Genomic DNA, 54635 nt, shown 5'->3' on the forward strand with positions numbered 1-54635 from the left:
CGGTGACATCATAGGGCGCGGTCTCTCGCCCGGGGCGGCCCACGAAATCCGAGGGCAGCAGCAGGCCGACCATCTGGCGGCGCCCGTCTTCCATCGTCTGGGTCAGCGTGGCGATCCCGGTGACAACCGAGGCCACGAAATCCATCCGGTCGGCAGACCAGGCAATCACTTGCCCCGCCTGATAACTGCGGTAAAACTTGATCTCTTCCAGCTGCACGAGTTCTTCATCGTCGCAGCGGGCGCAGACAGCGCGGTGACGGATGGGACAGTCGCCGCAACTTTGTGGTCCGGTCTTTGGGATGGAGACTGTGCGGTTCATGTCGATTGATCTGTGTCAAGGAAACTTCGGATTTAGCGTTACACATTAGGCAAATGAAAAGCGATACACAACTCGCCCGTCTGGGCTTATTCGACGCGCGTGTGCCACGGTACACCAGCTACCCGACCGCCCCGCAGTTCAAGCCGGGCCTGGGGTCGGACAAATTTGCCGACTGGGTGCGCGCAATCGCCCCCGGCAGCCAGATATCGCTCTATCTGCATGTGCCTTTTTGCCGCAGATTGTGCTGGTTCTGCGCGTGCCGGACACAGGGCACACGCTCGCTGGCGCCGGTGCTGGCCTATGTGGAGACGCTGAAGGCCGAACTGGATCTGCTGCGCGCGATTCTCCCCGAGGGCGTGACCCTTTCGCGGCTGCACTGGGGCGGGGGCACACCGACGCTACTGCCGCCCGAGCAGATGCGCGATCTGGCCGCCCATGTGCTGACCACCGTTCCGTTGGGCGAAAACGCCGAATTTTCGGTCGAGATCGATCCGAACGAAATCGACGACGCGCGGCTTGATGCCCTCGCCGAGGCGGGGATGAACCGCGCCTCGATCGGGGTGCAGGATTTCGACCCCGAAATTCAGGCGATCATTGGCCGCGATCAGAGCTTCGAGATCACCCACGCCGCCGCCGAGGCCATCCGTGCCCGCGGGATTCGCAGCCTGAACGCGGATATCCTCTATGGCTTGCCCGACCAGACCACGGTGCGGATGACTGACTCGGTGCAGAAACTTCTGTCATTGAACCCCGACCGCGTGGCGCTTTACGGATATGCCCATGTGCCCTGGATGGCACGGCGCCAGCAGTTGATCCCTTCGGACAGCCTGCCCCGGCCGGAAGAGCGGCTGGGACTCTATGAAACCGCGCGGCGCCTGTTCCTTTGGGACGGCTATGACGAAATCGGCATCGACCACTTCGCCCGGCCCCATGACGGGCTGGCACAGGCCGCGCAGGCGGGAAGGCTGAAGCGCAATTTCCAGGGCTACACCGACGATACCGCGCCGGTGCTGATCGGGCTGGGCGCGTCTTCGATCTCGCGCTTTCCGCAGGGCTATGCCCAGAACGCGCCCGGCACGTCGGACTGGACGAAATCCGTGCGCAAGGGGCAGTTCGCCACCAGCCGGGGCCATGTGTTCCAGGGGGACGATATCCTGCGCGCCAGGATCATCGAAATGCTGATGTGCGATTTTGCAACCGATGATGCCGAACTGATCACGCGATATGGGGCCACGCAGGCGCAGCTTGAGGCCATGTATCGCCCCGCGGTGGCGCATTTCGATCCATTCCTGAAGCGGGGCGCCGGTGGTCTGGAGATCCCCCTTGCCGGGCGTCCGCTGACGCGCATGATCGCAGCGGCTTTTGACGCCTATGCCATGTCCAGGGAGGGGCACAGCTCGGCGGTCTGAGATGACATGTCATGGCGGCGCAGGACAGGCCTGGCGGCGGCGCGCGGATCAGTCGATCTCGCGCGCTTCGTCCACCAGCATGATGGGGATCCCGTTGCGGATGGGAAAGGCCAGGTGAGCGGCCTTCGAGATCAGCTCCTGCCGCTCGGCATCGTAGCTCAGCCTCCCCTGGGTGACCGGACAGACCAGCGCCTCAAGCATCTGACGGTTTATGGGCGGACGCGAAGGTTCAACCGGCGCAGTGCTCATTGCAGCCGGTCCTCCTCTCCCCCGCGCAGGGCGAATTCCATCAATGTGACCAGTGTTTCGCGGCGGGTGGCCAGGGATGGTGCCTCCAGCAGGGCCTGCTTGTCCTCGGGCGCGAAGGGGCAGAGCATCGAAAGCGAATTGATCAGCAATTCATCCCCCGCCTCGCGCAGGCTGCTCCAGTCGGTGGAAAGCTCCTGCGCGGCAAAATACCGGCCCAGCAGGTCCAGAAACCTGTCGCGGTCAAAACCGCCATCGCGTTCGGCACCGTCGCGGTCCCGCTCGAACCCGGCCCAATCCACCTGAGCGCGCCGATACGGGGTGAAGCCTTCCACCTCGCGCAGCAGGCGGAAGCGCGATGCACCGCTCAGCGTGATCATGTAGCGGCCATCCTCGGTTTCCGAAAACGCGGTCAGCCGCCCGGCACAGCCGATGCTGTGCAGCCGGTCACGCGCCCCCTCGGGGCCTTCGCATGGCTGGATCATGCCGATCAGCCGCGCCTGCGTCTTCATGCAATCCTCGATCATCGCCAGATAGCGCGGCTCGAAGATATGCAGGGGCAGTCGCGCGCGCGGCAGCAACAGTGCCCCGGGCAGCGGAAAGATCGGAATTGTGTCGGGCAGTTCCCTGGGGCTTTTCATGACTGACAACCTAGCCCGCTCTGCGGATCAGGCAAAGATCATCGAGCTGAGTTTTCGCCGTCCCCGTGCCGCTATGGGATCACCGGGTTTCAGGGCGTCGAAGATGGTGAAGAGTTGCGTCTTGGCGGCGCCGTCATTCCACTCGCGGTCGCGGCGGAACAGTTCCAGCAATTCCTCAACGGCCTCTGCGGTTTCGCCATTGGCGTGAAGCGCCTGCGCCAGGTCAAAGCGGGCCTGATGGTCATTGGCGTCAGCCTCGACCCGGGCACGCAGGTCTGCGACCGGACCAGCGTTCTGGGCCTGCAGGGCCAGGGCGATCTGGGCGCGGGCGGCATCGAGTTCCGGCGCCCCGGCAATGGACGCGGGGGCATTGTTCACCAGCGCCTCGGCCTGGTCCAGTTCGCCCATCTTCACATGGGCCCGGGCCAGACCGCCCAGCGCGGCCGCATTCTCGGCCTCTTGCCCCAGAACGGCGGCAAAGACCTGGGCGGCATCCACGGCGGCGCCCTGTTCCAGCATTTCCTCGGCAGCCGCCAGGGCGTCCCCAAGGCCACCGTCGCCGGCCAGATCGGCCATCCGCTTGACGAAAGCCTTCAATTCGCTGGGCTGCTGGGCACCCTGAAAACCATCGGCGGGCTGCCCCTGCCAGAAGGCATATACGGTGGGGATGGACTGGATGCGCAGTTGCGCGGCAATGGCCTGGTTTTCATCGACATTGATCTTGACCATGCGGACCTTGCCGCCTGCGGCCTTGACCTCGGCCTCCAGCGCGGGGCCAAGGGTCTTGCACGGACCGCACCAGGGCGCCCAAAAATCGACGATCACCGGCACCTCGCGGCTGGCCTCGACCACCTGCGCCATGAAATCGCGCTCGGTCCCCTCGATGATCAGATCGTCCGCAGGTTTCGCCCCGCCCCCAAGTTCCAGCATGTCGCACCCTTTGATAGCCGTGTTCCGTGATTGCCGTGTTTTGCCCTATATGAGGAACAAAACCCCAAAGGCCAAGGGGTCCATACCTAGCCGCGCACGATAAGGCGGGTCCCGTAGTCGATCCGGTTGACGATCCACAGCAGGTGGTCGCGGCGAAAGGCCACGCAGCCGGCTGTGGGCACGCGCGGGCCGCACCACAGGTGAATGAAGATGGCGGACCCGGCGCCACGCTCGGCGCGGGGCCAGTTGTAGTCGGTGATCAGCACCAGATCATAAAGCGGGTCGGCGCGGCGCAGGGCTTCGTGGCTGTGGCGATAGGGGGCGCGGACCATGAGGTTGTAATCCTCATGCGCCGGATCGTCGGACCACAGGTCGCGCGGGCCGACAGGCAGCGCCCAATCCGGCAAGGCGTGACGCGCGATCCGCTCGGGGCGGTAGAGCAGCCCCACCAGCCCGTGGGCACCCGAAGGTGTCACACCATCGCCTTCGCGCTTGCGCGCGCGGATACCACCGCGACCGATGGCGCAGGGGAAGTGACGGCCGAGGAACCGGCACCCCCAGCGGGTGACGACCAGATCATTCGGGGTCATGGCATATGCGTTCGTATGGCGCGGGTAGCAGGGTCTGAGGGGGCTGTCGCCCCCCCGCGCCCGTTCCGGGCACTCCCCCCCGGAGTATTTCTGGCAAGATGAAGACCGGGGCGCGGTTCCAGGTCACAGCAGATGTCCCGATTTGGCGGCCTTGGTGGCCAGATAGGCGCGGTTTTCATCGGTTTCGCCAACGCGCAGGGGAACGCGTTCGACCACCTCGATCCCGTTGGCGCAGAGCATCTCGACCTTGCCGGGATTGTTGGTCAGCAGCCGCGCCCGTGTGAACCCCATGCGGCGCAGGAGCGCGGCGCCGATGCGGAAATCGCGCTCATCATCGTCAAAGCCCAGGCGGTGGTTGGCCTCGACCGTGTCAAAGCCCTGATCCTGCAGGGAATAGGCGCGCATCTTGTTGGCGAGGCCGATGCCGCGCCCCTCCTGGTTCAGGTAGAGCAGGACGCCGGCGCCCTCGGCGCCCATGCGGGCCAGCGCGCCGTGCAGTTGGGCGCCGCAGTCGCATTTGAGGCTGCCCAGCACATCGCCGGTGAAGCAGGCCGAATGCAGCCGCGCCAGCACCGGGGCGGAGCGGTCGGGCTGGCCGATCTCGATTGCGTAATGTTCGACGCCACCATCATCGGGGCGAAAGACATGCAGGCGCCCGGCCTGGGCGGCGGCCATGGGCAGGCGCGCATGGATCACCGGGTGCAGGGGTGCGCCATCGATGCGGGCGGCCTCGATGGCGCTGAGCGCGATCTGGCTGAGACCATGGCGCCGGGCGAGGCCGCAGGCGTCTTCATGCTGCAGCACCAGCGCGGCGGGCAGCAGTTGCGCCGATTTCGCCAGCGCAATGGCACCGCGGTGCAGGTCGGCAGGGCCGTCCCGGGCCGTCATCAGCGGCCCCTTCATGGGCATGCGCAGGTCATCGGCAGGGTCGGCCACGGCGCGAATCCATTGCGGGCTGACCCCATGGGGCAGGTGCACACGCGCCAGATCGCCGTCATAGGCGCGGGCGCGCAGCGTCGCGGCCCGGTGCGCGGTGATTGCCAGATGGGCGCTGCCCCCCAACACATGCAGATCGGCCAGGCGCGCAGGGGTCAGAACCTCGGCCGCGATGACAAGGGCTGCGCGCGGGCCATGGTGCACCACAACGGGCAGCCCCATGCGCAGATCGGCGCGGGCGCGGTTGAGGAATTCGCTCGGGGTTGGGTCAAGACTCATGCGGGGCCTGTTGCTATGGCTTCTCATGTAACGCGCCCGGCAGGGAATTGAAACATTCCAGCGCCCGGGGACACGTCCGGGTGAACATGCTGTCACAATTCTTGCACGGCTTCGTGCGGTCCCCATGTGCCTTGCAATGTATCAGGAGGTCTTATCATGCCGAAAGTGAACCGTATTCTTCTGGTGGACGACGACGACGACCTGCGCGAGGCGCTGTCCGAGCAACTGGTCATGACCGAGGATTTCGACGTTTTCGAGGCCGCCAATGGCGCCGAAGCGATGGAACAGGTCAAGGCCGGGCAGTTCGATCTGACCATTCTGGATGTGGGCCTGCCCGATACCGACGGGCGCGAATTGTGCAAGCGCATGCGCAAGTCCGGGCTGAAATGCCCCATCGTCATGCTCACGGGCCATGATTCGGACGCCGACACCATTCTGGGGCTGGATTCAGGCGCGAATGACTATGTGACAAAGCCGTTCAAGTTTCCGGTCCTGCTGGCCCGGCTGCGCGCCCAGTTGCGCCAGCATGAACAGTCTGAAAACGCGGTGTTCCAGTTGGGGCCCTATCAGTTCCGCCCGGCGCAAAAGCTGCTGCTGGACGAAGGCGAGCGCAAGATCCGCCTGACCGAGAAGGAAACCAATATCCTGAAATTCCTGTATCGCGCCCCCGAAGGCGTGGTCCCGCGCGATGTGCTGCTGCACGAGGTCTGGGGCTACAACGCCGGGGTGACCACGCATACGCTGGAGACGCATATCTATCGACTGCGCCAGAAGATCGAACCGGATCCGTCGAATGCCCGGATACTGGTCACGGAATCGGGCGGCTACAAGCTGGTGTCCTGATCGCCATATTGTTGCCGGATTCGGCTGCAATACACAGTGTCAGAACGGATTGATCCGTAACGGTTGACAGCAATCCCCTGGTGCGTGGGGCAAGACGCACCCCCTCCTCCCTGTTGGACTGCCCGGGCATTGTGCCCGGGCGTTTTTTTCAGGTTGCGACTGGCGTAACCGACGTGCCGCGCGGCCCACAGGCCGTGGCGACCTGGAGGAACAAGCGCGGCGACCATCGGCAAACTCCTGAACATGAAACCCTCCGGGCAAGCATGCCCAAATGCAGTATGGCCGGGCGTCGGAAGCGAAAGGGCCAGCTTGCGCCGGATTTCAGCCCAAACAGGGTTTTCGCGCCGGTGAACAGCGGCTAGGAACGGCGCATCACCCAACAGGAGCGCCCGATGCCCCTCACCATTGCCACATGGAACATCAATTCGGTTCGCCTGCGGGCGGGGCTGGTGACCCGGCTGCTGCACGAGGAAGCGCCCGATATCCTGTGCCTGCAGGAATGCAAGAGCCCGGTCGACAAGATTCCGTTCGAGCTGTTTGCCCAGGCAGGCTATGGCCATTGGGTTGCGCGCGGTCAGAAAGGATACAACGGCGTGGCCATCCTGTCGCGGCTGCCGCTGGAAGATGCGGGCCATATCGACTGGTGCGGGCGGGGCGATGCGCGCCATGTCGCGGCCCGGCTGGAAAACGGCGTGCTGATTCACAACATGTATATCCCCGCGGGCGGCGATGTGCCGGACCGCGAGGTGAACGAGAAGTTCGGCCACAAGCTGGATTTCCTGACGCAGATGCAACAGGAATTCTCGGACACCCGCCCGGAGCGCGCGATCCTGGTGGGCGATCTGAACATCGCCCCGCGCGAGGATGACGTCTGGAACCACAAGCAACTCTTGAAGATCGTCAGCCATACGCCGATCGAAACCGAGCATCTGGGCGCCGCCCAGGAGAGCGGCGGCTGGGTCGATGTCACGCGCCAGGATATCCCCGAAGGCCAGCTGTACAGCTGGTGGTCCTATCGCGCGCGCGACTGGGATGCCGCGGACAAGGGGCGACGGCTGGACCATATCTGGGCCAGCGCGGATATTGCGCCGGCCGCCCATGGCTCGCGCATTCTGCGCGCGGCGCGCGGCTGGCAGCAACCTTCCGATCACGCGCCCGTTTTTGCCAGCTTCGATCTCTGACCCGCCGCAGCGCGACATCCGCATCCGCAGCGACCGCCAAAGCGCCCGCTCCGCACGCCTGGGGCGGGTGCTTTCCGGCGCGAATGCCCACCGGAGGCATTTGCGCATGAGCCCGCCCCGGAGCGTTCACCCCACAAAGGCACATGTCAGGGGCGCTTGAGGCTGGCGCAGCGCTTCGATCACGGTGAAATGGTTTTGGCCGGGCTCGATCTCCAGGCGCACCCGGCCATCGAAACCTTCCCACATCAAGGCCATCAACCGGGCCTGGCGAATGAACTCGGGCCGTTCCGCCGCACCAACCCAGACTGACAGATCCGGTTGCCCGAAGGGCGCGCATAGCGCCGGACTTTCGGCCCGGGCCATGGCCGGATCCAGCTGCAATGTGGCATTCATCTGCGTTTTCAGGAGCGGACGCAGATCATGCAACCCGCTGATCGACAGCACATGCTCGATCCGGTCGCGCACGGGCGTCGCCAGCGGCGTGTCCGCACAGATCATCCGTGTCACCAGATGCCCGCCCGCCGAATGCCCCGCCAACCGCACGGGGCCGGAAATCCGCGCGGCCGCCGCTTCGATCGCCGCCCCCATGGCGCGCGTCATCTCTGCAAGCGTTGCGTCGGGTGCCAACGGATAGCTGGGAAGCGCCACCGCCCACCCCCGCGCCCGGGCGCCCTCGGCCAGATGCGTCCAGAAGGACCTGTCAAACTTCATCCAGTACCCGCCATGGACAAACACTGCCAGACCCCGCGCAGCGCCTTCGGGATGCACCAGATCGAAGGTCGCCCTCGGCCCGTCGCCATATTCCAGCGCCTCTTCGAACGCAGCGCCCAGCCCCACCCGATACCCTGCCGCCGCCGCCGCCCAGGCATCGGGCAACGCCTCGGACCCCGGCACATGCGCCATATTGGCATAGGCCTCATCCCAGTCCCTTTGCATCCCTGCCATCCTTCATCTTGCCAAAAATACTCCGGGGGGGGGCGGCCGGAACGGCAGACGGGGGGCTGCCCCCCGTCCCCGCCCGGCCTCATATGCCGTCGCGCAGGCGAAAACGCTGGATCTTGCCCGTGGCGGTCTTGGGCAGCGCCCCGCAGAACAGCACGCGGCGCGGATACTTGTAGGGCGCGATCACCGCCTTCACATGGGCCTGCAACCGCTCCACCGTTGCCGCATCAGGCGCCACATCCTCGGCCAGCACCACATGGGCACAGACGATCTGACCGCGCGCGGCATCCGGCGCGCTGACCACGGCACATTCCACCACATCGGGATGCCCCAGCAATGCCGCCTCGACCTCGGGTGCCGCGATATTGTAGCCCGAGGACACGATCATGTCGTCATTGCGCGCGGCGAAATGAAAGTAACCCTCTGCGTCCTGCACGAAACTGTCGCCGGTGATGTTCCAGCCATCCTCCACGTAGTCATGCTGGCGCGGGTCATCCAGATAACGGCATCCGGTCGGCCCGCGCACCGCCAACCGCCCCACCTGCCCGCGCGGCACTTCGTTGCCCTCCGCATCCACCACCCTGGCCTCATACCCGGTCACCGGCCGTCCGGTGCAGCCGGGGCGATGGTCGTCAAACCGGTTGGAGATGAAGATATGCAGCATCTCCGTCGCGCCGATCCCGTCCAGCATCGGCTTGCCCGTGCGCGCGATCCAGTCCTCGTATATCGGCGCGGGCAGGGTCTCGCCTGCGCTCACAGCCGCCCGAAGCGAGGAAAGGTCCGCGCCATCATCCATGGCCTTGAGCATCACCCGATATGCCGTGGGGGCGGTGAAGCAGACCGTAGCGCGGTATTGCTGGATGATATCAATCAGATTGGGCGGCGAGGCATTCTCCAGCAAGCACGCCGCCGCCCCGAACCGCAGGGGAAACACAGCCAACCCACCAAGACCAAAGGTGAACGCCAGCGGCGGCGAGCCGACGAAGACATCCCGGGGCGTCACCCCCAGAACTTCCCTGGCGTAGCCGTCGGCGATGATCAGCAGATCACGGTGGAAATGCATGGTTGCCTTCGGGTTGCCCGTGGTCCCGCTGGTGAAACCCAGCAGCGCCACATCGTCGCGCCCCGTCTTCGCCGCCTCGAACCGCACGGGCTTGGACAGCGCCGCGCGGTCCAGTTCCGCATCATGGTTGGCGGTGCCGTCAAAGCCCACCACCTTGGTCAGCACGTTCGAGGATTTGGCGCACTGCACCATTTCATCCATCAGCCGCGTGTCGCACAGCGCCAGGCTGGCTTCCGCCTTGTCCATGATCCGGCCCAACTCGCCCGCGCGCAGCATGGGCATGGTGTTGACCACCACCGCGCCCGCCTTGGTCGCTGCCAGCCAGGCGGCCACCATCGCCGGGTTGTTCGCCGAACGGATCAGCACCCGGTTGCCGGGCCTCACACCATAGTCACTGACCAGCGCATGGGCGATACGGTTGGTCCAGTCGGTCAGTTCCTTGTAGGTGCGCATCCGCCCGTTGCCGATCAGCGCGGTATGATCGCCGAAGCCGCGCTCCACCATGCGGTCGGTCAATTCCACGCCCGCATTCAGCCACTCGGGATAGTCGAACCCCTCAAGCCGCAGGTCAGGCCAGTCACCGGGCGCGGGCAGGCGGTCGCGGGTGAAGCTGTCCACATGCCCGCTGGGGCCAAGCACGGTCATGACCTGCCCTCCTCCTCAGGGATCACCGCCGTCGCCTCGATCTCGACCAATGCCCGGTCCTCGACCAGCGCCACAACCTGCACCAGCGCCATCGCCGGGTAATGCCGCCCGATGATCCCGCGATAGGCGCGCCCTATATCGCGCAGGCCGTCCAGATAGGCGCGCTTGTCGGTAACATACCAGGTCAACCGCACCAGATGCTCGGGCCGCGCGCCCGCCTCGGCCAGGACCGCCACGATATTGCGCAGGGTCTGCGCCACCTGTCCGGCAAAATCGTCGGTCTCGAACTCCTGCTGCGCGTTCCACCCGATCAGGCCGCCGCAGAACACCATCCGCCCGCGCGCAGCGATCCCGTTGGCGTAGCCGACCGCCGGCTTCCAATGCGCGGGGTGCAGGATTTCATGGGCTCTATCAGACATCGCGCGCCTCCGTGCTCATACGCTCCAGTTTCTCGCGGACATCTTCAGGCCAGCGTTCGGGCCGCCCGTCGCGATTCACGAACACCAGCACCGACCACGCTGTCAGCTTGGGCCCATCGCCGCCCCGGGCCACAAGGGTGAGATGCAGGCTGCTGCGCCCGACCCGTGTCACTTCCAGTTCAAACTGCAACCGCTCCCCCAACCATGACGGCGCATGGAATTCGGTCTCGATCCGCGCGGTGGGCACGGCATAGCCTTCCTCGACATGCATCCGCGAAAAGGGGTAATGCAGTTCTTCATCAAAGAAATTCTCGACCACCGAATTGATCATTTCGAAATATCGCGGATAGAAGACGATCCCCGCCGGGTCACAATGGTTGAATTCCACCGCAATGACGCGCGCATAGCTCATGGGCTGCCCTCCAGCACCGACCGCGCAATGACGATCTTCTGCACGTCGCTGGCCCCTTCATAGATGCGCAAGGCGCGGATATCGCGATAGAGGCTTTCGACCGCCATGCCCTTGCGCACCCCGTCCCCGCCAAAGAGCTGCACTGCCGCGTCAATGACCTTTTGCGCGGTCTCGGTGGCGTGCAGCTTGGCCATCGCCGCCTCGCGCGTGATCCGCGCCGCGCCCATGTCCTTGGCCCAGGCCGCGCGATAGACCAGCAGCGCGCTGGCATCGATCCCCAGCGCCATGTCCGCCAGATGCCCCTGCACCATCTGCAACTCGGCCATGGGCGCGCCAAAGAGCTGCCGCGCCCGCACCCGGCCCAGGCTTTCGTCCAGCGCACGCCGCGCCATCCCCAGCGCCGCCGCCCCCACCGTGGGGCGGAAATGGTCCAGCACCGCCATGGCCTGCTTGAACCCCGCCCCAGGCGCGCCGATCAGCGCGCCCCCGGGCAGGCGCAGGTCGGTCATCCGAAGATGCGCCAGCGGATGCGGGGCCATGACCTCGATCCGCTCCACCACCTCCAGCCCGGGAGTATCGGCGGGCATCAGGAAAGCCGAAAGCCCCCGCGCCCCCGGCGCCTCGCCCGTGCGGGCGATCACCACATAGACATCGGCGATCCCACCGTTCGAGATATAGGTCTTCTCGCCGTTCAACACCCAGCCACCGCCCGCGCGCACCGCGGTTGCCGAAGACGCCGCCACATCCGACCCCGACCCCGGCTCCGTCAGCGCAAACCCCGCAATCGCCGCCCCCGCCCGCGTCTGCTCCAACCACACCCGCTGCGGCCCATCCCCGAACAGCGTCACCGCCCCCATCCCCAGCCCCTGCATGGCAAAGGCGAAATCAGCCAGCGCATCGTGCTGCGCCAGCGTCTCGCGGATCAGGCACAGCGTGCGCACATCCAGCCGCACGCCCGCCTCCGCCCCGGTATACTGCAACCAGCCCGCGTCCCCCAACGCCGCCACCAGTCCACGGCAGGCCGCGTCCACATCGCCATGATCCACCGGCAGATGCGCCGCGCACCACGCCTCCAGCCCCGCGGCCAGATCGCGGTGCCGGTCCTCGAAGAACGGCCAGTCGATATAGCTCCGATCCGCCAAATTTCCTGCTCCAAATACTCCGGGGGAGTCGCCGCAACGCGGCGACGGGGGCAGCGCCCCCAAACCCCGCTCAGTCCCCCTCGAACACCGGCTTTTCCTTGGCGACGAACGCCCGATACGCTCGCTCGAAATCGCGGGTCTGCATGCAGAGCGCCTGGGCCTGCGCCTCGGCCTCGATCGCCTGCTCCAGCCCCATGTTCCATTCCTGATTGAGCTGCGTCTTGGTGATCCCATGGGCAAAGACCGGCCCCGCGGCCAGCCGATGCGCCAGCGCCAGCGCCGCATCCTCCAGTTCCGCCGCCGGATGCAGCGCGTTCCAGAACCCCCAGGCATGCCCCTCCTCGGCCCGCATGGACCGACCGGTGTACAGCAGTTCCGCCGCCCGCCCCTGCCCGATGATCCGGGGCAGCATGGCGCAGGCCCCCATGTCACACCCCGCGAGCCCGACACGCGTGAACAGGAAGGCGCAGACGGCCTCGGGCGTGGCCAGCCGCAGGTCGGACGCCATCGCCATGATCGCCCCGGCCCCCACGGCCACCCCGTCCACCGCCGAAATCACCGGGCGCCCACAGCCGATCATCGCCTTGACCAGATCGCCGGTCATGCGGGTGAAGGCCAGCAGGTCCTTCATCTCCATGCCGACCAGGGGGCCGATGATGTCATGCACATCCCCGCCCGAACAGAAATTCCCCCCGTTCGAGGCGATCACCACCACATCCACGTCCCGCGCATGGGCCAGCGCACGGAAAGTGTCGCGCAATTCGGCATAACTGTCGAAGGTCAGCGGGTTCTTGCGCTCGGGCCGATTCAGGCGGATCACGGCGATCCGGTCGCGCCAGTCCCACAGGAAATGCACAGGCTTGTGCCCGGCCATGCTGGTGGTGCCAAAACCGCTCATCCCTGCCCCCCGCGCATCCGATGCATCACGCCGCGCAAGGCGTCCAGGTCCTGGGCCGTCAGCCCGGCCAGCAGCTTGTTCACCTCGCGCGCGTGATCGGCAGCCAATTCCTCGAACCGGCGGTGCCCCACTTCGGTCAGCGCCACATGCACGGTGCGTCGGTCATCGGGCGAGGGCGTGCGCCGCGCCAGCCCGTCGCGCTCCAGCCGGTCCACTACCGCCGTGGCATTGCCATTGGACACCAGCAACCGGCGGCTGAGTTCCGTCATCGTCATCGGCCCGCCATTGGCGTGCAGCGCGGCCATCACGTCGAACCGCGGCAGGGTGGTGGCGTGTTCCACCCGCAGGAATTCGCGCAGATGGTTCTCCACCTTGCGCGCCACCCCCAGCAGGCGCAACCATGCGCGCAGACGGCGCCTGGACAGCAGGTCATCGACCGGTTCGCTCATACCTCTCCCCCCGACACCGACAGCGCGTGTCCGTTCACCATAGACGCTTCGGGCGATGCAAGAAACCGCGCAGCCGCCACAACTTCGGACGGAGCCACCAGACGCCCCACGGGGTTGCCTTCGACCACGCGGGCCTCGGCCGCAGCGCGCTCCAGCCCGTAGCGCTCCTGCACCGCCTGCGCAGCGGCTTCGGCCAGTGGTGTGTCCACGAAGCCGGGGCAGATGGCGTTGCAGGTGATGCCCCTTTTCGCCACCTCCAGCGCGACCGAACGCACCAGCCCCAGCACCCCGTGCTTGGAGGCCGCATAGGCCGCGATCGTCGGCCCGCCCTTCAGGCTGGCGGTCGAGGCCATGGCGATCAGCCGCCCGCCTGCGCCCATCCCTTCGAGCGCCGCACGAAAGGTCAGGAAGGTGCCGGTCAGATTCACCGCCAGCGTCCGGTTCCAGTCCTCCAGCGTGATGTTGCGCAGCCTGCCCGCTGTGCCCCCGCCCGCATTGGCGATCACCACATCGAAGGAGGCATCGAACAGCGCCGCGACCGATGCCTCATCGGTCACATCCGCCTTGCGGCATTCCATCCCGCGCCCGCCATCGGTTTCGCGCAAGGCGTCCATCCGGCGCCCGCTGATCGTCACCTTGTCATCCGCTTCGGCAAAGGCGCGGGCCAGCGCGCGGCCAATGCCCGAGCCGCCGCCAGTGATCAGCACGCGGCGGGTCATGCGCGGAACTCCTCGGCCTGCTGCGCGGCGCGTTCGGCCAGCCGCCGCGCCTGCTCGGCGCCGGGCAGATAGGGCGCGGGCCATTGCGTTGCGGTATCGCCCAGCACGGTGGCGGCATGCAGAGTCCAATACGGGTTTGCCAGATGCGGACGCGCCAGACAGACCAGATCAGCCCGCCCGGCCATCAGGATCGAATTCACATGGTCGGGTTCATAGATGTTGCCCACGGCCATCGTCGCAATCCCCGCCTCGTTCCGGATGCGGTCGGAGAACGGCGTCTGGAACATGCGGCCATAGACGGGGCGGGCCTCGGGGCTGGTCTGCCCGGCGGAGACGTCGATGATATCCGCCCCCGCCGCCCTGAACGCCTGCGCGATCGCCACCGCATCCTCGGGCGTGATGCCGTCGTCGCCGCGCCAATCATGGGCCGAAATCCGCACCGACATCGGCTTTTCCGCAGGCCAGGCCGCGCGCATGGCGGCGAAGACCTCCAGCGGGTAGCGCAGGCGGTTTTCCAGGCTGCCACCATAGGCATCCGTGCGGATGTTCGACACAGGGCTGATGAAGCTGGAAATCAGGTATCCATGCGCGGCGTGCAATTCGATCATGTCGAACCCCGCCCGCGCGGCCATTTCCGTGGCGGCCACGAACTGATCGCGCACCAGATCCATGTCTTCGCGCGTCATGTCACGCGGCACGGCATTGCGCGCGGACCATGGGATGGCGCTGGCACTCATGATCGGCCAGTTGCCCGCAGGCAGCGGCGCGTCCATCTCTTCCCACCCCAGTTGGGTGGACCCCTTGCGCCCCGAATGCCCGATCTGGCAGCAGAGTCTGGCGTCTGTCTCGGCATGGACAAAATCCACCAGACGGCGCCACGCGACCTCGTGTTCCGGAGCATAAAGCCCCGGGCAACCCGGCGTGATCCGCCCCTCGGGCGAGACGCAGGTCATTTCGGTAAAGACCAGCCCCGCGCCCCCCTTGGCGCGTTCGGCGTAATGGACGAAATGCCAGTCGGTGGGGCAGCCGTCGACCGCCTTGTACTGCGCCATGGGCGAGACCACGATGCGGTTCTTCACCTCCATCTTGCGCAGCCGGAAGGGCTGGAACATGGGCGCACGGCCCGTCTGCCCGCCGGCCTGCGTGGCAAACCAGTCCTCGGCCCCGCGCAGCCAGTCCGGATCACGCAGGCGCAGGTTCTCATGGCTGATCCGCTGGCTGCGCGTCAGCAGGGAATAGGCGAATTGCAGGGGCGGCATGTCCAGATAGCGCTCCACCTCCTCGAACCACTCCAGCGAGTTGCGCGCCGCCGATTGCAGGCGCAGCACCTCCAGCCGGCGTTCATCCTGATAGCGGGCAAAGGCGGACTGCATGTCCGGTTCGGAATGCAGGTATTCGGCCAGGGCGATGGCGCTGTCGAAGGCCAGCCGCGTGCCGGACCCGATGGAAAAATGCCCCGTCGCCGCCGCATCCCCCATCAGCACCACGTTTTCATGATACCAGCGCTCGCAGATCACCCGCGGGAACTGCATCCACACGGCCGAGCCGCGCAGATGCGCGGCATTGGACATCAGCGCATGCCCGTCCAGATGATCGGCAAAGATCCGGCGGCAGGTTTCGACCGTTTCCTCCTTCGACATATGCGCGAACCCCCAGCGGTCCCATGTCTCGGGCAGGCATTCCACGATGAAGGTCGCGGTGCTGTCATCGAACTGGTAGACATGCGCCCAGACCCAGCCATGCGGAGTCTTTTCGAAGATGAAGGTAAAGGCATCGTCGAATTTCGCATGCGTTCCCAGCCAGACGAACTTGCATTTGCGGGTGTCGATGTCAGGGCAGAAGACCTCGGCATATTCCGTGCGCACGCGCGAGTTGATGCCGTCGCAGGCGACCACCAGATCGTAATCCGGGCGGTAGGTCTCGGCGCGCTCGAACTCACTCTCGAACCGCAAGTCCACGCCCAGCGCGCGCGCACGCTCCTGCAGCAGGACCAGCATCGCCTTGCGCCCGATGCCCGCGAACCCATGCCCGCCCGAGACCGTCCGATGCCCGCCATGGACCACGGCAATGTCATCCCAATAGGCAAACTGGCTGCGGATCGCCCGGGTCGAGATCGGGTCGTTGCGCTCCATCCGTGACAGCGCATCATCCGACAGCACCACGCCCCAGCCGAAAGTGTCATTGGCGCGGTTGCGCTCCAGCACTGTCACATGATGCGAAGGATCGCGCAGCTTCATGGAAATGGCGAAATACAACCCCGCGGGGCCGCCGCCCAGACACAGAATCCGCATGCAAGCCTCCGCGATTGACCATCCAGACCCTGCCATGCATCGCAGTATATTTCAAGCTTGAAGAAATTAGCTGGCCAAGATGAGGCCACCCCACCCTTGATCATCGAAACTGCCCTGCATGCAGGGCAGCGCCCACGAGGCGCGCGGGTGGGTGGGTGGGGCGCGGCTCGTGGGCGCTTCAGCGGTCTGGGATCGCGCGCCCCCCGACAGCAGGCAGGGCGCGCAGGGATCACTCGGCCTCGTTCGCCGGTTGGGCCTGCAGCAATCCGTAACGCTCACCGCCCAGTTGCTCATACAGGGACAGTTGCGTCTCCAGAAAGTCGATATGGCCTTCCTCGTCGGCGATCAGCTCCTCGAACAGGTTCTTGGACACGTAATCCCCCACGCTGTCACAATGATCGCGCGCTTCGATATAGAGGGTGCGCGCGTCATGCTCGCCAGCCAGATCGCATTCCAGCGTTTCGCGCAGGTCCTGGCCGGTGCGGATCGGATCCAGCTTCTGCAGGTTCGGATGCCCCTCCAGAAAAAGAATACGTTCGATCAGCTTGTCGGCGTGATGCATTTCCTCGATGCTCTCGGCGCGGGACTTGGCGGCCAGACGGCCATAGCCCCAGTCTTCCTGCAGGCGGAAATGCAGCCAATACTGGCTGACAGCCGTCAACTCACTGCGCAAAGCCTTGTTCAGATACTCGATGACCTTTGCGTCGCCCTTCATGTCGTACTCCTTTGGCTGGCGTAAAGCGTGCTGCGCCACGCAGGTCCGGAACGCCGAACGTGTCGCATTGTTCCATCTGAGCCAGAAAAACCGGCAGACAGCCACCACAATCGGCGCGCTTGCCCAGGGCGCGATAGATCTTGCCCGGCGTGATGATGGTCTCGGGGTCGGCGGCGCGCATCCAGTCCACCGCGGCGCGGATCTCGTGGCTGCTGATGGTGGCGCAGTGACAGACGATCATCGGGCGGCCCTTTCGCACATCACTTGGTCAGAATCAGCTTGCCGGCGCGCGTGATGCGCAACTGATACACCTTGCCATCCAGTACGATCCGGGCCTGCTGGCCGCCCTGGGTCAACACCTGGGCATCATGCACGGGCACGCTTTCGACGGGATTTGGCCGGATGGGGCGCAGGGCAATGGTCATGACAAGATCCTCTGTCTTTCGCGGCGCAGGCCTTGCAAGGCCGCGCCCGGATTGCGGGTTCTGGCGGGCCAAGAGGCACTGGCTGACAGAATTTCTGACTCATGCAGTCGGATTTGTCAATTCCCGATTCTTTTACTCTGTCTTTTCGCCTTCGGGCCAGAGCCCCCCGATGGCGCGGGTCACCTCCGCGGCCGCGCGCTGAACCAATCCACCAATCTGCGGAGCATCTGCACGCGCCAGCCGAAAGCTGGGGGCCGAGACGGACAGCCCGGCCACAGGTTCGGCATGGGCGTTGAACACCGGGGCGGCGATGCAGCGCATGCCTTCGGCGCGCTCTTCGTCGTCCAGGGCGTATCCGCGCGCACGCGTCGCGCTCAGATCATCGGCCAGCGCCTCAGGCGTGACCAGCGAACTGGAGGTGAACCGCTCCAGCCCCTTGCGTGCCACGATCGCCTCAAGCTGCGTGGCGGGCATCCAGGCCAGCAATGCCTTGCCGATCCCGGACACATGCATGGGGCTGCGCGTTCCGGGCGGGAAAAAGGCCCGGATCGCGCTGTGGGTTTCCACCTGGCTCAGAAACAGCACCTCATCTGCCTGTTCGATGCCCAGGTTGGCGGTTTCGCCCGTGTCGCGCATCAGCCGAGCCATGGGGCCGCGGGCGCGCTCAACCACACTGGTGCGGCGCAAGAAGGCTGTTCCGGCGCGAAAGGTGCCCGCCCCGACATGCCAAAGCTGGGTGGCCGGGTCCAGTTCGACCATTCCATGCGCCTGCAGCGTGATGAGCACCCTGTAGACGGTCGCGGGGGATTCCCCCGCCTCCTGCGCCAGATCGGTCAGCGACAACCCGTCGGTCTGGCTGAGGCGGTGCAGAAGCGCCATGGCCCGGTCCAGCGCCCGTATGGTGTTCTGTTCGCTACGATCTTGAAACGCACGGGGCCGCCCCCGCCGGGCGGCGCGCGGTGTGGATTCGGTCATCGGCACCCCCTGTTTGCGCGATCTTTCAAGGAAATGAAAAACGGTTTCCGACTATGAAAAATGCTACCGCATTGATTCATATGGCGCAATTCCTATTTTTCACCTTATGAAAGTTATTTTCAAAAAAATTGCACCGCCGGACACCCGGCAGTACAGTCGCCCCATCTTGAGGGAGGCTCAGCCCATGTCATTCCAGAACCCGGTCTTCATCCCCGGTCCGACCAATATGCCCGAGGTCATCCGCAAGGCCTGCGACATGCCCACGATCGACCACCGCTCGCCCAGCTTTGCACAGATGTTCCGCCCCGCCGCTGCCGGTGTGCGCGAGGTTCTGGGCATGAGCCCCACCGCGGGCGAGGTCCTGATCCTGCCCGCCACCGGCACCGGTGGATGGGAAGCGGCAATCACCAACACGCTGTCCCCCGGTGACCGCGTATTGGCCGCGCGCCACGGCATGTTCAGCCAGCGCTGGATTGACCTGTGCCGCCGTCACGGACTGGACGTGCAGGTGATCGAAGCCCCATGGGGCGAAGGCTGCCCCGTTCAGGCCATGGGCGAGGCGCTGGCCGCCGACCGCGAACATCGGATCCGTGCCGTTCTGGCCACGCATAATGAAACCGCGACCGGTGTGCTTTCGGACATTGCCGGGCTGCGCCGCGCCATGGATGGTGCAGCGCACCCTGCGCTGCTGATGGTGGATGGCGTCAGCTCCATCGGGTCGGTGCCCTTCGAAATGGTGTCCTGGGGCGTCGATATCGCCGTGGCCGGGTCGCAAAAGGGGTTCATGCTGCCCGCCGGACTGGCGATCCTTGGTCTGTCGCCCCGCGCGGTCAAGGCGATGGAGGGCGCAAACCTGCGCCGCGCCTATTTCGATCTGCGCGACATGCTCAACAGCTACAGCGGCGGCGGCTATCCCTTCACCCCGCCCGTGGGGCTGATCAACGGCCTGGCCGTCAGCATCGAGATGCTCAAGGCCGAAGGGCTGGAGAATGTCTATGCCCGCCACCACCGCATTGCCGAAGGTGTGCGCCGCGCGATTGCGGCCTGGGGTCTGCGCCCCTGTGCGGCGCGTCCGGCGCTCTATTCCAACACGGTCACCGCCGTGGTCGCGCCCGAAGGGTTCAACGGCACCGATGTGGTGACCCTGGCGGCCTCGAAATACGGCGTCGCCTTTGGCGTGGGGCTGGGCGAGGTTGCGGGCAAGGTGTTCCGCATCGGACACCTGGGCAGCCTGACGGATGTGATGATGCTCTCGGGGCTGGCCACGGCGGAAATGTGCATGGCCGATCTGGGCTGGCCGGTAGCGCCCGGCTCTGGCGTCGCCGCCGCGCAGGAGTATTATCGTTCCACTGCGCTGGAAGAACAGCGCGTCGCGGCCTAGATAGTGAAGACGCCGGTGCGGACGGGTGCACAACCCGCCGCACGCCCGCGCAACGCAGGGGAGGGAAACGATGAAAGACGTCTCCGGGCTGATGGTGCCCGAATTCCAGGATGTGGTGGACGCGCATGAGCGTATCAAACCCCATATCCACCGCACGCCGGTGCTGACATCCGAATACATGAACCAGCTTTCCGGCGCCGAGCTGTTCTTCAAATGCGAGAACTTCCAGAAGGCCGGCGCCTTCAAGGTGCGCGGCGCCTGCAACGCCGTTTTCGGCCTGTCGGATGAAGACGCCAGGCGTGGCGTGGCCACCCATTCCAGCGGCAACCATGCGCTGTCACTCAGCTATGCCGCCGGGCGCCGGGGCATCCCCTGCCATGTGGTCATGCCCCGCACCGCACCCCAGGCAAAGAAGGACGCGGTGCGCGGCTATGGCGGGATCATCACCGAATGCGAACCCTCCACCACCTCGCGCGAGGAGGTGTTCGCCAGGGTCGAGGCCGAGACCGGCGCCGAATTCGTCCACCCCTATAACGATCCGCGCGTGATCGCCGGGCAAGGGACATGCTCGCGCGAGTTCATGGAGCAGGTTCAGGGGCTGGACGCGGTGATCGCGCCCATCGGCGGCGGCGGCATGATCTCGGGCACCTGCCTGACGCTGTCGAACATCGCCCCCCATGTGGAAATCTATGCCGCCGAGCCCGAACAGGCCGATGACGCCTATCGCAGCTTCAAGGCGGGCCATATCATCGCCGATGACGCACCGAACACGGTGGCAGACGGTCTGAAAGTGCCGCTGAAGGACCTGACCTGGCATTTCGTGTCCAACCATGTGACCGACATCCTGACCGCCAGCGAACAGGAAATCATCGATGCGATGAAACTGACCTGGGCGCGGATGAAGATCGTGATGGAGCCGTCCTGCGCCGTGCCGCTGGCGGTGATTCTGAAAAACCCCGAAGTGTTCCGCGGCAAGCGGGTCGGTGTTATTGTGACGGGCGGCAATGTCGATCTGGACAAGCTTCCCTGGATGAAAGGATAAGACGATGAACAAGCCTGTTGTACTCGACGAACTCGAAGTCGGCATGGACGTCCCTGCCCTGCCCGGGATGGACGAGGCCGATATCCAGACCCCCTGCCTGGTGCTGGACCTGGACGCGCTGGAGCGCAACATCAAGAAGATGGGCGACTACGCGCGCGAACACGGGATGCGCCACCGCGTGCATGGCAAGATGCACAAATCGGTGGATGTGTATTTCCTGCAGGAAAAGCTTGGTGGCGCCTGTGGCGTCTGTTGCCAGAAGGTGTCGGAGGCCGAGGTCTTTGCCCGCGCGGGCGTCAAGGATGTGCTGGTGTCGAACCAGGTGCGGGACCCGGCCAAGATCGACCGGCTGGCCCGCATGCCGAAGCTGGGCGCCCGCACCATCTGCTGCGTGGATGATGTGGAGAACGTGGCCGATCTGTCGGCGGCGGCGCAAAAGCACGGCACGGAAATCGAATGCCTGGTGGAAATCGACTGCGGCGCCGGGCGCTGCGGCGTCACCACCACCCCTGAGGTGGTTGAAATCGCCAAGGCCATCGACGCCGCGCCGGGGTTGAAATTCGCCGGGCTGCAGGCCTATCAGGGCGCCATGCAGCACATGGACAGCTATGAGGACCGCAAAGCCAAGATCGACGTGGCCGTGGCCATGGTCAAGGACGCGGTGGACACGCTGAAGGCCGAGGGGCTGGAGTGCGACATCGTCGGCGGCGGCGGCACCGGCAGCTATTACTTCGAATCCACCAGCGGCGTGTATAACGAGCTTCAGTGCGGCTCCTACGCCTTCATGGATGCCGATTACGGCCGGATCCTGGACAAGGACGGCAACCGCATCGACCAGGGCGAATGGGAGAACGCGCTGTTCCTGCTGACCAGCGTCATGAGCCGCGCCAAACCGGGCAAGGCAATCGTCGATGCCGGTCTGAAGGCGCAGTCCGTGGACAGCGGCCTGCCCTTCGTCTTTGGCCGCGATGATGTGAAATACGTCAAATGCTCGGACGAACACGGCGTCATCGAAGACACCGGCAACGTGCTCAAGGTCAATGAGAAATTGCGCCTGGTGCCGGGCCATTGCGACCCCACCTGCAACGTGCATGACTGGTATGTGGGCGTGCGCAACGGCAAGGTCGAAACCGTCTGGCCCGTCAGCGCCCGCGGCAAGGCCTACTGAGCGCACCCGCTTTCAGAGGATGCCATCGCGGCCCCGGGTTCGGCCCGGGGCCGTTTTCACGAAGACCTGCACTAGAAAGGACTGCGCATGTGGATTGTGCCCGAAGCCGCGATCAACGGCCTGCTTGACCATGATGACGCCTTTACCGCCATCGAGGCCGTCTTTGGCGCCATGGCCCGCGATGACGCCTATAACTTCCCCGTGGTGCGCGAGGCGCTTGGCGGCGGGCGGCAATACGGGTTCAAGTCGGGCCTTGACCGCGCGGGCGGGCAACTGGGGGTGAAGGCGGGCGGCTATTTCCCCGGCAATGCCGACAAGGGCATGATCAACCACCAGTCCACGGTGTTCCTGTTCGACCCGGACACCGGCGTCTTGCAGGCGGCGGTGGGCGGCAACCTGCTGACAGCGCTGCGCACCGCCGCGGCCTCGGCCGTGTCCATCGCGCATCTGGCGCGCAAGGATGCCAAGGTGCTGGGCATGATCGGCGCGGGCCATCAATCGGCCTTTCAGATGCGTGCCGCCGTGCGGCAGCGGCGTTTTGAAAAGGTTGTCGGCTGGAACTACCACCCGGAAATGCTGCCGCGCCTGGCCGATACCGCCGCCGAACTGGGACTGCCGTTCGAGGCGGTCAGCCTGGAGGAGCTGGGCGCGCAGGCGGATGTGATCGTCTCCATCACCTCGTCCGAGGCTGCGTCCCTGATGGATGCCCATGTCCGCCCCGGCACGCATATCGCCTGTATGGGCACCGATACCAAGGGCAAGCAGGAACTGGAGCCCGCGATCCTGACCCGCGCCGCCGTCTTCACCGATGAGGTGGCGCAGGCCGTCAGCATCGGCGAATGCCAGCACGCCGTGGCGCAGGGGCTGCTGACGGATGCTGCCATCACCGCCATCGGCGCGGTCATCAACGGCGCGCATCCAGGGCGGACCTCGGATGACCAGATCACGGTCTTCGATGGCACCGGGGTCGGCCTGCAGGATATCGCCGTGGCCGCCAGGGCGGTGGATCTGGCCCGCGAAAAGGGCCTGGCTCAGGAGGTTGCGCTTTAGTCTTCACAAGCATAGCGATGCAATGGACGGGCGGCTGCACGCCGCCCGTCTTTGTGTCGGAGGGGCATCATGGCAATCAGGGTGGCAATCAATGGCTTTGGGCGGATCGGCCGCACGGTGCTGCGGGCATGGCTGCAGGGCGGCTGGCCGGATATCGAGATTGTGGCAGTAAACGACATCGCCACCCCCGAAGATTGCGCCTATCTGTTCGAATATGACAGTATCTTCGGACCGTTCCGGGGCGATGTGGCGCTGGCGGATGGCGCGCTGTCGGTCAACAGGACGCGCCTGCGGCTGACCCATGCCAGCGATCTGTCGGAAATCGATCTGGCGGACGTTGATCTGGTGATGGAATGCACCGGCCGTGCCGACCGGGTTGAGGTTGCCCGCCGCGGCATCCGGGCGGGGGCGCGCCGTGTGCTGATCTCGGGCCCGTCCGCGGCCGCCGAAGTGACCGTGGTGCTGGGCGCCAATGAAGCCGACCTGCGCCCCGAACATGCGCTGATTTCCAACGCCTCCTGCACCACCAACGCACTGGCCCCGCTGGCGCGGGTGCTGGATGATACCCTGGGCATTGAAACCGGCTGGATGACCACCATCCATTGCTATACCGGCAGCCAGCCCACCGTGGACGCCCCGCGCGGCGATCCCGCACGCTCTCGGGCTGCGGCGCTGTCCATGGTGCCCACCACCACCAGCGCCCAGCGCCTGCTGGAGAGCGTGCTGCCCGATCTGGGCGGACGCCTGGAAGCCGCCGCCGTGCGCGTGCCCACCGCCAGTGTTTCGGCCATTGACCTGGCGTTCCTGCCGCGGCAACCCGCATCCGCGGCCGAGGTCAACGCGCTGTTGCGCAACGCGGGCGGTGTGATCGGCTGGACCGACCGCCCGCTGGTATCCACCGACCTGCGCGCGCGGCCTGAAAGCGTGGTCATGGCCCTGCCCGAAACCCGCCTCACAAAGGGCGGCCTGCTGCGCGTCTTTGGCTGGTATGACAACGAATGGGGGTTTTCCTGCCGTATGCTGGACATCGCCGCCCGGTTGCAGGGTTAAGCGAATCTCCTTGCGAATCCGCTGCAGATATGCGTAAGCTGCAGACTGCGACGTTATCTCTATCGACGACTGTTTTCCGCTATCGGCTACAGTGACTTCGATCTTGCACTGACGAGCCGGGCTGCCGCAATTCCGTGGGCAGCAGACGAAAACAGGAGTGATCACGATGGCCACTGGCACCGTGAAATGGTTCAACGCTACCAAAGGTTTTGGCTTCATCCAGCCCGATGGTGGGTCCAAAGACGTATTCGTGCACATCTCGGCGGTGGAACGCGCCGGCCTGCGCGGCCTTGACGATGGTCAGAAGGTGACCTTCGACATGGAAACCGGCCGCGACGGCCGTCAGTCCGCGAGCAATCTGGCCCTGGCCTGACACCGCTGACGCCTGCGGCATCCGCAGGATGCGAGAATTCGAAAGCCGCCCAATTTTTGGGCGGCTTTCTTCTTTTTGCGGGAAAAATTGGCAGATTCAACGCCCGCGCATGATATTTCAGCGAAATGCGCATCTTTGCGCCCCAGACATTTGACCCCGCCGCCCGGGCGCCCCATCTTGAGCGCCATGCGAGATAAACAAACACCATCAGTGCCGACCACCGGGGCAATCGCCGATGCCCGGATGGTCCTGGCAACGGATCTTGACGGCACCTTTCTGGGGGGCACGGACGCGGAGCGCACACGGCTTTATAACTGGCTGCGCAGCCGCTCCGACGTGGCGCTGGTTTTCGTCACCGGGCGCGACCCCTGGGCCATCCGCGACATTTGCGCATCCGGGTTTGTTCCGGCACCCTCCTTTGTGATCGGCGATGTGGGGACAACCATCGCCACATTCGAAAACGGAACGGTGCAGCCCATCCCCAGGATGGAGGCAGAGATCGCCCGCCTCTGGGGGGACCGCGTGGAGGAGCTGCGCGCGGCCGTATCGCAGGTTCCAGGGCTCTGGGAGCAGGATACGCCCTTTCGGTTCCGCCTGTCCTATCATTATGACGCAGCGGCCTTTGATGCCGCGCGGATGGAGCCGATCCGCCGGATGGGTTTCGACGTGCTGGTGTCGCACGGGCGATTCGTGGACATTCTGCCCCCCGGGGTCAGCAAGGGACCATCGCTGCTGCGGCTGATCGGCTATCTGGGGTTGGAGCCAGACCGCGTTCTGGTGGCCGGCGACACGCTCAATGACCTGTCGATGTTCGAAACCGGCCTGCCTGGCGCCGTTGTCGGCGGGGCCGAGGCCGAGTTGCTGGAGGCTGTCGCCGGCCTGCCCAGCGCCCATGTCTGCAAGGCAGTGGGCGCCGCAGGGATCATCGAGGCCATCCACGCCCATAATCTGCACCCGGAACCGCCCGAGGTATTCTCATGAAATCCGATCTGGTCATCGTCTATCACCGCCAACCCTATGAGGAGGTCGAGGTCGACGGGCGCATCGAATACCGCGAACATTCAAGCCCCAACGGGATCGTTCCCACGCTCAAGGGGTTCTTTGGCAAGGTCAGCCGCGGCGCCTGGGTGGCCTGGAAGCTGGCCGAGGACACATCGAATCCCGGCTTCGATCCGGTGATCGAGATCTCGGACAGTTTCGGCACCTACAGCGTCAGCCGTCTGCCGCTGACCGAGGAACAGGTGCGCAGCTTCTATCACGTCACGTCAAAAGAGGCGTTCTGGCCCGTCCTGCACGGGTTCAAGGAGCGCTACAATTATGACCCGGTGGACTGGCCCACCTTTCGCAGCGTGAACTGGGCCTTTGCCGAAGCGGCGGCCGAACAGGCCACCGATGATGCGATTATCTGGGTGCATGACTACAATCTGTGGCTGGTGCCGGGCTATCTGCGCCAGCTCAAGCCCGATGCCACCATCTGCTTCTTCCACCACACGCCCTTCCCCGGTCCGGATATGTTCAACGTGCTGCCCTGGCGCGAAGAGATCGTGGAATCCCTGCTGCAATGTGACTCGGTCGGGTTTCATATCCCGCGGTATGCCCAGAACTTTGCCGCCGTGGCGCGCTCGGTCCGGGCGGCGCGGGTGGTCGAGGACATGGAGTCCCCTGACGCACTGGTGCAGCGCGGCGTGGCGCTGAATGACAGGATCATGCCGCTGCGTCTGGACCACAAGGGGCGCCAGGTGGCGATCCATACCAGCCCCGTCGGGGTGAATTTCGACCATGTCGAAGCGCTGGCGCAAACCGATGAAGTGACCGAAAAGATCGGCGCCATCCGGCGCGAACTGAGCGACTGCAAGCTGGTGCTGTCCGTGTCCCGGACCGACTATACCAAGGGAAATATCGAACAGCTGGAAGCTTTTGAGCGGCTGCTAGAGCGGCGCCCCGAACTGCGGGGCAAGGTGCGGCTGATGCTGGTGTCGGTTGAGGCCAACCGCAACATGACCGCCTATCAGGAGATCCAGGCCCGGATCGAGGAACTGACCGGGCGCATAAACGGCGCTTATGGCAGCTTCGAATGGCAGCCGGTGGCGCTGATCGGCAAGGGGATCCCGCTGGCGGATCTGGTGGCCTATTACGCGGCGGCGGATGTGGCCTCCATCACGCCGCTGGCCGATGGCCTGAACCTGGTTGCAAGCGAATTCTGTGCCGCCCGACGCGAGGCTGATCCGGGGGCACTGATCCTGTCGGAGTTCGCGGGCTGCGCGGTGCTGCTGGAGGGGGCGATCCCGGTCAACCCGTTCTCGCACGCATCGATGGACAGCGCGCTGGACCAGGCCCTTGGCATGGACCATGACGAGGCCACCGGCCGGATGAAAGCGCTGCGCGCCTCGGCCCGGCGCTGGGACATCAGTACCTGGACCCGCACCGAGATGTCGCATTTCTCAGCCCTGCGCCGGGCACGGGTGAGTGGGGCGCGCCCGGCCGCCTGAACCGGCCAAAACCACCGAATAACCGGGGTAATCCGCTTTACAACCGGTCTCTGATTCTGGAGTTTGCCCCCACGGACAGAGAGTGATTCTGCCAGAATTCGGGCGGATTTCCTTGACTCGGATTTGCCGGTTGTGGGATTGGGTATACCACAACTGATCACCAGATCGTTACATTCACGCCCCGGCGGGCCGGAAAAAGAACGGAACATCAACAGTCATGTCTCTTGCTCTGATTGCTGCGCTCCCCTTCCTTGGCGCGCTTCTTCCCGGGATCATGATCCGCGCTGGCCGCAACACCTGCGCCTTGGCCACCGGATCGGTCACGGCGCTGGCGCTGATCGGTCTGCTTCTGCACGCGCCTGCGGTGCTGCAGGGTGAGGTGATCCAGACTCAGATCACCTGGATGCCGCTGTTGGGGCTGAATGCGAATTTCTTTCTGGACGGGCTGGGGCTGCTGTTTGCCGGGCTGATCCTGGGGATCGGGCTGCTGATCATCACCTATGCGCGGTTCTATCTGGCCAAATCCGATCCGATGGGCCAGTTCTATACCTATCTGCTGCTGTTCCAGGGCGCTATGGTGGGGATTGTCCTGTCGGACAACATCCTGCTTCTGCTGATTTTCTGGGAACTGACTTCGCTGTCCTCCTTCCTGCTGATCGGCTATTGGCGGCACCTGCCCGAAGGTCGGCAGGGTGCGCGCATGGCGCTGGCGGTTACCGGCATGGGGGGGCTGGCGCTGATCGGGGGCATGCTGATCCTGGGTCATATCGTCGGCAGCTATGAGCTGACGGTCATCCTGGAGAACCGCGAGTTGATCCAGCAGTCGGACCTTTACGCGCCCGCGCTGCTGCTGATCCTGCTGGGGGCGTTCACCAAATCGGCGCAGTTCCCGTTCCATTTCTGGCTGCCGCACGCCATGGCTGCGCCAACGCCTGTGTCGGCCTATCTGCACTCGGCCACCATGGTGAAGGCCGGGCTGTTCCTGATGGCGCGGCTGTGGCCGGTGCTTTCGGGCACGGATCTGTGGTTCTGGCTGGTCGCCGGTGCGGGGCTGATCACCATGGTCATGGGCGCGGTGATTGCGCTGTTCAAGGATGACCTGAAGGGGTTGCTGGCATTTTCCACGGTCAGTCACCTGGGCCTGATCACCATGCTTCTCGGCATCGGCACCGATGTGGCTGCCGTAGTCGCCGTCTTCCACATCATCAACCACGCCACGTTCAAGGCCGCGCTCTTCATGACCGCCGGGATCATCGACCATGAGGCGCATACGCGCGACATCAAGCGCCTTGGCGGGTTGCGCACCCTGATGCCGGTGACCTTTGTTCTGGCCACGGTGGCCTCGTTGTCCATGGCCGGGATACCGCCGCTCAACGGCTTCCTGTCCAAGGAGATGATGCTGGAGCAGGCCGCAGATGTGGGCTTCTTCTTCGGGCTGATGGTAACCATCGGGGCGATGTTCTCGGTCGCCTACAGCCTGCGCTATATCGTCCATGTCTTCCTGGGCCCCAAGCGCGATGATTATCCGGCAAAGCCGCATGACCCGGGCTTCGGCATGTGGGTGTCGCCGGCGCTTCTGGTGGTGCTGGTGGTGCTGATCGGGCTGTTCCCGAACACCATCGTTGGCCCGCTGGTAGCCACCACGGGCGGTGCGGTGATCGGCAGCACCGACCTGCCCTATTACTCGCTTGCGCTCTGGCACGGGTTCAACATTGCACTCCTGATGTCGGTGGCGGCCGTTGCGCTGGGGTATCTGGTGCTGCGCTTCCACCCGCTGTTCGAGGAACTGTGGAACGATGCCCGCCGCCCCGAGGCCAAGGAAATCTTCGACGCGCTGATCGATCTTTGCGCCCGCGGGGCAGACCGGGTGACCAACCTGTTGCATGACGGCGCGATGACCCGCTATCTGGCGATTTTCACCGCCTCGGCCGTGCTGTTCGGCTTTGCGGCTTTCATGGGCGGGACCCATGGCAGCGGCACGCGCGAGACACTGCCCATGTCGGTGGTGCCCATCATCGGCTGGCTGCTGATCATCACGGCAACGATCGTCACCCTGATGGTGCATCGCAATCGTCTGCTGTCGCTGGTGATGGTGGCCGTGATCGGGCTGATCATCTCGATCGGTTTCGCCTATCTTTCGGCGCCCGACCTTGCGCTCACGCAGCTGTCGGTCGAGGTGGTGACCGTGATCCTGCTGCTGCTGGCGCTGCATTATCTGCCAAAGGAAACCCCGGTTGAAAGCACACCCGGCCGGCGCATTCGTGACGGCGCCATCGCGGGCTTTGCCGGGCTGGGCGTGACGGGTCTGCTCTATGCGATCATGACCCGCGACCACGACACGATTTCCTGGTTCCACCTGGAACAATCCTATCCCGGGGGCGGCGGCACCAATGTGGTCAACGTGATCCTGGTGGATTTCCGCGGCTTCGACACCTTTGGCGAGATCATCGTTCTGGGCGTGGCTGCGCTGGGGATCTATGCGATCATCGACGCCGCGCTGCGGGGTCCGGCTTCGCGCAGGCTGGCAAATTTCAAACCCGATTTCCGCCGTGCGGGCGACCGCCACCCCATGATGATGGTCGTGGCCACGCGGGTGATCTTGCCGGTGGCGCTGACCGTGGGGGTTTTCATCTTCCTGCGCGGCCATAACGAGCCGGGCGGCGGTTTCATCGCCGGGCTGGTGGTGTCGATTGCGTTGCTGATGCAGTACATGGCTTCGGGGTTCACCTGGGCACAGAAGCGCCAGCGATTTGACTATCACGCCATCATTGCGGCCGGGATCATCATCGCCGCGCTCACCGGTGTGGGGTCGTGGTTCTATGACGCGCCGTTCCTGTCCAGCGCCTTCGATTACTACACCATCCCCCCACTGTCCGAGTTCGAGCTTGCCAGCGCCATCGCCTTCGATGTGGGCGTGTTCCTAACCGTGGTCGGATCGGTGATGCTGGCGCTGGCCGAGCTGTCGCGGATCGGGCGGCACACCTCGGTTTCGGTGAACAAGGACGCCATGGACATAGACCCCCGCGCGGATACGCCGGCGGCCAAGGTAGAGGGGCACTGAGATGGAATTCGTCGTTGCAAGCAGTGTCGGATTGCTGACCGCTGCGGGCGTGTATCTGATGCTGCGCATGCGGACCTTTCCGGTAGTGATCGGGCTGGCGCTTCTGGCCTATGCGGTCAATGTGTTCCTGTTTGCCAGCGGACGGCTGACCCTGAACCAGCCACCGGTGCAGATCTACGAAGGGCCCTGGTCGGACCCGCTGCCGCAGGCACTGGCGCTGACAGCGATCGTGATCGCCTTCGGCATGACGGCGCTGACGGTGATCCTGGCGCTGGCCTCCTACCTCACCTCGGGGACGGATGCGCTGGACATGGAGAATGCCTCGCCGGAGGTTGACCAGACCACCGACACGCCCACGAAGACCGGAGAAGGCGCCTGATGTTGTCGCACTGGATTGTTGCCCCGATCATCCTGCCATCGCTCATGGCGCCGCTGATCGTGCTTGCCGCGCGCTATGACATGACCTTGCAGCGCATCCTGTCGCTTGGCGCGACCGTGGCGCTGGTGGGAATATCGATCCTGCTGACGGTCGCCGCGGCCGGCGGCACGGTCGAGGTCTATGAACTGGGCAGCTGGCCTGCGCCCTTCGGCATCGTGATGGTGCTGGACCGGTTGTCGGCGCTGATGCTGCTGATGACATCGTTGCTGGCCCTGGCCGTTCTGGTCTATGTGGTGGGCACCGACTGGGACCGGCGCGGGGCGCATTTCCATGCGCTCTATCAGTTCCAGCTCATGGGCCTGACCGGCGCCATGCTGACGGGGGACCTGTTCAACCTGTTCGTGTTCTTCGAGATCCTGCTGATTGCCTCCTACGGGCTGATGGTCCATGGCGGCGGCAAGCTGCGGATGCAGGCCGGTGTGCAATATGTGATCTACAATCTGGCCGGGTCCACGCTGTTCGTCTTTGCGCTGGCCACGCTCTATGGCGTCACCGGCACGCTGAACATGGCGGATATGGCCATCCGGGCCCAGTCCCTGCCCGAGGCCGACATGGCGCTTCTGCGCACCGGGGCGGCCATGCTGCTGGTGGTCTTCGCGGTCAAGGGCGCGCTGCTGCCGCTGCATTTCTGGCTGCCCAACACCTATGTTCACGCCCCTGCGCCGGTGGCCGCCCTGTTTGCGATCATGACCAAGGTGGGCGCCTATGCGATCATCCGCGTCTATACGCTGGTGTTTGGCCCCGATGCCGCGGTGACAGGCTCCATGCCCGGGGACTGGATCATGCCTGTGGCGGTGATCACCATGGTGGTCGGCATGATCGGGGTGCTGGCGGGCGGAAACCTGGCGCGGGTGGTGGCCTTTGCGGCCATCGGCTCCATGGGAACCATGTTCATTGCCGTCGCTGCGTTCACGCCTGAAAGCACGCTGGCCGCGCTCTATTACATGGTGCATTCGACCTTTGCCGCGGCGGTGCTGTTCCTGATCGTGGACATGGTGCAATCGCGCCGGGGCACCTGCGGATTGCAGGTTCTGCCACCCATCGCGCAGACCGGGCTGATCGCCTCGCTGTTCTTTGCCGGGGCCATCGCCATGGCGGGGATGCCGCCGCTCTCGGGCTTCCTGGGCAAGCTGCTGGTGCTCGATTCGGTGCGCGAGCAGGGCGGCGTGGCTTGGATCTGGGGCGCGATCCTGATTGCATCGCTCATCGCCATTGTGGGCCTTGCCCGCGCCGGCAGCCAGATCTTCTGGAAGGCCCATGCCGACGAGACCACTGACCCGGACGGCACCATGGCGGCCATTCCGGCCCAGCCCGTGGCCCTGCCGGTTGCGGCGGTGCTGGGGCTGCTGGCGCTGATCGTGGCGATGACTGTGGCGGCCGGGCCGGTGACCGATTACATGCAGGCCACCGCCGGACAACTCTATGACAGCAGCGCCTATATCGGCGCTGTGATGGGCCACTGAGGGAGGACCCCGGAATGCTGCGCAAATTCCTGCCCCATCCCTGGCTGACGCTGGTGGTCACCATTGTCTGGGTGATGCTGGTCAATGTGATCACCCTCAACGCCATTGTCTTTGGCCTGATCCTGGGGATCATCATCCCCATTGTCACCTCGGCCTACTGGCCTGAGCGTCCGACCCTGCGCAACCCGATGATGATCATCGAATACTTGCTGGTGGTGTTGCTGGATATCGTGCGGGCAAACATCCAGGTGGCGCTGATCATCCTGGGCAAGCGCAATGAAGACATGAAACCCGGCTGGGTGACCGTACCGCTGGACCTCCGCTCGCCCGAGGCGATCACCGTCCTGGCCGGCACCATCACGATGACCCCTGGCACCGTGTCCAGCGACCTGTCCGAGGACGGCCATTCCCTGCTGGTGCATTGCCTGGATACCGATGACCCGGATGCTGTCGTCGCCCAGATCAAGGACCGCTACGAACGTCGCCTGAAGGAGATTTTCGAATGATGACGATTGCGCTCTATATTGCCATCCTCAGCTTCGGCGTGGCGCTTCTGATGAACATCTGGGTGGTCGCCCGGGCCGAAGGGGTGGGCGATCGCGTCCTGGCGCTGGACACGATGGTGATCAATGCCATCGCCATGATGATCCTCTACGGCATCCTGCACGCCACCCCGGTCTATTTCGAGGTGTCGATGCTCTTCGCCATGGTCGGCTTCATCTCCACCGTCGCCTATTGCCGCTTCATGCTGCGCGGCAACATCATCGAATGAGGGGCTGACATGAGCATTATCGGCGAGATCATCATTTCGGTTCTGCTGGTGGGGGCGGGGTTCTTCGGGCTGGTGGGCTCCTTCGGCCTGTTGAAGCTGGATCAACCCATGACCCGCCTGCACGCGCCGACCAAGGCCACCACGCTGGGGGTCGGCGGGGTTCTGATTGCCTCGATGCTGTTTTTTCTGTTCTTCGCCGAGGGGATCACCTTCCATGAGCTGATGATCACCCTTTTCCTCTTTGTGACGGCGCCTGTTGTGGCCCATTTCATCGCCAAGGCCCATCTGCACCGCAACTGGAAGCCCGAGGATCTGCCCTCGCCCGAAGGCAGCACGCGCTGGTCGACCTATTGCGAGCCCGACCAGCCTGGCAGCGGCAAGCCCGATAGCACCGAGCCCTGACGCCAGCCAGCGCAACAAAATTCAAAGACGGGTCCGGGGACATCCCCCGGACCCGAATGCGTTTGGGCACATGGCCCCGCATGCCGGTTTGTGGCATATGGGGAAGGTCAACGACCTGATTTCCTGCCCCGGGAAGGAGACCCCGCATGCCGCCCCTCCCCTTGCAACCAGGTGCGCGCAACCTGATCACCGATGTCGCCGGGCTGCGGGTCGGCCATGCCGAAGATCGGACATTGCGGTCCGGTGTCACGGTTCTGGTGCCGGACGCCCCCTGCCCCGCCTCGGTACATGTGATGGGCGGTGCGCCGGGCACGCGCGAAACCGATCTTCTGGCGCCGGACAAGAGGGTTCAGGAGGTGGACGCGCTGGTGCTCTCGGGGGGGTCCGCCTTTGGGCTGGACGCAGCCTCGGGGGTGATGGACGCCCTGGCACAGGCGGGACGCGGTTTTGCGGTGGGGGACGTCCGGGTTCCGATCGTTCCGGCGGCGATCCTGTTCGATCTGCTCAACGGCGGCGACAAGGGTTGGACCACCAACCCCTACCGCGCCCTGGGGCGGGCGGCGCTGGACGCCGCCGGGCGGGATTTCGCCATCGGCAGCGCCGGGGCGGGCCATGGCGCCAGCGTCGCCGGGTTGCGCGGCGGGCTGGGTTCAGCCTCGGTCCGGCTGGAGGACGGGGTCACCATCGGCGCGCTGGTCGCGGTGAATGCTGTAGGCGCAGCCACGGTCGGTGATGGGCCGCATTTCTGGGCCGCGCCCTTCGAATCAGGGGCCGAATTCGGCGGGCTGGGCCCGGCGCCGACCTATCCGCCGGGTGTCCCGCTCCGCACCAAGCGCCCGGGCGAGGCAACCACCATCGCCATCATTGCCACCGATGCCGCCCTGGACAAGGCCGAATGCCAGCGCCTGGCCACCAGCGCCCATGACGGCATCGCCCGCGCGATTGTTCCGGCGCATACGCCCCTGGACGGAGATCTGATCTTTGCCATGGCCACCGGCCACGCCCGGGCGCCGGTCGATCCTGTGCTGCTGGGCCATGCCGCTGCCGCCTGCCTGTCCCGCGCCATTGCCCGTGGCGTGCATGCGGCCAGCCCGTCCGGCGGGATTGGCCCCCCCGCCTGGTGCGAACGGTTTGGCCAAGGCTGAGCCGGATCAACCCGCCCCTTCGCGCGCGCCGGATGGACAGGCGCTGCCCCAGTCGACCGCGCGCAGGATAGCGACCAGACAAGCGCAGCCCTGGCAACGGCGCAGGAAAGCGTCAGGCCGCCTTGCTTTTGCTTGCGCTGGACAGGATCGCATGCAGGGTCAGCGGTTCGCTGTTGGCCCGCAGCTTGGCGCAGACCGCCGGGTCACGCAGCGTGCGCGAGACATAGGCCAGCGCCTTGAGGTGCTCCACCCCGGCATCGCGCGGCGCAAACAGCGCAAAAACCAGGTCCACGGGCGCCTTGTCCACCGATCCGTAATCGAACGGGCGCTCCAGTTTCACGAACACGCCACAGACCGTGTCACGGCCATCAATGCGCGCGTGCGGCAGGGCAACCCCGTGGCCCACGCCCGTCGGGCCCAGGCTTTCGCGCTCCTGCAGGCAATCGATGGCCGCCCCGGCGTTCAGGCCGTAGACGGCCTGCGCGACCTCGCCCAGTTCCTGAAACAGGCGTTTCTTGCTTGACGGGCTGCCGATCACACGCACGGCTTCGGCCTTCAGCAGGCACGACATGTCCATGAGTTCTTCCTCCTGCGCCACACCCGGCCCGATCACAGGGCCGGGTGGTGCCATGGGTCAATGGGTCAGTGTTGCGGGTCAATCCAGCCGATGTTGCCGTCATCACGGCGATAGACCACGTTCAACCCACCGTGCCGCTCATTGCGGAACACCAGAACGGGGGATTGCGCAAGTTCCATCTGCATCACGGCCTCTCCCGCAGAAAGCGACGGTATCCGGGTTTCCATTTCAGCGATGATGACCGGCTGCAGATCCGCAGGCTCGACCTCATCTGTCTCATTCCGGCCGGCGACGATATACGATGGTGCGCCCGCGAATTCAACCGGTGCGCTGCGCACCCGGTGATGATCCTTCAGGCGGCGCTTGTAGCGGCGCAGCTGCTTGTCCATCTTTTCCAGCGTCTTGTCGAAAGCGCTATAGATTTCCGTGGCATGGGCTTTTGCGGAAGCGGTCAGCCCGGTCGACAGATGGACCGTGGCCTCGCAGACGAATTCATGGGCATTGCGCGAAAAGATCACCAGCGCATCGGTCGGGCGCTGGGAATATTTCTCCAGCATCAGGTCCATTTCCGTTCTGACATGCGTCTGAAGTGCCTCGCCCACATCGATCTGCTTCCCGCTGATCTGATACCGCATGTGCCTCTCCTTCTGGTATGTGACCTCGATCAACGGCGGTTGCCGCCCCCTTGGCCACGGTTTGAATGCGCCTGTTCCTGCGATTGCCGGATCGCCTTGCTGCCTGCTTTCGCGCGGCGTGTGGCGGAACCCGGGATGCGCATCGTTTCCCTGTATTTGGCGACAGTTCGCCGGGCGATGTCAACGCCCTCGGTGCGCAATTGCTCCACGACCGCAGCATCGGAAAGCGGACGCTCCGGGCGTTCTTCGGCAATCATCCGTGCTATGCGCCTGCGCACCCGTGCTGCCGCGACCGCGCCGCCGGCGTCCTTCTGTGGCACGGCGTTGGAGAACAGCGCCGCCAGTTGCCAGACATGGCCCTGGGCCTCGATCGCCTTGCCCGCGACGGCACGCGATACAGTCGAGGGATGCAGTTCAAGCTGCTGCGCCAGCGCGCGGCGGGTGAGCGGGCGCAGCCATTCGATGCCATCGGTCAGGGCCCGGTGCTGGTATTCGACCAGTCCCGCGATCACCCTGCGCAGGGTGTCGTGGCGAAAGCTGAGAGCGGCCAGAAGCGCCTCAGCCCGGTCCAGCAGATCCCCTCCGAAGCCCGTGGCGCGGGCATGGGCAACCATCGACCGGTCCAGCCGCAGGCGCGGCGTGGTCCGGGTGCTGAGGTCGATCTGCATGGTCCGGCCCCGCGCCAGGGTTACCACGGCCTCGACGGGCACGGTGGTTGTCCGCTCCGGGCCGGTCTGCATGGGCGTCGCGCGCAGACGGCGCACCATGGCCAGACGCACGCGGGTCTGCGCCGGGCTCAATCCCAGCGCCTGCGCCGCGCCCTGAAGATCACCGCCAGCCAGCAAGGGTAGCGCGGCAACGGTGTGCCGGGCGGCATCGGGGTCCAGCCCCATGTCGCGCAACTGCAACTCCAGACATTCCGTCAGGCTACGCGCGCCCACACCCGGCGGATCACAGCTCTGCAGCGCCTCCAGCGCCGCCTGCAGGCGGGCCGGGTTCGCCCCGGCCGAAAGCATCCGGTCCACGACCGTGGCATCAAGCATGCCGTCTTCGCGCAACTCACCCACCAGTTGCAGCGCCAGCATGCGCACGGCGCAGGGCAGCGCGGCCAGTTCGATCTGGGTGCACAGGCGCTGGAAAATCGACGGCGCCGGCGTGGGAACCGACTCCAGGGGCACGGGTTGCGCCGCGGCCGAGCGGGGTGTGGGCCAGTCGCCGATCAGAAAAGGGTTGCGGGCAAGCTCGGCACGGATGTCTTCGGCCAGGTCCTGCTGGTTCAGCCGCAGCAACCGCATACCGTCACGCAGCGCCGGAGCCAGCGCCAGAGCGGTCGACATCCTTGGCGCCAGAGAAGGTCTCATCGCGCGGCCCAAGTCACCTCCTCAGGACATGGTGAAGCGCTCTCCAAGATACACACGCCGCACATCCGCATTACCCACAACCTCGGCGGGTGTTCCGCTCATCAGGACTACCCCGTCGTGCAGGATATACGCCCGGTCCACGATCTCAAGTGTTTCGCGCACATTGTGGTCGGTAATCAGAACACCGATGCCGCGCGTTCTCAGATCGGCCACCAGTTCGCGGATCTCGCCCACGGCGATGGGATCAACCCCGGCAAAGGGTTCGTCCAGCAGCACATACTTGGGGTCCGAGGCCAGGCAACGGGCGATTTCCGCGCGCCTTCGTTCGCCCCCTGACAGCGCCAGCGCAGGGGAATCGCGCAGATGTTCGATGGAAAACTCCTGCAACAGGCCGTCCAGCCGCGCTCGGCGGGCAAAGCGGTCGGGGATGGTCAGTTCCAGAATTGCCATGATGTTGTCGGCCACGCTGAGCCCGCGAAAGATGGACATTTCCTGCGGCAGATACCCCAGCCCCAGGCGGGCGCGGCGATACATGGGCAGGCCGGTGGCATCCTGCCCGTCGATATAGACCGCGCCGCCTTCATGGCTGACCAGACCGGCGATGCAATAGAAGCAGGTGGTCTTGCCGCAGCCATTGGGCCCCAGCAGGGCCACGACCTCTCCCCGGCCCAGTTCCAGCGAGAAATCCCGGATCACCACACGCCGCTTGTAGCTTTTCTTCAACCGGCTGACGCGCAGCCCCGTGCCCGGTTCATCCCCATCCGTCATTCGCGTCAACGGCCCGGCTGAATGATCGTGCGCACGCGGCCTTCCATGCTGCCCTGCCCGCTGTTGAGATCAACCTCCAGCCGGTCGCCGGAGATGATGTTGGCGCCCTGCGTCAGCAGCACATCGCCGGTCAGGATGATCAGCCCCTGCGGCACCCGGTATTCGGCGGCCTGCGCTTCGGCGGCCTCATCATCGGTCACCAGCGTGACCCCCCCGCTGGCGTTGAGCTGGTCAATCCGGCGCGCGCCTGAAGTGCCGCTTTCGGCAAAGACGATGCGGATGGTGTCGGCCGACAGCCGCAACCCGCCCTGTGCAATCACGGCGCTGCCGGTGAACACGGTTTCGCCCGTGGCCTGGTCCACTGTCAGCCGGTCCGAGGACAACTCGACCGGGGCAGTGGCGTCATGGCGCGCGCCACCCAGCGAGAAGCTGGTCCCCTGCGCCAGGGCCGCAGACCCCAGCGCCAGGATCACCCCGGCGGCAGCGGCACCCTTGAGGGATCGCAACATGGGACGGCTCCTTCAGTTCATCGGGTCATATATCAGCCTGACCGCGCCGGTAAACGCAAGCACATAAGACCCGTCCTGCCGGTCCGAAGGCGTCAGCAGCACCCGCTCGGACTGCACGGCGCCCGCCGGGCCCGTGCCACGCACATTGCCCTCACCCAGGATGCCCGAACGATCCAGCGCCGCCGTCAGCCGGTCCACCTGCAGGACATAGCCGGGGTCACTGTGAAACGACACCTCCCCCTCCATGACCACACGGTTGGCGCGCTGATCCAGACTGCCATGGCGTGCGGTGAAATCGGTGCGTTGCCCGGCCGGGGTTTCCAGCGCCCCGCTCAGGACCGTCAGATCCAGCCGGAACCCCTCATCCGGGTCGGCGCGCGCGGTATCGGCCATCACCGTCAGCGCGGCATTGCCATCGGTCACACCGGCAAAGCGCGCAACGGAGATGCGCGGCTCCTGCACGAGCGATTCGATATCCACCGTCGCCGTGGCCACCGCGCGTTCCGGATCGATATTGCGTGAGATCAGGAAGACCGTCGACATCAGCGCCAACGCCCCCAGCGGCAGCGCCACCTTCAGAACAGCCACGATGCTGGAGTAGGTATCGCGCATGCTGCCGGGCTCCACCGGGTCTGGGGTCAATGGGCGAAGATATCGGTCTCGGGCCAGCCTGCAAGGTCAAGCGCAGCGCGGGTGGGCAGGAATTCGAAGCACCTGCGAGCCAGCTCAACACGCCCTTCGCGCTCCAGCCGGGCGTCCAGCGCCCCGCGCAGGCGGTGCAGATGCAGCACGTCCGAGGCGGCGTATTCCCGCTGTGCCGCGCTCAGCTCAGCCGCGCCCCAATCCGACGTCTGCTGCTGCTTGGAGATATCCACACCCAGCAGTTCCGCCAGCAGGTACTTCAGCCCGTGCCGGTCGGTATAGGTGCGCACCAGCTTCGAGGCGATCTTGGTGCAATAGACCGGCGCGGTCACCACGCCAAAGGCATGGGCCATGGCGGCAATGTCGAACCGGCCGAAATGGAACAGTTTCAACACCTCCGGATCGGCCAGCAGCCGGACCAGATTCGGCGCCATGGTCTGCCCCTGCGCGATCTGCACCAGATGCGCATCGCCATCCCCCGCCGAAAGCTGCACCAGACACAGCCGGTCACGGATCGGATTCAGCCCCATGGTTTCGCAGTCAATGGCCACCACGGGGCCCAGGTCCAATTCATCGGGCAGATCATGCAAATGGGTATGGATCGTCACGGTGCTTTCCTTCGCACAGGGGGAATGGAACCCCCGCAGGACTGCCTTGCGGGCGCTGCATGGTCCCTAGCAGTCGCAGGCGCCACGAATCAACCTGCAAGGACCGGCGAAAACTGCCATGCCAACGGCGCAATCATCGCCATCAGCGCCGGATGTGTGGGTATGTCTGAAAAACCGCAACCTGCCCAAACCACTTCCCATATCCTGCCGGTGGCCTTGAATATGGTGCCCAGGAGAGGACTCGAACCTCCACGCCCGTACGGGCACTAGCACCTGAAGCTAGCGCGTCTACCAGTTCCGCCACCTGGGCAGGTTGCGTGAGAGGGTCTTTACGAGGGAGTTCCAGAAGTGTCAACGGGGCGCAAAAGAAAAATCACACCACCTTCCCATGACCGGGGAAAATCCTTGTGACCCAAGGGGGCGGGGGGTATTCAAGGGCAAATCCGCTGGCGGAGGATAGCATGTCGAAACTGGTCACGATCTATGGCGGCTCGGGCTTTGTGGGGCGCTACATCGCCCGGCGCATGGCGATGGAAGGCTGGCGCGTGCGCGTGGCCGTGCGCCGCCCGAACGAGGCCCTCCACGTGCGCCCCTATGGCGTGGTGGGACAGGTGGAGCCTGTCCTGTGCAACATCCGCGATGACGCCTCGGTGCGGGCGGTGATGCAGGGCGCCGATGCGGTGGTCAATTGCGTCGGCATACTGCATGAGGTCGGCAAGAATCGCTTTGACCAGGTGCAGGCCGAAGGCCCCGCAAGGGTGGCCAGACTCGCCACCGAGGAAGGCGTGGCGCAGATGGTCCATGTCTCGGCCATCGGCGCGGATGCAAGGTCCGACAGCGCATATGCCCGCACGAAAGCGCTCGGCGAAGAGGGTGTGCTTCAGCATTTTCCCCGGGCCATGATCCTGCGCCCGTCAATCATCTTCGGCCCCGAGGACGGCTTCTTCAACCGCTTCGCCGGCATGTCCCGCTTTGGCCCCGTGCTGCCCCTGGTGGGCGCATCGACCCGCTTCCAGCCGGTCTATGTCGATGATGTCGCCCAGGCGGCGGTCCAGGGCATATTGGGCCGCGCCGAACCCGGCATCTATGAACTGGGCGGCCCCGAGGTCGGCAGCTTCCGTGAGCTGATGCAGATGATGCTGGACGAGGTTCGTCGCAAACGGCTTATCGTCAATGTCCCCTTCCCTGTGGCCAATGCCATGGCGACGGTGCTGGGGGCCTTGCAGGTGATGACACTGGGGCTGTTCACCAATTCGCTGCTCACCCGCGATCAGGTCCGCCAGTTGCGGCGCGACAACGTGGTTGCCGAAGGCGCGCGCGGCTTTGCAGATCTGGGGATCGAACCCACGCCCATGGACTCTGTCCTGCCCGGCTACCTCTGGTCGTATCGCCCCGCGGGCCAATACGCTGCAATCCACGAATCAGCTTCAAATCTGCGGCGTCACTGACGTCCCGCGCAAACGCATCGCGCGCGTATCGGCGGTTCTCTGCACGGTACGCGGCACCGTGCAGCGCCCGCCGCAGGCGCGCGGGGTGGGAAGGTGGGCGCGGCTCGGGGGCGCATGTGGCCCGCTTTCGGCCATCACGACGGAGGCACAAAAAAAACCCCGCCGAAACCGGCGGGGTCAGTGGTGCCCGAAAGGGGTAGTTCCGGGCACGGCGGTAACTGATGTGAAGCCTCTGCCAGTGACGCCTCAGGTATCTCCGTTTCAGGCCTGACCCTGCTCGGCCCGCAATTGCTGGCGCAGGATATCGATGGGGATCAGCTTTCCGTCACGTTTGAACTGCCAGTAGGTCCAGCCATTGCAGGATGGCGCGCCTTCCAATGCGGCGCCCACCTGATGGATCGAACCGCGGTGTTCGGCACTGACGAGCGAGCCATCGACCCGTACCTTCGCCGCCTTGCCGCGCGGGCTGACCAGCATTTCGCCGGGCCGCAGCAGGCCACGCTCGAGCAGCTGGCCAAACGGAATCCGCGGCTCGGCCCGTTTCGAGGTGGTGGTCTCCAGCGCTGCCCGGTCCAGCGGGCGCACCTTCTCCAGCCGTTTCGTGGCGGCGTCGCGGTACGTGGCCTCGCGCTCGATCCCGATGAAGCTGCGCCCCAGCATCCGGGCCACTGCGCCGGTTGTGCCCGTGCCAAAGAACGGGTCCAGCACCACATCGCCCGGGTTGGTGCTGCCCACCAGCACCCGGTGCAACAGGCTTTCGGGCTTCTGGGTCGGATGCGCCTTTTCGCCGCTTTCGGTCTTCAGCCGTTCATGCCCGGTGCAAATCGGCAACACCCAGTCACTGCGCATCTGCACCCCTTCGTTCAGGGCCTTCAGGGCTTCGTAGTTGAACGTGTATTTCGCACCTTCGGATTTCGACGCCCAGATCAGGGTTTCATGGGCGTTGGTCAGCCGCTTGCCCCGGAAGTTCGGCATCGGGTTGGACTTGCGCCAGACCACATCGTTGAGGATCCAGAACCCGGCATCCTGCATCGCCACGCCGACGCGAAAGATGTTGTGATAAGACCCGATCACCCAGATCGCCCCGCCGGGCTTGAGCAGCCGCCGCGCCGCCGCCAGCCAGTCGCGGGTAAAGCGGTCATAGGCCTCGAAACTGCCGAACCGGTCCCAGGCGTCATTGACAGCATCCACGCGGCTGTTGTCGGGGCGGTGCAGATCGCCACGCAGCTGCAGGTTATAGGGCGGATCGGCAAAGACCAGGTCCACGCTGCCCTCGGGGAGGCTGCGCATGACCTCGATGCAATCGCCGGCCAGAATCTGGTTCAGGGGCAGCGCCGCGGCGCCCACCTTGGGGGTTTTCACTGTCATCTCTGCCTCGTTCGACCGCCTGTTCCGGCGTGTCTTGTTGTTGGGCCATAAGATGAGTCAAAGCCGATTCGCCGTCAATTTCTTTTTTGAATCAGGGTGTTATTTAATGCTCTTTACACAAGATATTGCGGATCGGCTTGAACGAACGCCTATGGAACGGGGTGACGCCCAATTCTGCTATGGCATTTATGTGACGCTTCGTCGGGTAGCCTGCGTTGCTCTCCCAGCCATAGCCCGGATACTGGCGCGCCATATCCGCCATGATGGCATCGCGCGCGACCTTGGCCACGATCGAGGCCGCTGCAATCGACAGGCAGCGGGCATCGCCCTTGACCACTCCCTCCGCCGGACAGGGCAGGCCCGGGGGCAACCGGTTGCCATCGATCAGCGCATGGCACGGGGGGCGGCGCAGCCCGACAATGGCGCGCCGCATGGCCAGCAGGCTGGCCTGAAGGATGTTCAGCCGGTCGATTTCCTCGACATCGGCATGGGCGATCGAGACCTCGGCGCAGCCCATCAGCGCCGCATGAAGCACACGGCGCCGCGGAGCGCTCAGGGTCTTGGAGTCCCGCAGCCCCTCGGGAATGGCCGCCGGGTCCAGGATCACCGCCGCCGCCGTGACCGGGCCGCAAAGCGGGCCGCGCCCGACCTCATCGACCCCGGCAATGCGGTGAAACCCGGCCTGCCGCAGCCGGGTTTCAAAACTGTCATCGGGGGAACGGGCGACCATGGCTCTGGATCGCCCGAACGCAGCGGTTTCGCAATGGGGAATCGGGGGCGCCCGGGATCTTGCCCTCACACGCGCGCGGGGCGGAAGGGGCAGGAAAGGGCGCTTACCAGCGCCCCCGCCCAGGTTCGCTCCGATACCCTGCCTCCAGCAGGCATTGCGCGTTATAGAGGGTCATCTGCCCCTGCCCATATTGCGCGCGCAGGGCGCAGCGGTCGGGGAGGTTGCGCAGACCCGCGCGCTGCAGGCAGGCACCATCGAACCCCTGCGTCCGCGCGCCGCGGATGCGATAGGTGATCTGACATTCGCGGGGCAGATGAGCATCGCGCCGGGGGTGCTGCTGGCGCGGCGGTGCAGCCCGGCTTTCCGAACGAAAGCCCGCCGAGACCAGGCAGCCCTCGCGATAGATGCGCCGCTCACCCCGGTTGGTGCGGATGGTTTCCATGCACTGCCGCGGCAGACGGCGCACACCGGCGCGCTCCAGACAGCGGGCGTTATAGACCTGAATGTGCCGCCCGCGCACGCGCAGGGTTTCAAGGCAATGGTCCGGAAGTGTCCGGGCATCCTGGCGGCGCCCCGGCGCGCGCTCACTGGGTCGGTCACTGAAGCTGTGGACGATCACGGCCACGGCCGCCGCCCCCAGAAGCAGGGCGATCAGGTCATCATCGGCGGCCTTCGCCGGTTTGGGTATTGCCAAGGCCGCAGCAAGGGCCAGCGCCAGCGCCGCCCCCAGCCCGGTCAATCTTGCAGGTATCAGCATCATCCTGTCCTTTCCTTCCCGTGCGCGCCGCCAACGCAGGCCGCCCGCGACTATCTGCCAAAGGGTGCGCCCGAAGGAGGCTGTCGCTCAATATCGTGCGCCGGTTATCGGATAACAGGCACCTGCCTGGCCCGGTGATATTGATTGTCAGCGCGTGGCGCGGCATCGTCAGCGCATGAGAAACATCGCCCTCACCATCGCTGTCCTGATCGCCGTGCTGGCGGCCGCACCGGCCGCCGCGCAATGCTATGCGGATTACAAGGCCAAGCAGGACAACCCGCTGCGGCTGCAATACGGCATTGTCGAACTGCCGCCCCAGGCCTGCGGCGATCCGGCTGCCGCCGCCCGCCATGCCGGGGCGGTGCTGGCCGAACACGGCTGGACCTTGTTGCAGATCGAGTCCACCTTTGGCGAAGACGGTTTTGCACAAAGGAGGTCGCGTGCAGGGGCCATCCATCTCCGCAACTGACCTGTCGCGCAGGGGGGGCCGGGCGGTCGTCTGGGGCATGATTGCCATTGTGGTGATCCTGCTGGTGGCGGCGGTGCTGCTGTTCTACAACCTGCCCGATGCCGGCGCCTTCAACGCCCGGGTCGAGCGTATCTTTGTCGAACAGGACCTGACCACCCAGGCGGAAATCAAGCTGCTGGAAATCCTGGCGCTGTCGGGCACGGCCTTTGCCGAAACCCTGGCCTCCTACCGGGTCGTGATCTTTGTGCTCATGGTCTTTGCCACGGCGCTGCTGATCACGTCGCTGGTTCTGGTGGCCACGCTGATCGTGCTGAACCGGCGCATGGCGCAGGTGGAAAAGGCGGGGATTCAGGTGTCCTCGCTGGTCATCAGCCGCGCCACCAACACGGTTGCCATCAACGACATGGAGTTCCGTCTGACCCAGGCCGCCATCGAAACCCTGGCCGTGCTGGCCGAGGCCCGGATGGATGGCGATATCCTCAGCGGTGCGGCGATCGAGGCGATGATTTCAGGGCGCGACAGTGCGGAATGTGACGAGGCATCGGGGGCCACGCGCATCAAGCGCTTGCGCGACACCCTGGGCAACCAGCTGGTCAGCGAGGTTCTGATCCGCAACATCACACGGCAGGGCTATGTGCTGGCGATCGACCGCGATGTGATCAGGATGATCTGACCGCAGCCCCCCGCGCCCGCTCCAGCCCGGCGCGCACATCGGCCGCGCAGCAGGCGGCCAGCGCCTTGCGGTCCGGGGCGTCGGCCACTGCATGGGGCGGATGAAACACCAGTTCGATCCGCCCCTGCCGCCACCGGGCCAGGACCGACAGGAAATGCGAGCCGAACTCCATATCCCCCCACCAGCCATAGAGGCGCGGATCGGCACCATCGGGAGCGTGATAGACAACGCTGACCGGCTGCACATGCATCAGATGGCGCAGACCCTCCGCAAAGAAGGCCGCGAAAAGCGCGGTCTTGAACGGGAGAACCCGCAGACTGTCAGTGCTGGTGCCTTCGGGAAAGAACAGCAGCCGATGCCCCGCGCGCAACCTTGCCTCGAACAGCAGTTTCTGGCGTGCGGCATCACGGCCATGGCGGCGAATGAACAGGGTGCCGGTGGCCCGCGCCAGCCAGCCGATCCCGGGCCAGCCCGCAACATCCTCCTTGGACACGAAATACACCCTTTGCGCCGCATTCAGTGCAAAGATATCCAGCCATGAGGCATGGTTCGCCACCAATGCACCGCGCTGGACCATGGGCTGCCCGTGCAGCATCAGCCGCACCCCCATGATCCGCAGCGTGGCTCGGCAGACCCCTTGTGTGATGAAGGGCGTGACCGGGCGGCGCAGACCGAAGAGCGGACGCTCGGCCAGGCGCAAGGTCAACAGCAGGGCCAGCCCCAGGCCGATCAACAGCGCAATCGCCGCGCCGCGCAGCGCGGCCAATGCCCAGCCCAACGGCGAGATCGCCGTCCGTGGCGGTGGCTGGGGGGATTGCCAGGTCTGCACAGTCAGCGCACGAGGGTATGTCGGCTTTGGAGGCCGCGGCGGCGACTGGCCATGGCCGCCACATCCAGCAGCAGCAGCACATCGGTCGTATTGAAGGCATGATCCACAAAGGCGCCCTCGCCGACGCTGCCGCCCAGCCGCAGATAGGACCGGATCAGCGCCGGAATCCCGTCAAGCGCAGCGGCCCGGTTCAGCGCCTCGGGCGGCAGCAGGTCCATCCGATGGGCGGCCGCACCCAGCGCCTCCGGACGCAGCGCGACCGGTGCCAGGTGGTGATGGTGCAACCAGGACAGGGGCTGCGCCAAAGCCTGCACATCAGTGCCCGGAAAGCTGGCCACGCCGAACAACAGATCGATCCCGCGCGAAAGCGCATAATCGGCCAGCCCGTTCCAAAGCAGGAACACCGCCGTGCCCCCCCGATAGTCAGGGTGCACACAGGATCGCCCCAGCTCCAGCAAGCGCCGCCCCGAATCGATCAGGGGCGACAGATCGTATTCTGCTGCGGAATAGAACCCCCCGGCCCGCGCGGCGGCAGCCTGATCCATCAGCCGATAGGCACCCACCACATGGCGCAATGACTCCGGGTCGCGCGCGGGGTCGATCAGAAGCAGATGGTCACAGAATTCATCAAAGCGGTCCCGCTCCAGCCGCGCGGTATGATCGACCAGAACCCCGTCACCGCCACGTTCAGCCACAAAAACATCATAGCGCAGACGCTGCGCGGCCAGCCGGTCCTGCGCGGTGGCTGCAAGGCGCAGCTGCAGGCGCCGATCCTGCGGAGCGGGTGCTGACCCGTTTTCATGGTCTTGGACGAGGCTCAGGGACATGTTGTTGCTTTGCCGTTACTTATACTGCAGATTGCAAGCAGAGTGATTGACTCAGCATATGGCTGTGTGCAGCATGCGTACAAGTACATCGGTCAGATGTCAGTATCAGGAACGAGTGGGACAAGTTCTGCGTCAATGGTTAGTTTACCTTCATGCTGGAAGTTGACAGTCACGCGTGTGCCGATCCGTGACTGGACCTGTCCAACCCCCCACTCCGGCTTTTCAGGCGCGCGCACCAGCATCCCGGGTTCAAGCAGGCTTGCGGGATATGTCATGTATGGGTGCCTCCTGCCCAAGCGGAGAGTTTGATGTCCAAGTTCCAGGATTTCCCCGGCCAACCCTCTGAAACCGAACTTGTTTCGATCATTGCCTCGCGCATATGCCACGATCTGATCAGCCCGCTGGGCGCAATCGGCAACGGGGTGGAGTTGCTCAACCTCAACGGAACGGCGGGCAACAACCCGGAACTGTCGCTGATCGCTGCCAGCGTGGAACAGGCGCAGGCGCGCGTGCGGTTCTTTCGCATCGCCTTCGGTGACTTCAGCGCGGAACAGTTGATGAAACCGGCCGAGGCGCGGTCCATCCTCTCCGGCCTGTTCAGGGAGGCGCGCCTGTCGGTCACCTGGGATCTGGAAGCACCGCGCCCGCGGCAGGAGGTGAAGCTGATTTTCCTGCTGATCCAGTGCCTTGAAACCACCCTGCCCTGGAGCGGGACGGTCGTTATCCGCTCCGAAGGCGAAGGCTGGGCGATCGATGCACAGGCCGCGCGGCTGCAGGTCAACCGGGACCTGTGGGCATGCGTCAGCGCGTCGGGGGAGCCCTGCATCACCTCGCCGCAAGTGGTGCAATTCGCGCTCGCCGGGCGCCAGAGCGCCGCGCTGCCGGGAACGCTGGATGTATGGTTCGGAGATTCGGACATCCATATCCGATATCTGCCGCACTGAGCGCGCGCCCCTTGGACAAGGGGGCCGCGCCACCGCGGCGCATCAGTTTTCGGGGTCATCCGCACGCCAGTGCTCCTGGGCTTTCAGCGCCTCCATCACCTCGCGCGGCATGTAGGTTTCATCGTGCTTGGCCAGAATTTCCTGGGCTTCGAAGACACCATTGATGAAACGCCCGGTTCCGACCATGCCCTCATTCTCGGAGAAGAGATCGGGCAGGATCCCGCGGTAGCGCACCTCGACCGAGGCCGGGCCATCGGTGACCCGGAACACGATCGTATCGGACTGCCCGCGAATGATCGAGCCTTCCTCGACCAGACCGCCGATGCGGAACACCTCGTTTTCATGTGGGGGTTCGGCGAGAACCTCGGAGGGTGAGCGGAAAAAATTGATGCCGTCGCGCATGGCATACCCGATCAGCGCCGTGGACAGCGCAAGCGCCACGGCGGCAACGGCAAAGACCTGGATGCGGCGTGTCTTCTTCAGGCTTTTCATCTGTTCCTCATGTCACGGGAAGACCGGCACACCCAGCAGCCCCGTTGTTTCCTCGATCCCCAGCATCAGGTTCGCGTTCTGCACCGCCTGCCCTGATGAGCCCTTGCACAGGTTGTCCAGTGCGGCCACCACCAGCGCCCGGCCCGCAATCCGGTCACCGACCACCCCAATATGCACGTAGTTGGAGCCGCGCACATCATGGGTCGAGGGGAGTGTGCCAAAAGGAAGCACATGTATAAATGACTCAGCGCAATATGCGTCCTGCAAAACCGCGTGAATTTCCGCAGCGTCACCATCCACCCAGATGCTGGCCAGGATGCCGCGGTTCATCGGGATCAGATGCGGCGTGAACTGCACATGTACCGGACGCCCGGCCAGGCGCGTGAATTCCTGGTCAAACTCGCCCAGGTGCCGGTGGGTGCCGCCGGCGGCATAGGCGTGCGTGCCCTCGGACAGCTCTGCATGCAGCAGGTTCTCCTTCAGCGACCGCCCTGCCCCAGACACACCGCATTTGAGATCCATGATGATTCGGTCCAGATCGATCACGCCTGCGGCAATCAGCGGGTTGAGCGCGTATTGCCCGGTGGCCGCGTTGCAGCCCGTGCCAGCGACCAGCCGCGCGCTGCGGATATCCTCGCGGTAGAATTCGGTCAGCCCATAGACCGCTTCGGTCTGCAGATCGGGGGCGGCATGGGGCTTGCCATACCATTTTTCATAGGCCGCCGGGTCACGCAGCCGGAAATCGGCGCTCAGGTCCACGATCTTCAGGTCACGCGGCAAATCACGGATCACCGCCTGGCTGGTGGCATGGGGCAGCGCACAGAACGCAAGGTCGATGGCGGCGAAATCCACCTCCTCGATCCGGCAGAGATCCGGCAGATCCAGGTGGCGCAGGAAGGGGAACACCTGCGCCATGGGCTGGCCTGCCTTGCGCTCGCCGGTCAGGGCGGCGATCTGCAGGTGCGGATGGGTGGCGATCAGCCGGACAAGCTCGGCGCCGGTATAGCCCGAGGCGCCCAGGATGGCGATCTTGTGCTTGGGGGTCTGCATGAGGGGGTCGGTCCCTTGATCGGTCGCCCGCGCGGGCGGTTGGTGTCGGATGCGCTCCGCGCGGGGAGTATTTGAAGCAAGAAAATGGGTCAGGCGGGTTCGAACGGGACCTGTCGTCGCAGGAATTGCGTGGCCTTGCGCGAGACATTGACCGGATCGCCCGTGGTCAGGAAGCGCGTTTCGGTGCCCCTGCCCAGCATGTCGGGATGGCGGCGCAGGTAATCGTCCAGGCTGGCTGCAACCAGATTGGGCTGCGAGAAGACGGCGACCTGGGGGCCCAGGGCGGCGGCGAAAGCCTCCTCCATCAGCGGGTAATGGGTGCAACCGAGCACGGCCGCTTCGGGGCGGGGCATCCGGCGCAACAGGGCTTCGACATGGGAATGGACCAGCGCCTCGGCCAGGATCAGGTCGCCCTGTTCGATGGCATCGACCACACCGGCGCAGGGCTGCGCCTCGACATCCACACCGATGGCGCGGAAGGCCAGTTCGCGCTGGAAGGCGCGGCTTTGCACGGTGGCGGGGGTGGCGAACAGGGCGACATGTTTCACAGCAACCTCGCGCGGGGGGGAGTTGTCGCCCCATTGCCGTTCGGTCAGCGCCTCGATCAGCGGGACAAAGACGCCAAGGACGCGCTTGTCGGCGGGGACCCAGGTTTCCTGCATCCGGCGCAGGGCGGCGGCGCTGGCTGTGTTGCAGGCCAGGATCACCAGATCGCAGCCTTCATCCCAGAGGCGCTCCACCCCGGCGCAGGTGAGCGTGTATATATCCTCGGCATCGCGCACACCATAGGGCGTGTGGGCATTGTCACCGAGATAGACGAAGGGGACATCGGGCAGGCGATTGGTCAGCGCCCGCAGCACCGTCAGACCACCCAGCCCGCTGTCAAAAACCCCAACCGCCATTCGCCGCAGCCCTCAGTTGCGATAGGCGGCCTCGAACTCATAGCCAAGATGGGTTGGGTCCAGCCGCTCTTCGGCCAGTTGATACGTTGCGGCGCGCAGGAAATCCAGCAGTTCTTTGGCGTTGCCGCTGTGGCGGGCCAGGGTTTCCGGGCCAATGGGCTGGCCGATGGCCATACGCACGGGCCGGTCTATGCGGGTGCGGAATTCGCGAATCAGGAGCGCCATGCGCAGGGTGTAGTTCAAGTGGCTTGCAACCTGGAACAGCCGCGAATTGTGGCCGTCGAACCAGACCGGCACCACAGTCGCGCGCGAACGCTGGATCAGCCGCGCGCTGAACCCGCGCCAGGCGGGATCGCTTGGCCGGGTGAACGGGGTGGGCGCGGTGGAGACCGTGCCGCCCGGAAAGATGCCGATGGCACCGCCACCGGAGAGGTAGCGCAGCGCATCGGCCCGGGTCTGCAGATTGGCGTCCAGCGCCGCGCGGGTGCCCGAAAAATCGATGGGCAGGATACACCCAGAAACCTGCGGGGCCTGCCGGAACGCCTGATGCGCGAGGATGCGGAAATCCCGCCGGGTGCCGGACAGCAGATACCCCATGACCAGCCCGTCAAGGATGCCGTAGGGGTGGTTCGACACCAACACCAGCGGGCCGGTTTCGGGAATGTTCTCCAGACAACCGCGGCGCAGGTCCAGATGGAGGCCGAAGGCATCCATTGTATCGCGCCAGAACGCGTGGCCTTGTGCCGAGCCGACCTGCCGTGCATCGAGCCGGCGCAGCAGGCGCTGCCGACCGGTGATGTGCTCGATCATGCGGATGGCAGCGCGGGCACCGATGGTACCGGCAGATGCGGCATAGCTGATATGGGGGGCGGAATCACGCATCACTGGCCTCGCGCTCTGACCCCTTGCATGTAACAGCGCAAGGTGACAGGCGCTTGACAGTTGCGTGATGCGCGGATGGCGGCTGCGCGCGCAGCCCGCCGTGCCAGGTCAGGCGTTGGCTTCGCGGATCTTTTCGGCGGCGTCCTTGTCGTATTGCACGCCCTTGCTGTCAAACAGCTGATCCAGCTCGCCCGACAGGGTCATTTCGGTGATGATGTCGCAGCCGCCGACAAACTCGCCCTTCACATAAAGCTGCGGGATGGTGGGCCAGTCAGAGTAGTCCTTGATGCCCTGGCGGATGGTTTCATCCTCCAGCACATTCACATCGGCATAGTCCACGCCCATGAAATTCAGCACCCCGGCCACGCGGCTGGAGAACCCGCATTGCGGCATGGTCTTGGTGCCTTTCATGTACAATACGACATCGTTGGCTTCGACGGTTTGCTTGATCTGGTCCTGGGCGCTCATTCTGGTGTCCTCTTGCGGGGTTATTCGGGGGCCTTGGTGGTCAGGGCAAGCGCGTGCAATTCGCCTTGGCTGCCATCCATCTTGCCCTTCAGCGCGGCATAGACGGCGCGCTGCTGCTGCACGCGGTTCTTGCCGCGAAAACTCTCATCGATGACCTCGGCCGCGTAGTGGTTGCCGTCTCCGGCCAGGTCGGTGATGGTGATCCTGGCGTTGGGAAAGCCCTCACGCAGCAAAGTTTCAAGCTCTTGCGCGGTTATGGCCATGCAGGTCCCTTTCATGTGGCTTCGAAGAAGGTAATCCCGGCCTGTGACTTCTTCAAGCGTCGCCGATGGCGCGGGCGAACGCCGAGCGATGGAGGGCCGACAACTCGGCCAGGGGGGCCTCGGCGCTGCCCAGCCGCACCGTAGTGCCACCGAAGCGCCCGACGGTGGCAAGCGGCACACCGGCCTGCCCGGCGGCGACCATCAGCGCCTCGGCGCAGTCGAAATCGCAAGCGACCAGATAGCGGGCCTGATCCTCGCCAAAGAGGATGGCCGGATCATCGGGATCGAGCGTGACGCCCATGCCGGCGGCCTCGGCCATTTCGAAGGCGGCGAGAGCAAGCCCACCGTCCGAGAGATCGGTTGCCCCGGCCAGGAGCGCGCGGTTTTCGCGCAGGAATTCGCCGTGGCGGCGTTCGGCCTCCAGGTCCACGGGCGGGGCGTCGCCATCCTCGCGGTGGAAGACCTCGGCCAGCAGGGCGGATTGGCCCAGATGACCGCGGCTTTCCCCGACCACCAGTGCCAGATCGCCCTCGCGCGGGTGCCCGGCAATGATCTGGTCCATATGTTCGATCAACCCCACCGCGCCGATGGTCGGCGTGGGCAGGATCGGCTGGCCGTCGGTTTCGTTGTACAGGCTCACGTTGCCCGAAACGATCGGCATGTCCAGTGCGCGGCAGGCTTCGCCGATACCTTTGATGGCGCCGACGAACTGGCCCATGATTTCGGGCTTTTCGGGGTTGCCGAAGTTCAGGTTGTCGGTGGCCGCCAAGGGGCGCGCGCCCACGGCGCAGAGGTTGCGGAACGCCTCGGCCACGGCCTGCTTGCCGCCTTCGACCGGGTTGGCGCGCACATAGCGCGGCGTGACATCGGCGGTGAAGGCCAGCGCCTTGTCGGTGCCGTGGACGCGCACGATCCCGGCGCCCAGTCCCGGCGTGCGGACCGTATCGCCCATGACCTGCGTATCATATTGCTCCCACACCCAGCCCTTGTGCGCGTAGCTGGGCGAACCGATCAGGGCGCGCAGGGCGTCGATGGCATCCACGCGCGGGATTTCGGCCAGTTCGGCGGTGGCGGCGGGTTCGTCCCACGGGCGGTCATATTCAGGCGCCTCGGAGGACAGCTTGGACAGGGGCAGATCGGCCTTTGTCTCGTTCCCGTGCAGGATGAGGAAGCGGTCCTCGGCGATGGTCTCGCCCACGATGGCGAAATCGAGGTCCCATTTCTCGAAGATCGCGCGGGCCTCGGCCTCCTTCTCGGGCTTCAGAACCATGAGCATCCGCTCCTGGCTTTCCGACAGCATCATCTCGTAGGCGGTCATGCCGGCCTCGCGGCAGGGCACGCGATCCAGATCCAGCCGGATGCCCAAGGACCCCTTGTCGCCCATTTCCACCGCCGAGCAGGTCAGCCCCGCCGCGCCCATATCCTGGATGGAGATCACCGCACCGCTGGCCATCAGCTCCAGACAGGCCTCCAGCAGGCGCTTTTCGGTGAACGGGTCGCCCACCTGCACCGTGGGGCGCTTTTCCTCGATCGTGTCGTCAAACTCGGCGCTGGCCATGGTGGCGCCGCCGACGCCATCGCGCCCGGTCTTGGCGCCCAGATAAACCACGGGCATCCCCACCCCGCTGGCGGCCGAATAGAAGATTGCATCGGCATCGGCCAGCCCGGCGGCAAAGGCGTTGACCAGGCAATTGCCGTTATAGGCGGGGTGGAACCGGACCTCGCCGCCCACGGTGGGCACGCCGAAGGAATTGCCGTAGCCGCCGATCCCTTCGACCACACCACGCACCAGATGCGCGGTGTTTGGGTGGGCGGGCTCGCCGAAGCTCAGCGCGTTCATGGCGGCGATGGGGCGTGCGCCCATGGTGAAGACATCGCGCAGGATGCCCCCCACCCCGGTCGCCGCCCCCTGATAGGGCTCGATGTAGCTGGGGTGGTTGTGGCTTTCCATCTTGAACACCACCGCCAGCTTCTTGCCATCGGGGCCGTCGCCAATGTCCACCACGCCCGCATTCTCACCCGGGCCACAGATGACCTGCGGACCTTCGGTGGGCAGGGTGCGCAGCCATTTCTTGGACGATTTGTAGGAGCAATGCTCATTCCACATGGCCGAGAAGATGCCCAGCTCGGTGAAGCTGGGCGCGCGGCCCAGAATCTCGAGGATGCGCTCGTATTCATCGGGCTTGAGCCCATGCGCCGCAACAAGGTCCGGCGAGATTTCAGGTTCCGTCATGGCAGCCCCCGCAGAGATTTGGGCATTCCATAAAGAATGCCCGCCGCGGGGGAAAGGGGGCACCGGCCCGGCGGATGCTCCCGCCCTGCGATGATTCCCGGGGCCAGGCCCTGCGCCGGGCCGCAGCACCGCATACATGAACCGATCAGAAATTGGGCAAGATCATGAAAAGGCGCACAAATTTCGGAAATTCTCCGCGCTGGACAAAAAAAAGGCCGAGCTAAGCTCGGCCTAAGTCCAACAGGGAGGTAAAGGCAGGGGATAACCCCTCGCCTCGATACATATTTAGGGGTCGGGGCATTCATTGCGCAAGTGTAATATCTTTGACGCCATGACAACGCCGCCATGCGTTGCATTCATACCGCAGTATGGGAATCAACCCAGGGTAGCAGAATCCGCCCGGCTGCGCGACTTCCTGTAGGCTATGATTTCTTCCAGCACAAAGTCGCGGAAAGCCGCGATCCGCTTGGATTGGCGCAACTCTTCAGGATAGGCGAGGAAGACCGGGATCTCATGGCTTTGAACATCTGGAAGGACGTTCACCAGGTCGGTGAAGTCCTCGGTCACGTAATCGGGCAGCAGGCCGATTCCCAGATGGTTCAGAACCGCCTGCAGCACGCCGAAATAGTTGTTGACGGTAAAGGTTGACCGCACCGGATGGGACAGCAGCTCACGCACCAGCGTCGCCCCGGCGCTGACCTGGGTGGCTGTCACGCTTTGGCAGATCAGCCGGAAACTGGCCAGGTCATTCAGCGATTCGGGCGTGCCGTTGGCGCGCAGATATTCGGGCGTGGCATACAGTTTCATCCGTACGGCCATCATCCGGCGGCGGATCAGGTCGGCCTGGCTGGGTTCCTTCATGCGGATGGCGACATCGGCCTCGCGCATGGGCAGGT

The 54635-nt window shown here is 65.1% G+C and carries 62 protein-coding genes and 1 tRNA gene (2 of these 63 cut by a window edge); 22 read left to right on the plus strand and 41 right to left on the minus strand.

Going from position 1 to position 54635, the window contains the following annotated elements; translation table 11 throughout:
* On the minus strand, nt 1–319 hold the start of the coding sequence (gene fnrL, locus HUK65_RS05550; RefSeq protein ID WP_179905149.1) for a transcriptional regulator FnrL. The gene continues 434 nt to the left of window position 1, outside the view; the window shows 319 of its 753 coding nt (coding positions 1–319); its start codon is at nt 317–319; the stop codon falls past the left edge of the window.
* Between the two features lie 53 nt (nt 320–372).
* Between fnrL and hemN the strand changes: the two genes are divergently transcribed.
* Nucleotides 373–1728 (plus strand): oxygen-independent coproporphyrinogen III oxidase, encoded by a 1356-nt coding sequence (gene hemN / locus HUK65_RS05555; RefSeq protein ID WP_179905150.1) that lies wholly within the window; start codon nt 373–375, stop codon nt 1726–1728.
* 48 nt (nt 1729–1776) lie between these two features.
* Here the strand turns inward: hemN and HUK65_RS05560 are convergent, their stop codons facing one another.
* The 5 genes from HUK65_RS05560 to ribA form a co-directional block, all read right to left on the minus strand.
* Nucleotides 1777–1977 (minus strand): Trm112 family protein, encoded by a 201-nt coding sequence (locus HUK65_RS05560; RefSeq protein ID WP_179905151.1) that lies wholly within the window; start codon nt 1975–1977, stop codon nt 1777–1779.
* Nucleotides 1974–2615, minus strand: coding sequence for an LON peptidase substrate-binding domain-containing protein (locus HUK65_RS05565; RefSeq protein WP_179905152.1), 642 nt, complete (start codon nt 2613–2615; stop codon nt 1974–1976). The genes HUK65_RS05560 and HUK65_RS05565 overlap by 4 nt, the downstream gene beginning before the upstream one ends.
* Before the next feature lie 27 nt (nt 2616–2642).
* The gene (gene trxA / locus HUK65_RS05570) at nt 2643–3545 is read right to left on the minus strand and encodes a thioredoxin (protein WP_179905153.1); all 903 of its coding nucleotides are present in this window, start codon (nt 3543–3545) and stop codon (nt 2643–2645) included.
* Nucleotides 3546–3631: 86 nt separating this feature from the next.
* On the minus strand, nt 3632–4135 hold the full coding sequence (locus tag HUK65_RS05575) for a L,D-transpeptidase family protein (RefSeq protein WP_179905154.1): 504 nt from the start codon (nt 4133–4135) through the stop codon (nt 3632–3634).
* A gap of 123 nt (nt 4136–4258) precedes the next feature.
* A complete protein-coding gene (ribA, locus tag HUK65_RS05580; protein ID WP_179905155.1) occupies nt 4259–5350 on the minus strand; it encodes a GTP cyclohydrolase II in 1092 nt (363 codons plus the stop codon).
* Between the two features lie 156 nt (nt 5351–5506).
* On the opposite strand from ribA, the gene HUK65_RS05585 reads away from it, so the two are divergent.
* Both HUK65_RS05585 and HUK65_RS05590 read left to right on the plus strand, forming a co-directional pair.
* The gene (locus HUK65_RS05585) at nt 5507–6193 is read left to right on the plus strand and encodes a response regulator transcription factor (protein WP_179905156.1); all 687 of its coding nucleotides are present in this window, start codon (nt 5507–5509) and stop codon (nt 6191–6193) included.
* Between the two features lie 392 nt (nt 6194–6585).
* Nucleotides 6586–7374 carry an exodeoxyribonuclease III gene (locus HUK65_RS05590; RefSeq protein ID WP_179905157.1) on the plus strand — a complete coding sequence of 263 codons (789 nt, stop codon included), beginning with the start codon at nt 6586–6588 and terminating at the stop codon, nt 7372–7374.
* A 126-nt stretch (nt 7375–7500) separates the two neighbouring features.
* On the opposite strand, the gene HUK65_RS05595 is transcribed toward HUK65_RS05590, so the two are convergent.
* From HUK65_RS05595 to bhcR, 13 genes are all read right to left on the minus strand, one after another.
* Nucleotides 7501–8310, minus strand: coding sequence for an alpha/beta hydrolase (locus HUK65_RS05595; protein ID WP_235441786.1), 810 nt, complete (start codon nt 8308–8310; stop codon nt 7501–7503).
* 88 nt (nt 8311–8398) lie between these two features.
* Nucleotides 8399–10018, minus strand: coding sequence for an AMP-binding protein (locus HUK65_RS05600; RefSeq protein ID WP_179905231.1), 1620 nt, complete (start codon nt 10016–10018; stop codon nt 8399–8401).
* Nucleotides 10019–10020: 2 nt separating this feature from the next.
* A complete protein-coding gene (locus tag HUK65_RS05605) occupies nt 10021–10443 on the minus strand; it encodes a RidA family protein (protein ID WP_179905159.1) in 423 nt (140 codons plus the stop codon).
* Nucleotides 10436–10855 carry an acyl-CoA thioesterase gene (locus tag HUK65_RS05610; RefSeq protein ID WP_179905160.1) on the minus strand — a complete coding sequence of 140 codons (420 nt, stop codon included), beginning with the start codon at nt 10853–10855 and terminating at the stop codon, nt 10436–10438. The genes HUK65_RS05605 and HUK65_RS05610 overlap by 8 nt, the downstream gene beginning before the upstream one ends.
* Nucleotides 10852–11997: an acyl-CoA dehydrogenase family protein gene (locus tag HUK65_RS05615; RefSeq protein ID WP_179905161.1), complete on the minus strand. Its 1146-nt coding sequence runs from the start codon at nt 11995–11997 to the stop codon at nt 10852–10854. The genes HUK65_RS05610 and HUK65_RS05615 overlap by 4 nt, the downstream gene beginning before the upstream one ends.
* Nucleotides 11998–12067: 70 nt before the next feature.
* Nucleotides 12068–12871, minus strand: coding sequence for an enoyl-CoA hydratase family protein (locus HUK65_RS05620; protein WP_235441793.1), 804 nt, complete (start codon nt 12869–12871; stop codon nt 12068–12070).
* A 20-nt stretch (nt 12872–12891) separates the two neighbouring features.
* Nucleotides 12892–13344 (minus strand): MarR family winged helix-turn-helix transcriptional regulator, encoded by a 453-nt coding sequence (locus HUK65_RS05625; protein ID WP_179905163.1) that lies wholly within the window; start codon nt 13342–13344, stop codon nt 12892–12894.
* Entirely contained in the window at nt 13341–14063 is a 723-nt protein-coding gene (locus tag HUK65_RS05630) for an SDR family NAD(P)-dependent oxidoreductase (RefSeq protein ID WP_179905164.1), read from the minus strand. Before HUK65_RS05630 ends, HUK65_RS05625 begins: the two co-directional genes overlap by 4 nt.
* Entirely contained in the window at nt 14060–16354 is a 2295-nt protein-coding gene (locus tag HUK65_RS05635; RefSeq protein WP_179905165.1) for a bifunctional salicylyl-CoA 5-hydroxylase/oxidoreductase, read from the minus strand. The genes HUK65_RS05630 and HUK65_RS05635 overlap by 4 nt, the downstream gene beginning before the upstream one ends.
* Nucleotides 16355–16583: 229 nt before the next feature.
* The gene (bfr, locus tag HUK65_RS05640; RefSeq protein WP_179905166.1) at nt 16584–17069 is read right to left on the minus strand and encodes a bacterioferritin; all 486 of its coding nucleotides are present in this window, start codon (nt 17067–17069) and stop codon (nt 16584–16586) included.
* On the minus strand, nt 17017–17310 hold the full coding sequence (locus HUK65_RS05645; RefSeq protein WP_179905167.1) for a (2Fe-2S)-binding protein: 294 nt from the start codon (nt 17308–17310) through the stop codon (nt 17017–17019). The genes bfr and HUK65_RS05645 overlap by 53 nt, the downstream gene beginning before the upstream one ends.
* 19 nt (nt 17311–17329) lie before the next feature.
* Nucleotides 17330–17494 (minus strand): hemin uptake protein HemP, encoded by a 165-nt coding sequence (hemP, locus tag HUK65_RS05650; protein WP_179905168.1) that lies wholly within the window; start codon nt 17492–17494, stop codon nt 17330–17332.
* Nucleotides 17495–17626: 132 nt separating this feature from the next.
* On the minus strand, nt 17627–18469 hold the full coding sequence (bhcR, locus tag HUK65_RS05655; protein WP_179905169.1) for an HTH-type transcriptional regulator BhcR: 843 nt from the start codon (nt 18467–18469) through the stop codon (nt 17627–17629).
* 184 nt (nt 18470–18653) lie between these two features.
* On the opposite strand from bhcR, the gene bhcA reads away from it, so the two are divergent.
* The 15 genes from bhcA (at nt 18654) to HUK65_RS05730 (ending at nt 34304) form a co-directional block, all read left to right on the plus strand.
* Nucleotides 18654–19850 carry an L-aspartate--glyoxylate aminotransferase BhcA gene (gene bhcA, locus HUK65_RS05660; protein WP_179905170.1) on the plus strand — a complete coding sequence of 399 codons (1197 nt, stop codon included), beginning with the start codon at nt 18654–18656 and terminating at the stop codon, nt 19848–19850.
* A gap of 70 nt (nt 19851–19920) precedes the next feature.
* The gene (gene bhcB, locus HUK65_RS05665) at nt 19921–20892 is read left to right on the plus strand and encodes a beta-hydroxyaspartate dehydratase BhcB (RefSeq protein WP_179905171.1); all 972 of its coding nucleotides are present in this window, start codon (nt 19921–19923) and stop codon (nt 20890–20892) included.
* Between the two features lie 4 nt (nt 20893–20896).
* Nucleotides 20897–22060, plus strand: coding sequence for a 3-hydroxy-D-aspartate aldolase BhcC (gene bhcC / locus HUK65_RS05670; protein WP_179905172.1), 1164 nt, complete (start codon nt 20897–20899; stop codon nt 22058–22060).
* A gap of 87 nt (nt 22061–22147) precedes the next feature.
* The gene (gene bhcD, locus HUK65_RS05675; RefSeq protein ID WP_179905173.1) at nt 22148–23110 is read left to right on the plus strand and encodes an iminosuccinate reductase BhcD; all 963 of its coding nucleotides are present in this window, start codon (nt 22148–22150) and stop codon (nt 23108–23110) included.
* Between the two features lie 69 nt (nt 23111–23179).
* Nucleotides 23180–24160, plus strand: coding sequence for a type I glyceraldehyde-3-phosphate dehydrogenase (locus HUK65_RS05680; RefSeq protein ID WP_179905174.1), 981 nt, complete (start codon nt 23180–23182; stop codon nt 24158–24160).
* A gap of 166 nt (nt 24161–24326) precedes the next feature.
* Nucleotides 24327–24533, plus strand: coding sequence for a cold-shock protein (locus tag HUK65_RS05685; RefSeq protein ID WP_179905175.1), 207 nt, complete (start codon nt 24327–24329; stop codon nt 24531–24533).
* 186 nt (nt 24534–24719) lie between these two features.
* Nucleotides 24720–25514 carry an HAD-IIB family hydrolase gene (locus tag HUK65_RS05690; RefSeq protein WP_179905176.1) on the plus strand — a complete coding sequence of 265 codons (795 nt, stop codon included), beginning with the start codon at nt 24720–24722 and terminating at the stop codon, nt 25512–25514.
* A complete protein-coding gene (gene ggpS, locus HUK65_RS05695) occupies nt 25511–27022 on the plus strand; it encodes a glucosylglycerol-phosphate synthase (RefSeq protein ID WP_179905177.1) in 1512 nt (503 codons plus the stop codon). Before HUK65_RS05690 ends, ggpS begins: the two co-directional genes overlap by 4 nt.
* A 217-nt stretch (nt 27023–27239) precedes the next feature.
* A complete protein-coding gene (locus HUK65_RS05700; protein WP_179905178.1) occupies nt 27240–30083 on the plus strand; it encodes a monovalent cation/H+ antiporter subunit A in 2844 nt (947 codons plus the stop codon).
* 1 nt (nt 30084) lies between these two features.
* Entirely contained in the window at nt 30085–30462 is a 378-nt protein-coding gene (locus tag HUK65_RS05705) for a Na+/H+ antiporter subunit C (RefSeq protein WP_179905179.1), read from the plus strand.
* A 2-nt stretch (nt 30463–30464) separates the two neighbouring features.
* Nucleotides 30465–31985: a monovalent cation/H+ antiporter subunit D gene (locus tag HUK65_RS05710; RefSeq protein WP_179905232.1), complete on the plus strand. Its 1521-nt coding sequence runs from the start codon at nt 30465–30467 to the stop codon at nt 31983–31985.
* A 14-nt stretch (nt 31986–31999) separates the two neighbouring features.
* Nucleotides 32000–32491, plus strand: coding sequence for a Na+/H+ antiporter subunit E (locus HUK65_RS05715; RefSeq protein WP_179905180.1), 492 nt, complete (start codon nt 32000–32002; stop codon nt 32489–32491).
* Nucleotides 32488–32757 (plus strand): K+/H+ antiporter subunit F, encoded by a 270-nt coding sequence (locus HUK65_RS05720; protein WP_179905181.1) that lies wholly within the window; start codon nt 32488–32490, stop codon nt 32755–32757. Before HUK65_RS05715 ends, HUK65_RS05720 begins: the two co-directional genes overlap by 4 nt.
* 9 nt (nt 32758–32766) lie before the next feature.
* Nucleotides 32767–33159: a Na+/H+ antiporter subunit G gene (locus tag HUK65_RS05725; protein ID WP_179905182.1), complete on the plus strand. Its 393-nt coding sequence runs from the start codon at nt 32767–32769 to the stop codon at nt 33157–33159.
* Between the two features lie 146 nt (nt 33160–33305).
* Nucleotides 33306–34304 carry a P1 family peptidase gene (locus HUK65_RS05730; RefSeq protein ID WP_235441788.1) on the plus strand — a complete coding sequence of 333 codons (999 nt, stop codon included), beginning with the start codon at nt 33306–33308 and terminating at the stop codon, nt 34302–34304.
* A 112-nt stretch (nt 34305–34416) separates the two neighbouring features.
* On the opposite strand, the gene HUK65_RS05735 is transcribed toward HUK65_RS05730, so the two are convergent.
* From HUK65_RS05735 to HUK65_RS05770, 8 genes are all read right to left on the minus strand, one after another.
* Complete coding sequence (locus HUK65_RS05735) at nt 34417–34881, minus strand: PTS sugar transporter subunit IIA (protein WP_179905234.1); 465 nt, start codon at nt 34879–34881, stop codon at nt 34417–34419.
* Nucleotides 34882–34946: 65 nt separating this feature from the next.
* Complete coding sequence (hpf, locus tag HUK65_RS05740; RefSeq protein WP_179905183.1) at nt 34947–35516, minus strand: ribosome hibernation-promoting factor, HPF/YfiA family; 570 nt, start codon at nt 35514–35516, stop codon at nt 34947–34949.
* Nucleotides 35517–35545: 29 nt separating this feature from the next.
* Complete coding sequence (locus HUK65_RS05745) at nt 35546–36853, minus strand: RNA polymerase factor sigma-54 (protein WP_179905184.1); 1308 nt, start codon at nt 36851–36853, stop codon at nt 35546–35548.
* Between the two features lie 45 nt (nt 36854–36898).
* Nucleotides 36899–37645 carry an LPS export ABC transporter ATP-binding protein gene (gene lptB / locus HUK65_RS05750; protein WP_179905185.1) on the minus strand — a complete coding sequence of 249 codons (747 nt, stop codon included), beginning with the start codon at nt 37643–37645 and terminating at the stop codon, nt 36899–36901.
* A gap of 5 nt (nt 37646–37650) precedes the next feature.
* Nucleotides 37651–38154, minus strand: coding sequence for an LptA/OstA family protein (locus HUK65_RS05755; protein ID WP_235441789.1), 504 nt, complete (start codon nt 38152–38154; stop codon nt 37651–37653).
* Nucleotides 38155–38166: 12 nt separating this feature from the next.
* On the minus strand, nt 38167–38766 hold the full coding sequence (locus HUK65_RS05760) for a hypothetical protein (RefSeq protein ID WP_179905186.1): 600 nt from the start codon (nt 38764–38766) through the stop codon (nt 38167–38169).
* A gap of 26 nt (nt 38767–38792) precedes the next feature.
* A complete protein-coding gene (locus HUK65_RS05765) occupies nt 38793–39404 on the minus strand; it encodes a ribonuclease D (protein WP_179905187.1) in 612 nt (203 codons plus the stop codon).
* A gap of 223 nt (nt 39405–39627) precedes the next feature.
* Nucleotides 39628–39714, minus strand: a tRNA-Leu gene (locus tag HUK65_RS05770).
* Nucleotides 39715–39865: 151 nt separating this feature from the next.
* Between HUK65_RS05770 and HUK65_RS05775 the strand changes: the two genes are divergently transcribed.
* A complete protein-coding gene (locus HUK65_RS05775) occupies nt 39866–40852 on the plus strand; it encodes a complex I NDUFA9 subunit family protein (RefSeq protein ID WP_179905188.1) in 987 nt (328 codons plus the stop codon).
* A 261-nt stretch (nt 40853–41113) separates the two neighbouring features.
* Here the strand turns inward: HUK65_RS05775 and HUK65_RS05780 are convergent, their stop codons facing one another.
* The 3 genes from HUK65_RS05780 to HUK65_RS05790 form a co-directional block, all read right to left on the minus strand.
* Complete coding sequence (locus tag HUK65_RS05780; protein ID WP_179905189.1) at nt 41114–42220, minus strand: site-specific DNA-methyltransferase; 1107 nt, start codon at nt 42218–42220, stop codon at nt 41114–41116.
* Nucleotides 42221–42323: 103 nt separating this feature from the next.
* Nucleotides 42324–42950, minus strand: a complete 627-nt coding sequence (locus HUK65_RS05785; protein WP_179905190.1) for a ribonuclease HII — start codon at nt 42948–42950, stop codon at nt 42324–42326.
* Nucleotides 42951–43053: 103 nt separating this feature from the next.
* Nucleotides 43054–43710 carry a hypothetical protein gene (locus HUK65_RS05790; protein ID WP_179905191.1) on the minus strand — a complete coding sequence of 219 codons (657 nt, stop codon included), beginning with the start codon at nt 43708–43710 and terminating at the stop codon, nt 43054–43056.
* A gap of 172 nt (nt 43711–43882) precedes the next feature.
* Between HUK65_RS05790 and HUK65_RS05795 the strand changes: the two genes are divergently transcribed.
* Nucleotides 43883–44176 carry a hypothetical protein gene (locus HUK65_RS05795; RefSeq protein WP_179905192.1) on the plus strand — a complete coding sequence of 98 codons (294 nt, stop codon included), beginning with the start codon at nt 43883–43885 and terminating at the stop codon, nt 44174–44176.
* Nucleotides 44163–44849 carry a winged helix-turn-helix domain-containing protein gene (locus HUK65_RS05800; protein WP_407692414.1) on the plus strand — a complete coding sequence of 229 codons (687 nt, stop codon included), beginning with the start codon at nt 44163–44165 and terminating at the stop codon, nt 44847–44849. Before HUK65_RS05795 ends, HUK65_RS05800 begins: the two co-directional genes overlap by 14 nt.
* On the opposite strand, the gene HUK65_RS05805 is transcribed toward HUK65_RS05800, so the two are convergent.
* The 3 genes from HUK65_RS05805 to HUK65_RS05815 all read right to left on the minus strand — a co-directional run bounded on the left by HUK65_RS05805 (nt 44836) and on the right by HUK65_RS05815 (nt 46780).
* Nucleotides 44836–45678 (minus strand): lysophospholipid acyltransferase family protein, encoded by an 843-nt coding sequence (locus HUK65_RS05805; protein ID WP_179905194.1) that lies wholly within the window; start codon nt 45676–45678, stop codon nt 44836–44838. The two genes, HUK65_RS05800 and HUK65_RS05805, sit on opposite strands and share 14 nt — an antisense overlap.
* 2 nt (nt 45679–45680) lie before the next feature.
* Nucleotides 45681–46505, minus strand: coding sequence for a GNAT family N-acetyltransferase (locus HUK65_RS05810; RefSeq protein WP_179905195.1), 825 nt, complete (start codon nt 46503–46505; stop codon nt 45681–45683).
* Nucleotides 46506–46597: 92 nt separating this feature from the next.
* The gene (locus tag HUK65_RS05815; protein ID WP_179905196.1) at nt 46598–46780 is read right to left on the minus strand and encodes a DUF3553 domain-containing protein; all 183 of its coding nucleotides are present in this window, start codon (nt 46778–46780) and stop codon (nt 46598–46600) included.
* Between the two features lie 33 nt (nt 46781–46813).
* Here HUK65_RS05815 and HUK65_RS05820 point away from each other — a divergent pair, with 33 nt between their 5' ends.
* Entirely contained in the window at nt 46814–47449 is a 636-nt protein-coding gene (locus tag HUK65_RS05820; protein WP_179905197.1) for a histidine phosphotransferase family protein, read from the plus strand.
* Between the two features lie 42 nt (nt 47450–47491).
* Here HUK65_RS05820 and ccmE read toward each other — a convergent pair whose 3' ends face one another.
* The 8 genes from ccmE to HUK65_RS05860 form a co-directional block, all read right to left on the minus strand.
* Complete coding sequence (gene ccmE, locus HUK65_RS05825; RefSeq protein WP_179905198.1) at nt 47492–47941, minus strand: cytochrome c maturation protein CcmE; 450 nt, start codon at nt 47939–47941, stop codon at nt 47492–47494.
* A gap of 12 nt (nt 47942–47953) precedes the next feature.
* Nucleotides 47954–48991, minus strand: coding sequence for an N-acetyl-gamma-glutamyl-phosphate reductase (gene argC, locus HUK65_RS05830; RefSeq protein WP_179905199.1), 1038 nt, complete (start codon nt 48989–48991; stop codon nt 47954–47956).
* Between the two features lie 89 nt (nt 48992–49080).
* Nucleotides 49081–49893 (minus strand): glutamate racemase, encoded by an 813-nt coding sequence (locus tag HUK65_RS05835; RefSeq protein WP_179905200.1) that lies wholly within the window; start codon nt 49891–49893, stop codon nt 49081–49083.
* A gap of 12 nt (nt 49894–49905) precedes the next feature.
* Complete coding sequence (locus HUK65_RS05840) at nt 49906–50775, minus strand: lysophospholipid acyltransferase family protein (RefSeq protein ID WP_179905201.1); 870 nt, start codon at nt 50773–50775, stop codon at nt 49906–49908.
* A gap of 108 nt (nt 50776–50883) precedes the next feature.
* Entirely contained in the window at nt 50884–51243 is a 360-nt protein-coding gene (gene grxD, locus HUK65_RS05845; RefSeq protein WP_179905202.1) for a Grx4 family monothiol glutaredoxin, read from the minus strand.
* Nucleotides 51244–51263: 20 nt separating this feature from the next.
* Entirely contained in the window at nt 51264–51506 is a 243-nt protein-coding gene (locus tag HUK65_RS05850) for a BolA/IbaG family iron-sulfur metabolism protein (RefSeq protein ID WP_179905203.1), read from the minus strand.
* A 52-nt stretch (nt 51507–51558) separates the two neighbouring features.
* Nucleotides 51559–53739: a phosphoribosylformylglycinamidine synthase subunit PurL gene (purL, locus tag HUK65_RS05855; protein WP_179905204.1), complete on the minus strand. Its 2181-nt coding sequence runs from the start codon at nt 53737–53739 to the stop codon at nt 51559–51561.
* A gap of 375 nt (nt 53740–54114) precedes the next feature.
* Nucleotides 54115–54635: the 3' portion of a LysR family transcriptional regulator gene (locus HUK65_RS05860; protein WP_179905205.1), read on the minus strand. It continues 394 nt past the right edge of the window; the window shows 521 of its 915 coding nt (coding positions 395–915); its start codon lies beyond the right edge, outside the window — the gene reads right to left on this strand; it ends in the stop codon at nt 54115–54117.

Source organism: Rhabdonatronobacter sediminivivens (assembly GCF_013415485.1).
In the GTDB taxonomy this organism is placed as follows: Bacteria; Pseudomonadota; Alphaproteobacteria; order Rhodobacterales; family Rhodobacteraceae; genus Rhabdonatronobacter; species Rhabdonatronobacter sediminivivens.

Coding starts and splice junctions, on each gene's coding strand:
- bhcA (WP_179905170.1), top strand. CDS start 18,654: ATGTCATTCCAGAACCCGGTCTTCATCCCCGGTCCGACCAATATGCCC.
- bhcR (WP_179905169.1), bottom strand. CDS start 18,469: ATGACCGAATCCACACCGCGCGCCGCCCGGCGGGGGCGGCCCCGTGCG.
- bhcC (WP_179905172.1), top strand. CDS start 20,897: ATGAACAAGCCTGTTGTACTCGACGAACTCGAAGTCGGCATGGACGTC.
- HUK65_RS05835 (WP_179905200.1), bottom strand. CDS start 49,893: ATGGCGGTTGGGGTTTTTGACAGCGGGCTGGGTGGTCTGACGGTGCTG.
- HUK65_RS05760 (WP_179905186.1), bottom strand. CDS start 38,766: ATGCGCGATACCTACTCCAGCATCGTGGCTGTTCTGAAGGTGGCGCTG.
- HUK65_RS05795 (WP_179905192.1), top strand. CDS start 43,883: ATGAGAAACATCGCCCTCACCATCGCTGTCCTGATCGCCGTGCTGGCG.
- HUK65_RS05715 (WP_179905180.1), top strand. CDS start 32,000: ATGCTGCGCAAATTCCTGCCCCATCCCTGGCTGACGCTGGTGGTCACC.
- purL (WP_179905204.1), bottom strand. CDS start 53,739: ATGACGGAACCTGAAATCTCGCCGGACCTTGTTGCGGCGCATGGGCTC.
- trxA (WP_179905153.1), bottom strand. CDS start 3,545: ATGCTGGAACTTGGGGGCGGGGCGAAACCTGCGGACGATCTGATCATC.
- lptB (WP_179905185.1), bottom strand. CDS start 37,645: ATGACGGATGGGGATGAACCGGGCACGGGGCTGCGCGTCAGCCGGTTG.
- HUK65_RS05590 (WP_179905157.1), top strand. CDS start 6,586: ATGCCCCTCACCATTGCCACATGGAACATCAATTCGGTTCGCCTGCGG.
- HUK65_RS05565 (WP_179905152.1), bottom strand. CDS start 2,615: ATGAAAAGCCCCAGGGAACTGCCCGACACAATTCCGATCTTTCCGCTG.
- HUK65_RS05735 (WP_179905234.1), bottom strand. CDS start 34,881: ATGGACATGTCGTGCCTGCTGAAGGCCGAAGCCGTGCGTGTGATCGGC.
- HUK65_RS05690 (WP_179905176.1), top strand. CDS start 24,720: ATGCGAGATAAACAAACACCATCAGTGCCGACCACCGGGGCAATCGCC.
- HUK65_RS05585 (WP_179905156.1), top strand. CDS start 5,507: ATGCCGAAAGTGAACCGTATTCTTCTGGTGGACGACGACGACGACCTG.
- HUK65_RS05575 (WP_179905154.1), bottom strand. CDS start 4,135: ATGACCCCGAATGATCTGGTCGTCACCCGCTGGGGGTGCCGGTTCCTC.
- ggpS (WP_179905177.1), top strand. CDS start 25,511: ATGAAATCCGATCTGGTCATCGTCTATCACCGCCAACCCTATGAGGAG.
- HUK65_RS05755 (WP_235441789.1), bottom strand. CDS start 38,154: ATGTTGCGATCCCTCAAGGGTGCCGCTGCCGCCGGGGTGATCCTGGCG.
- HUK65_RS05700 (WP_179905178.1), top strand. CDS start 27,240: ATGTCTCTTGCTCTGATTGCTGCGCTCCCCTTCCTTGGCGCGCTTCTT.
- HUK65_RS05790 (WP_179905191.1), bottom strand. CDS start 43,710: ATGATGCTGATACCTGCAAGATTGACCGGGCTGGGGGCGGCGCTGGCG.
- HUK65_RS05605 (WP_179905159.1), bottom strand. CDS start 10,443: ATGTCTGATAGAGCCCATGAAATCCTGCACCCCGCGCATTGGAAGCCG.
- HUK65_RS05635 (WP_179905165.1), bottom strand. CDS start 16,354: ATGCGGATTCTGTGTCTGGGCGGCGGCCCCGCGGGGTTGTATTTCGCC.
- HUK65_RS05610 (WP_179905160.1), bottom strand. CDS start 10,855: ATGAGCTATGCGCGCGTCATTGCGGTGGAATTCAACCATTGTGACCCG.
- HUK65_RS05775 (WP_179905188.1), top strand. CDS start 39,866: ATGTCGAAACTGGTCACGATCTATGGCGGCTCGGGCTTTGTGGGGCGC.
- bhcB (WP_179905171.1), top strand. CDS start 19,921: ATGAAAGACGTCTCCGGGCTGATGGTGCCCGAATTCCAGGATGTGGTG.
- hemN (WP_179905150.1), top strand. CDS start 373: ATGAAAAGCGATACACAACTCGCCCGTCTGGGCTTATTCGACGCGCGT.
- hpf (WP_179905183.1), bottom strand. CDS start 35,516: ATGCGGTATCAGATCAGCGGGAAGCAGATCGATGTGGGCGAGGCACTT.
- HUK65_RS05620 (WP_235441793.1), bottom strand. CDS start 12,871: ATGGCCGGGCACAAGCCTGTGCATTTCCTGTGGGACTGGCGCGACCGG.
- HUK65_RS05850 (WP_179905203.1), bottom strand. CDS start 51,506: ATGGCCATAACCGCGCAAGAGCTTGAAACTTTGCTGCGTGAGGGCTTT.
- HUK65_RS05725 (WP_179905182.1), top strand. CDS start 32,767: ATGAGCATTATCGGCGAGATCATCATTTCGGTTCTGCTGGTGGGGGCG.
- HUK65_RS05705 (WP_179905179.1), top strand. CDS start 30,085: ATGGAATTCGTCGTTGCAAGCAGTGTCGGATTGCTGACCGCTGCGGGC.
- HUK65_RS05685 (WP_179905175.1), top strand. CDS start 24,327: ATGGCCACTGGCACCGTGAAATGGTTCAACGCTACCAAAGGTTTTGGC.
- bfr (WP_179905166.1), bottom strand. CDS start 17,069: ATGAAGGGCGACGCAAAGGTCATCGAGTATCTGAACAAGGCTTTGCGC.
- HUK65_RS05780 (WP_179905189.1), bottom strand. CDS start 42,220: ATGACAGTGAAAACCCCCAAGGTGGGCGCCGCGGCGCTGCCCCTGAAC.
- HUK65_RS05730 (WP_235441788.1), top strand. CDS start 33,306: ATGCCGCCCCTCCCCTTGCAACCAGGTGCGCGCAACCTGATCACCGAT.
- HUK65_RS05645 (WP_179905167.1), bottom strand. CDS start 17,310: ATGATCGTCTGTCACTGCGCCACCATCAGCAGCCACGAGATCCGCGCC.
- argC (WP_179905199.1), bottom strand. CDS start 48,991: ATGCAGACCCCCAAGCACAAGATCGCCATCCTGGGCGCCTCGGGCTAT.
- HUK65_RS05595 (WP_235441786.1), bottom strand. CDS start 8,310: ATGCAAAGGGACTGGGATGAGGCCTATGCCAATATGGCGCATGTGCCG.
- HUK65_RS05680 (WP_179905174.1), top strand. CDS start 23,180: ATGGCAATCAGGGTGGCAATCAATGGCTTTGGGCGGATCGGCCGCACG.
- HUK65_RS05820 (WP_179905197.1), top strand. CDS start 46,814: ATGTCCAAGTTCCAGGATTTCCCCGGCCAACCCTCTGAAACCGAACTT.
- HUK65_RS05840 (WP_179905201.1), bottom strand. CDS start 50,775: ATGCGTGATTCCGCCCCCCATATCAGCTATGCCGCATCTGCCGGTACC.
- HUK65_RS05745 (WP_179905184.1), bottom strand. CDS start 36,853: ATGTCGACCGCTCTGGCGCTGGCTCCGGCGCTGCGTGACGGTATGCGG.
- hemP (WP_179905168.1), bottom strand. CDS start 17,494: ATGACCATTGCCCTGCGCCCCATCCGGCCAAATCCCGTCGAAAGCGTG.
- HUK65_RS05810 (WP_179905195.1), bottom strand. CDS start 46,505: ATGTCCCTGAGCCTCGTCCAAGACCATGAAAACGGGTCAGCACCCGCT.
- HUK65_RS05785 (WP_179905190.1), bottom strand. CDS start 42,950: ATGGTCGCCCGTTCCCCCGATGACAGTTTTGAAACCCGGCTGCGGCAG.
- HUK65_RS05630 (WP_179905164.1), bottom strand. CDS start 14,063: ATGACCCGCCGCGTGCTGATCACTGGCGGCGGCTCGGGCATTGGCCGC.
- HUK65_RS05720 (WP_179905181.1), top strand. CDS start 32,488: ATGATGACGATTGCGCTCTATATTGCCATCCTCAGCTTCGGCGTGGCG.
- ribA (WP_179905155.1), bottom strand. CDS start 5,350: ATGAGTCTTGACCCAACCCCGAGCGAATTCCTCAACCGCGCCCGCGCC.
- HUK65_RS05815 (WP_179905196.1), bottom strand. CDS start 46,780: ATGACATATCCCGCAAGCCTGCTTGAACCCGGGATGCTGGTGCGCGCG.
- HUK65_RS05625 (WP_179905163.1), bottom strand. CDS start 13,344: ATGAGCGAACCGGTCGATGACCTGCTGTCCAGGCGCCGTCTGCGCGCA.
- HUK65_RS05560 (WP_179905151.1), bottom strand. CDS start 1,977: ATGAGCACTGCGCCGGTTGAACCTTCGCGTCCGCCCATAAACCGTCAG.
- bhcD (WP_179905173.1), top strand. CDS start 22,148: ATGTGGATTGTGCCCGAAGCCGCGATCAACGGCCTGCTTGACCATGAT.
- ccmE (WP_179905198.1), bottom strand. CDS start 47,941: ATGAAAAGCCTGAAGAAGACACGCCGCATCCAGGTCTTTGCCGTTGCC.
- grxD (WP_179905202.1), bottom strand. CDS start 51,243: ATGAGCGCCCAGGACCAGATCAAGCAAACCGTCGAAGCCAACGATGTC.